The organism is Nocardia sp. NPDC004718 (assembly GCF_053601535.1).
Genome location: NZ_JBSGCA010000004.1, coordinates 1 through 57,547 on the forward strand (window position 1 = coordinate 1; position 57,547 = coordinate 57,547).

General features: G+C 66.8%; 51 protein-coding genes and 2 pseudogenes (1 of these 53 cut by a window edge). 19 read left to right on the forward strand and 34 right to left on the reverse strand.

Going from position 1 to position 57,547, the window contains the following annotated elements; all coding sequences use genetic code 11:
• Window positions 1–195: 195 nt before the first annotated feature.
• On the reverse strand, window positions 196–1,530 hold the full coding sequence (locus ACWEH3_RS04620; protein ID WP_450022591.1) for a mannosyltransferase: 1,335 nt from the start codon (window positions 1,528–1,530) through the stop codon (window positions 196–198).
• A gap of 215 nt (window positions 1,531–1,745) precedes the next feature.
• On the opposite strand from ACWEH3_RS04620, the gene ACWEH3_RS04625 reads away from it, so the two are divergent.
• Together ACWEH3_RS04625 and ACWEH3_RS04630 are read left to right on the forward strand one after the other, a co-directional pair.
• On the forward strand, window positions 1,746–2,546 hold the full coding sequence (locus ACWEH3_RS04625) for an Rv1157c family protein (protein ID WP_355078659.1): 801 nt from the start codon (window positions 1,746–1,748) through the stop codon (window positions 2,544–2,546).
• A gap of 129 nt (window positions 2,547–2,675) precedes the next feature.
• The gene (locus ACWEH3_RS04630; protein WP_450022584.1) at window positions 2,676–3,053 is read left to right on the forward strand and encodes a hypothetical protein; all 378 of its coding nucleotides are present in this window, start codon (window positions 2,676–2,678) and stop codon (window positions 3,051–3,053) included.
• Window positions 3,054–3,128: 75 nt separating this feature from the next.
• On the opposite strand, the gene ACWEH3_RS04635 is transcribed toward ACWEH3_RS04630, so the two are convergent.
• The 3 genes from ACWEH3_RS04635 to ACWEH3_RS04645 all read right to left on the reverse strand — a co-directional run bounded on the left by ACWEH3_RS04635 (window position 3,129) and on the right by ACWEH3_RS04645 (window position 5,979).
• Entirely contained in the window at window positions 3,129–3,842 is a 714-nt protein-coding gene (locus ACWEH3_RS04635) for a DUF1906 domain-containing protein (protein ID WP_355078657.1), read from the reverse strand.
• 177 nt (window positions 3,843–4,019) lie between these two features.
• Window positions 4,020–5,147, reverse strand: coding sequence for a hypothetical protein (locus ACWEH3_RS04640; RefSeq protein ID WP_450022582.1), 1,128 nt, complete (start codon window positions 5,145–5,147; stop codon window positions 4,020–4,022).
• Between the two features lie 229 nt (window positions 5,148–5,376).
• Window positions 5,377–5,979 (reverse strand): CHAP domain-containing protein, encoded by a 603-nt coding sequence (locus ACWEH3_RS04645; RefSeq protein ID WP_450022580.1) that lies wholly within the window; start codon window positions 5,977–5,979, stop codon window positions 5,377–5,379.
• A 197-nt stretch (window positions 5,980–6,176) separates the two neighbouring features.
• Between ACWEH3_RS04645 and ACWEH3_RS04650 the strand changes: the two genes are divergently transcribed.
• From ACWEH3_RS04650 to ACWEH3_RS04665, 4 genes are read left to right on the forward strand one after another with little or no spacing between them, the layout of a single operon-like run.
• Window positions 6,177–6,827 (forward strand): ABC transporter permease, encoded by a 651-nt coding sequence (locus ACWEH3_RS04650; RefSeq protein WP_450022589.1) that lies wholly within the window; start codon window positions 6,177–6,179, stop codon window positions 6,825–6,827.
• On the forward strand, window positions 6,820–8,019 hold the full coding sequence (locus ACWEH3_RS04655) for an ABC transporter ATP-binding protein (RefSeq protein WP_450022578.1): 1,200 nt from the start codon (window positions 6,820–6,822) through the stop codon (window positions 8,017–8,019). The genes ACWEH3_RS04650 and ACWEH3_RS04655 overlap by 8 nt, the downstream gene beginning before the upstream one ends.
• A complete protein-coding gene (locus ACWEH3_RS04660; RefSeq protein WP_450022576.1) occupies window positions 8,016–8,780 on the forward strand; it encodes an ABC transporter permease in 765 nt (254 codons plus the stop codon). The genes ACWEH3_RS04655 and ACWEH3_RS04660 overlap by 4 nt, the downstream gene beginning before the upstream one ends.
• Window positions 8,777–9,751, forward strand: a complete 975-nt coding sequence (locus tag ACWEH3_RS04665) for a glycine betaine ABC transporter substrate-binding protein (RefSeq protein ID WP_450022574.1) — start codon at window positions 8,777–8,779, stop codon at window positions 9,749–9,751. The genes ACWEH3_RS04660 and ACWEH3_RS04665 overlap by 4 nt, the downstream gene beginning before the upstream one ends.
• Before the next feature lie 98 nt (window positions 9,752–9,849).
• On the opposite strand, the gene ACWEH3_RS04670 is transcribed toward ACWEH3_RS04665, so the two are convergent.
• Window positions 9,850–10,491 (reverse strand): TIGR03086 family metal-binding protein, encoded by a 642-nt coding sequence (locus ACWEH3_RS04670; protein WP_450022572.1) that lies wholly within the window; start codon window positions 10,489–10,491, stop codon window positions 9,850–9,852.
• A gap of 88 nt (window positions 10,492–10,579) precedes the next feature.
• On the opposite strand from ACWEH3_RS04670, the gene ACWEH3_RS04675 reads away from it, so the two are divergent.
• Window positions 10,580–11,551, forward strand: a complete 972-nt coding sequence (locus tag ACWEH3_RS04675) for a helix-turn-helix transcriptional regulator (RefSeq protein ID WP_450022570.1) — start codon at window positions 10,580–10,582, stop codon at window positions 11,549–11,551.
• A 10-nt stretch (window positions 11,552–11,561) separates the two neighbouring features.
• On the opposite strand, the gene ACWEH3_RS04680 is transcribed toward ACWEH3_RS04675, so the two are convergent.
• Window positions 11,562–13,019, reverse strand: a complete 1,458-nt coding sequence (locus ACWEH3_RS04680) for an MFS transporter (protein ID WP_450022568.1) — start codon at window positions 13,017–13,019, stop codon at window positions 11,562–11,564.
• A gap of 71 nt (window positions 13,020–13,090) precedes the next feature.
• Between ACWEH3_RS04680 and ACWEH3_RS04685 the strand changes: the two genes are divergently transcribed.
• Complete coding sequence (locus tag ACWEH3_RS04685; RefSeq protein WP_450022566.1) at window positions 13,091–13,573, forward strand: MarR family winged helix-turn-helix transcriptional regulator; 483 nt, start codon at window positions 13,091–13,093, stop codon at window positions 13,571–13,573.
• A gap of 143 nt (window positions 13,574–13,716) precedes the next feature.
• Here ACWEH3_RS04685 and ACWEH3_RS04690 read toward each other — a convergent pair whose 3' ends face one another.
• The 7 genes from ACWEH3_RS04690 to ACWEH3_RS04720 form a co-directional block, all read right to left on the reverse strand.
• Window positions 13,717–14,301, reverse strand: coding sequence for an NADPH-dependent FMN reductase (locus tag ACWEH3_RS04690; protein WP_450022564.1), 585 nt, complete (start codon window positions 14,299–14,301; stop codon window positions 13,717–13,719).
• Window positions 14,302–14,384: 83 nt separating this feature from the next.
• A complete protein-coding gene (locus tag ACWEH3_RS04695; protein WP_159848246.1) occupies window positions 14,385–14,756 on the reverse strand; it encodes a hypothetical protein in 372 nt (123 codons plus the stop codon).
• A gap of 11 nt (window positions 14,757–14,767) precedes the next feature.
• A complete protein-coding gene (locus ACWEH3_RS04700) occupies window positions 14,768–15,247 on the reverse strand; it encodes a roadblock/LC7 domain-containing protein (protein ID WP_450022561.1) in 480 nt (159 codons plus the stop codon).
• Window positions 15,244–16,077, reverse strand: coding sequence for a hypothetical protein (locus ACWEH3_RS04705; protein WP_450022559.1), 834 nt, complete (start codon window positions 16,075–16,077; stop codon window positions 15,244–15,246). The genes ACWEH3_RS04700 and ACWEH3_RS04705 overlap by 4 nt, the downstream gene beginning before the upstream one ends.
• The gene (locus ACWEH3_RS04710) at window positions 16,067–16,420 is read right to left on the reverse strand and encodes a hypothetical protein (RefSeq protein WP_450022557.1); all 354 of its coding nucleotides are present in this window, start codon (window positions 16,418–16,420) and stop codon (window positions 16,067–16,069) included. Before ACWEH3_RS04710 ends, ACWEH3_RS04705 begins: the two co-directional genes overlap by 11 nt.
• A 458-nt stretch (window positions 16,421–16,878) precedes the next feature.
• Window positions 16,879–18,828: a vWA domain-containing protein gene (locus tag ACWEH3_RS04715; RefSeq protein WP_450022555.1), complete on the reverse strand. Its 1,950-nt coding sequence runs from the start codon at window positions 18,826–18,828 to the stop codon at window positions 16,879–16,881.
• Between the two features lie 25 nt (window positions 18,829–18,853).
• Entirely contained in the window at window positions 18,854–20,248 is a 1,395-nt protein-coding gene (locus ACWEH3_RS04720; RefSeq protein ID WP_450022553.1) for a sigma 54-interacting transcriptional regulator, read from the reverse strand.
• A 128-nt stretch (window positions 20,249–20,376) separates the two neighbouring features.
• Here ACWEH3_RS04720 and ACWEH3_RS04725 point away from each other — a divergent pair, with 128 nt between their 5' ends.
• On the forward strand, window positions 20,377–20,715 hold the full coding sequence (locus ACWEH3_RS04725) for a VOC family protein (RefSeq protein ID WP_450022551.1): 339 nt from the start codon (window positions 20,377–20,379) through the stop codon (window positions 20,713–20,715).
• 171 nt (window positions 20,716–20,886) lie between these two features.
• Here the strand turns inward: ACWEH3_RS04725 and ACWEH3_RS04730 are convergent, their stop codons facing one another.
• From ACWEH3_RS04730 to ACWEH3_RS04740, 3 genes are all read right to left on the reverse strand, one after another.
• Complete coding sequence (locus ACWEH3_RS04730; protein ID WP_450022549.1) at window positions 20,887–22,557, reverse strand: hypothetical protein; 1,671 nt, start codon at window positions 22,555–22,557, stop codon at window positions 20,887–20,889.
• A gap of 217 nt (window positions 22,558–22,774) precedes the next feature.
• Complete coding sequence (locus tag ACWEH3_RS04735) at window positions 22,775–23,803, reverse strand: transglycosylase SLT domain-containing protein (protein ID WP_450022547.1); 1,029 nt, start codon at window positions 23,801–23,803, stop codon at window positions 22,775–22,777.
• A 213-nt stretch (window positions 23,804–24,016) separates the two neighbouring features.
• Window positions 24,017–26,473 carry an FHA domain-containing protein gene (locus ACWEH3_RS04740; protein ID WP_450022545.1) on the reverse strand — a complete coding sequence of 819 codons (2,457 nt, stop codon included), beginning with the start codon at window positions 26,471–26,473 and terminating at the stop codon, window positions 24,017–24,019.
• Between the two features lie 971 nt (window positions 26,474–27,444).
• Between ACWEH3_RS04740 and ACWEH3_RS04745 the strand changes: the two are divergent.
• Window positions 27,445–28,611: pseudogene (locus ACWEH3_RS04745) on the forward strand (transcription termination factor Rho, short form); the annotation flags it as partial.
• A gap of 90 nt (window positions 28,612–28,701) precedes the next feature.
• Here the strand turns inward: ACWEH3_RS04745 and ACWEH3_RS04750 are convergent.
• The 5 genes from ACWEH3_RS04750 to ACWEH3_RS04770 form a co-directional block, all read right to left on the reverse strand.
• The gene (locus tag ACWEH3_RS04750) at window positions 28,702–29,406 is read right to left on the reverse strand and encodes a MerR family transcriptional regulator (protein ID WP_450022587.1); all 705 of its coding nucleotides are present in this window, start codon (window positions 29,404–29,406) and stop codon (window positions 28,702–28,704) included.
• Window positions 29,407–29,485: 79 nt separating this feature from the next.
• Window positions 29,486–30,691, reverse strand: a complete 1,206-nt coding sequence (locus tag ACWEH3_RS04755; protein WP_450022543.1) for a glycoside hydrolase family 76 protein — start codon at window positions 30,689–30,691, stop codon at window positions 29,486–29,488.
• Between the two features lie 387 nt (window positions 30,692–31,078).
• Entirely contained in the window at window positions 31,079–31,489 is a 411-nt protein-coding gene (locus ACWEH3_RS04760) for a hypothetical protein (protein ID WP_450022541.1), read from the reverse strand.
• A gap of 217 nt (window positions 31,490–31,706) precedes the next feature.
• Window positions 31,707–32,567, reverse strand: coding sequence for a hypothetical protein (locus ACWEH3_RS04765; RefSeq protein WP_450022539.1), 861 nt, complete (start codon window positions 32,565–32,567; stop codon window positions 31,707–31,709).
• A gap of 84 nt (window positions 32,568–32,651) precedes the next feature.
• Entirely contained in the window at window positions 32,652–33,269 is a 618-nt protein-coding gene (locus ACWEH3_RS04770; protein ID WP_450022537.1) for a TetR/AcrR family transcriptional regulator, read from the reverse strand.
• Window positions 33,270–33,353: 84 nt separating this feature from the next.
• Between ACWEH3_RS04770 and ACWEH3_RS04775 the strand changes: the two genes are divergently transcribed.
• Complete coding sequence (locus ACWEH3_RS04775; RefSeq protein WP_450022535.1) at window positions 33,354–34,316, forward strand: NAD-dependent epimerase/dehydratase family protein; 963 nt, start codon at window positions 33,354–33,356, stop codon at window positions 34,314–34,316.
• Between the two features lie 565 nt (window positions 34,317–34,881).
• On the opposite strand, the gene ACWEH3_RS04780 is transcribed toward ACWEH3_RS04775, so the two are convergent.
• Window positions 34,882–35,280, reverse strand: a complete 399-nt coding sequence (locus tag ACWEH3_RS04780) for a VOC family protein (RefSeq protein ID WP_450022533.1) — start codon at window positions 35,278–35,280, stop codon at window positions 34,882–34,884.
• A 104-nt stretch (window positions 35,281–35,384) separates the two neighbouring features.
• Here ACWEH3_RS04780 and ACWEH3_RS04785 point away from each other — a divergent pair, with 104 nt between their 5' ends.
• Window positions 35,385–36,368, forward strand: a complete 984-nt coding sequence (locus ACWEH3_RS04785; protein ID WP_450022531.1) for a helix-turn-helix transcriptional regulator — start codon at window positions 35,385–35,387, stop codon at window positions 36,366–36,368.
• A gap of 490 nt (window positions 36,369–36,858) precedes the next feature.
• Here ACWEH3_RS04785 and ACWEH3_RS04790 read toward each other — a convergent pair whose 3' ends face one another.
• On the reverse strand, window positions 36,859–37,272 hold the full coding sequence (locus tag ACWEH3_RS04790; protein WP_364435262.1) for an SgcJ/EcaC family oxidoreductase: 414 nt from the start codon (window positions 37,270–37,272) through the stop codon (window positions 36,859–36,861).
• Between the two features lie 109 nt (window positions 37,273–37,381).
• The gene (locus tag ACWEH3_RS04795; protein ID WP_450022528.1) at window positions 37,382–38,344 is read right to left on the reverse strand and encodes a sigma-70 family RNA polymerase sigma factor; all 963 of its coding nucleotides are present in this window, start codon (window positions 38,342–38,344) and stop codon (window positions 37,382–37,384) included.
• Window positions 38,345–38,729: 385 nt separating this feature from the next.
• On the opposite strand from ACWEH3_RS04795, the gene ACWEH3_RS04800 reads away from it, so the two are divergent.
• A complete protein-coding gene (locus tag ACWEH3_RS04800) occupies window positions 38,730–38,897 on the forward strand; it encodes a hypothetical protein (protein WP_450022526.1) in 168 nt (55 codons plus the stop codon).
• 162 nt (window positions 38,898–39,059) lie between these two features.
• On the opposite strand, the gene ACWEH3_RS04805 is transcribed toward ACWEH3_RS04800, so the two are convergent.
• Window positions 39,060–39,305, reverse strand: a complete 246-nt coding sequence (locus ACWEH3_RS04805) for a hypothetical protein (protein ID WP_350909553.1) — start codon at window positions 39,303–39,305, stop codon at window positions 39,060–39,062.
• Window positions 39,306–39,840: 535 nt separating this feature from the next.
• On the opposite strand from ACWEH3_RS04805, the gene ACWEH3_RS04810 reads away from it, so the two are divergent.
• The gene (locus ACWEH3_RS04810; protein WP_450022524.1) at window positions 39,841–41,115 is read left to right on the forward strand and encodes a hypothetical protein; all 1,275 of its coding nucleotides are present in this window, start codon (window positions 39,841–39,843) and stop codon (window positions 41,113–41,115) included.
• On the opposite strand, the gene ACWEH3_RS04815 is transcribed toward ACWEH3_RS04810, so the two are convergent.
• The 6 genes and pseudogenes from ACWEH3_RS04815 to ACWEH3_RS04840 form a co-directional block, all read right to left on the reverse strand.
• A complete protein-coding gene (locus ACWEH3_RS04815; RefSeq protein WP_450022522.1) occupies window positions 41,112–41,768 on the reverse strand; it encodes an HAD family hydrolase in 657 nt (218 codons plus the stop codon). The genes ACWEH3_RS04810 and ACWEH3_RS04815 overlap by 4 nt on opposite strands.
• Before the next feature lie 378 nt (window positions 41,769–42,146).
• On the reverse strand, window positions 42,147–43,298 hold the full coding sequence (locus tag ACWEH3_RS04820; protein WP_450022520.1) for a restriction endonuclease subunit S: 1,152 nt from the start codon (window positions 43,296–43,298) through the stop codon (window positions 42,147–42,149).
• Window positions 43,291–45,153, reverse strand: a complete 1,863-nt coding sequence (locus ACWEH3_RS04825; RefSeq protein WP_450022518.1) for an HsdM family class I SAM-dependent methyltransferase — start codon at window positions 45,151–45,153, stop codon at window positions 43,291–43,293. The genes ACWEH3_RS04820 and ACWEH3_RS04825 overlap by 8 nt, the downstream gene beginning before the upstream one ends.
• Before the next feature lie 27 nt (window positions 45,154–45,180).
• The gene (gene ychF, locus ACWEH3_RS04830; RefSeq protein ID WP_450022516.1) at window positions 45,181–46,278 is read right to left on the reverse strand and encodes a redox-regulated ATPase YchF; all 1,098 of its coding nucleotides are present in this window, start codon (window positions 46,276–46,278) and stop codon (window positions 45,181–45,183) included.
• A gap of 78 nt (window positions 46,279–46,356) precedes the next feature.
• Window positions 46,357–47,556, reverse strand: a pseudogene (locus ACWEH3_RS04835) (IS30 family transposase).
• 135 nt (window positions 47,557–47,691) lie between these two features.
• Window positions 47,692–48,615 (reverse strand): quinone oxidoreductase family protein, encoded by a 924-nt coding sequence (locus ACWEH3_RS04840; RefSeq protein WP_450015818.1) that lies wholly within the window; start codon window positions 48,613–48,615, stop codon window positions 47,692–47,694.
• 410 nt (window positions 48,616–49,025) lie between these two features.
• On the opposite strand from ACWEH3_RS04840, the gene ACWEH3_RS04845 reads away from it, so the two are divergent.
• Window positions 49,026–49,862: a helix-turn-helix domain-containing protein gene (locus tag ACWEH3_RS04845; protein WP_450015816.1), complete on the forward strand. Its 837-nt coding sequence runs from the start codon at window positions 49,026–49,028 to the stop codon at window positions 49,860–49,862.
• A gap of 10 nt (window positions 49,863–49,872) precedes the next feature.
• Entirely contained in the window at window positions 49,873–50,289 is a 417-nt protein-coding gene (locus tag ACWEH3_RS04850) for a VOC family protein (protein ID WP_450015814.1), read from the forward strand.
• A 369-nt stretch (window positions 50,290–50,658) separates the two neighbouring features.
• Here the strand turns inward: ACWEH3_RS04850 and ACWEH3_RS04855 are convergent, their stop codons facing one another.
• From ACWEH3_RS04855 to ACWEH3_RS04865, 3 genes are all read right to left on the reverse strand, one after another.
• On the reverse strand, window positions 50,659–51,483 hold the full coding sequence (locus ACWEH3_RS04855) for a carbohydrate ABC transporter permease (protein WP_450015833.1): 825 nt from the start codon (window positions 51,481–51,483) through the stop codon (window positions 50,659–50,661).
• An 80-nt stretch (window positions 51,484–51,563) separates the two neighbouring features.
• On the reverse strand, window positions 51,564–52,439 hold the full coding sequence (locus ACWEH3_RS04860) for a carbohydrate ABC transporter permease (protein ID WP_450015831.1): 876 nt from the start codon (window positions 52,437–52,439) through the stop codon (window positions 51,564–51,566).
• A gap of 50 nt (window positions 52,440–52,489) precedes the next feature.
• Window positions 52,490–53,800, reverse strand: a complete 1,311-nt coding sequence (locus tag ACWEH3_RS04865) for an ABC transporter substrate-binding protein (RefSeq protein WP_450015812.1) — start codon at window positions 53,798–53,800, stop codon at window positions 52,490–52,492.
• Between the two features lie 203 nt (window positions 53,801–54,003).
• Between ACWEH3_RS04865 and ACWEH3_RS04870 the strand changes: the two genes are divergently transcribed.
• The 3 genes from ACWEH3_RS04870 to ACWEH3_RS04880 all read left to right on the forward strand — a co-directional run.
• On the forward strand, window positions 54,004–56,262 hold the full coding sequence (locus tag ACWEH3_RS04870; RefSeq protein ID WP_450015810.1) for a carbon starvation CstA family protein: 2,259 nt from the start codon (window positions 54,004–54,006) through the stop codon (window positions 56,260–56,262).
• 53 nt (window positions 56,263–56,315) lie between these two features.
• Window positions 56,316–56,519 carry a YbdD/YjiX family protein gene (locus ACWEH3_RS04875; RefSeq protein WP_379255412.1) on the forward strand — a complete coding sequence of 68 codons (204 nt, stop codon included), beginning with the start codon at window positions 56,316–56,318 and terminating at the stop codon, window positions 56,517–56,519.
• Window positions 56,520–56,691: 172 nt separating this feature from the next.
• Window positions 56,692–57,547, forward strand: partial view of a DNA-3-methyladenine glycosylase 2 family protein gene (locus ACWEH3_RS04880; RefSeq protein ID WP_450015808.1) — the 5' portion only. Its footprint extends 767 nt past the window's final position; only the first 856 of its 1,623 coding nucleotides appear in the window; its start codon is at window positions 56,692–56,694; its stop codon lies beyond the right edge, outside the window.

Consider the following 57,547-nt stretch of genomic DNA (forward strand, 5'->3'; position numbering starts at 1 on the left):
CCGCCGCTGGCGACTGCGTCGCGAACGCGGCGGCCACTCGGACGCGAGCCGGGCCGCGAACGGCGCATGCTCGGTCTCGCTTCGCTCGAAACCGGGAGCCGGGCCGCCGTGTCGCGTTCCAGCCAGAAGTTCGAGTCTTCGCTGATCGCCGCTCGAGGCTGACCACAGCAGAGTCGGGCGAGTGCGGGCGAGTACTTATGCGGTGCGCGCGGGGCCCTCGGTGGTTGCGCGCGTTTCTTCCCCGTCGGCCGATCGCGTGTACCTGGCTCCGAAGCGGATCACCCAGAGGTAGAACGCCAGGACGCCGAGCACGTCGACGGCGCCGAGCCAGGCCAGTACGCCCGGGCGCGAGATGGTCCAGATCGAATCCTGGAAGAACGACAGCACCCAGGGCACGCCGACGAGCATGGTCACCAGCCAGTACCCGGCGATCACCCGCGCGCCGGGCGCCCGGCGCAGCGGCCCGTACACCACCCAGAGCACCGTAGGCAGCAGCCACACCCAGTGATGCGACCACGAGATGGGCGAGACCATCAGTCCGAACAGTTGCACCACGATCAGCGTGCCGAGCCGGTCGTCCGCGCCGAGCGCGCGCCAAGCCAGGAACGCCAGCACCGCCACCACGAGCACGGCCGCGATCCACCACGGGCCGGACTCCACGTCGTAGCCGAGGATGCGGCTCAATGTGCCCCGCAGCGACTGGTTCCACACCGACCCCACCGGACCGATCCGGTCGGCGTCACCGAGCAGTGTGCCGAAATACCGACGCGCCTCGACCGGCGCGATCAGGAAACTCAGCCCCACGGTCGCGCCGAAGACCACGGCCGACCACGCCACCGTCGCCCACCGCTTGCGCGCGACGAAGTACAACCCGGTGATCGCAGGCGTCAGTTTGATGCCCGCGACTATTCCGACCAGTCCACCGGACAGCCACCACCGCGAACTGCGAACCGCGAGCATCCCGCCGAGCACCAGGAAGACATTGACCTGGCCGTAGTCCATCGTGGTCCGGACCGGCTCCAGCCACAGCCCGAGCGCGGTCCAGCCGACGGTGGCGGCCCGCCACTGCGGCGTGCGCAGCCGCTGCGCCCCGAACAACAGCTCGAGACTGATGTGCACCACCGCGTACAGCGCCGCGGCGATGGCCAGCAACCAAGCCACCGCGACCAGGGTGAACGGCAGATAGTGCAGCGGGAAGAACACCAATGCCGCGAAAGGCGGATAAGTGAACGGCAAGGGGAAGTCCGGAGTCTTCTCCGCATAGGTGAAGTCGTAGAGCTGATCGGTCAACAACGCGGCCGACCCGCCGACGTAGACATGCAGGTCGACGAGGTTCATCCCATTCGGGGACAGCAGCATCCAGAGCAGCCGGGCCAGCACGGACAGGCCCAGCACCGACACGGCCCATCGGAGGTGACGATTCAAATCGCTGGCTTTCGGCTCGGGTGCGGTGCGTCGGTAGGCGCGCCCGGAGTTCGATGTCGAGGCGACAGCGCGGACGGCACCGATTAGATTAGCCGCAGCGCGAATCCGGTCGGTTCCACCCTCGAACCACCGATAACATTTGCATCAACTTTCACATCAGTAACATCTGGGCGCGGTATCTTCTGCTAACACTGATCGTCCACGGCGCTTTCCGGACGCCGCAGCTGTACACATAGCCGCAATGTCCCTAGAGTGACCCCCGAAACGATGGCTTTTAGCAATCGAACCCAGATGTACCCGAGGTAAGGACGGCCAGACCAGTGCTTCGCACCCGAGGATCGCGGATCGCATTGTCCGCACTCGCCGTCGCGGCGAGTGCCACGCTCGCCGCGCCGACGACAGCAATCGCGGCCCCCGCGACCGCCCCCGTGGCGACTACGAACAGCGTTCCCATGGTGCCCGAGGGCGTTCCGGTGGACGCGCTGGCCGCGCTCGCCCCAGCCATCGTCGGCGCCGTCGCGGGCCCCGCGGATATCGCGAGCCCGGCCGGCGTCGCGGGTCCGCAGTCGGCCATCCTCGATCAGGCCCGCAGGCTGCTGGCCACCTTGAACCTTCCGCCGCAGATCAAGTCGACGCTGGAACGGATCATCACCTTCCTGGACGGCAGCGGCGGCGGAGGCCCCGAGGTGCCGCAGGACGGACCGGTGATCGCCCAGTTCCTCTACCCGAGCATCGGCAAGGGCTGCATCGGCCCGTCCGCCGACTCGGTGGGCACCGCCCTCGCCGTGCCCGGGCCCGCCACGCTGCCGCCACCCGGCCCGCAGGCTGGTCAGACCGGGTTCGTCTTCACCGCGCTCGGCACCAAGGGGCCGACGCCGGTGCAGAACCCGCCGATGACGGTGCAGTGGCTGAACCTCGACACCCGCCAGTCGGGCGTCCTGCCGCTGACCGACGAGGCGAAGATCAACCCGGACGGCCCCGCGACGCTGTCCGCGATCGCCGACACGGGCAACGGCCGCGTCGTCGCGGTCGTCTCCGGCTCGCTGACCACTCAGTCCGGTGACGCGGAGGCGCGGACCTGCTCCTTCCTGCCGACACTCGGATTCTTCACCGTAGGCTGAGCTTCCGGTCGAGGGCGGCGACTCCATCGGGGTCGTCGCCCTTTCCGCGTTGCGGTGACTCGGCGAATACCTCGTATCGATCTGCCGCGCAGCCACACGAGGTGGCCGGACTGTGGTAGACCGCTATCTATGGCGACCACCGATTTCTCGAAATCCGCGGACGGTTCGAGACAGCCGGGTCATTCGATCCGGAGCAGGCGCTCGCACCGTTCCATCCTGTCGTTCCGATCGGAGGGTTCCATCCTATCGATCGGCTCGGCATACTCGGTCCTGTCCATCGGCAGCGTGGGCTCGGTGCTGTCGATCGGATCTGTGGGATCGTTCGGGTCGGCGATCTCGTCGTTCTCGTTCGCCAGCCTCGGCTCCGCGTTCTCCGGCCTGTCCCGGTGGTCGTTGCTCTCCTGGCTCGGCGATCACGAGGCTCCGGACAGCCGCCCCTCCCTGCGGGTCGTCCCGGACGACGAGCCCGATCTGCGCGTCACCCCGATAAGCCACTGCCAGACGTAATATTCGGCAGCTGCGCGGTCTCGCTTCGCCCGAAAGACGGGGTGGAGGCGAGCAGGCACGTACTGCGGCAGCTGCTCACCACTGCCCGTATTCGGGCGTGAGCACGTTGTTCACATCGATCCCCACACCGTCGATGGATTGCTTGTCGATCTCGACCTGGTGCAGGTTGGCGGCGGGGTGCACGAAGCCCTTGGGCGTGCCCCAGTTGTGCTGCCAGTACCAGGAACCCAGGCTCGCGGTGCGGGCCAGCTCGATGGTCGGGGTGTTCGCGTAGACGCCGGTGTTCTCCGTGCCGAGCACGGCCTGCCAGCCCAGTAGGTACGGCGCGATCATGGTGGCGAAGTCGACCGGGGAGGGGTTGTCATCGATGGACGCGTAGATGGGCACATTGTCCGGGCCACCGGCGGCGCGGTGCAACGCGAGCCCGCGCTCGGCGTGCCGCTTGCCCGCCTCCAGCCCGCCACGCCAGTCCGCGGTCGGTCCCTTACCGAATTGGTAGCACGAGACGATCTGCAGACCAGCCGCTTTGAGATCGTCGACTTCCGGGGATCGCAGCGGTTTGCCCGCCATCCACTCGGCGCCGGGCCTGCGATCGGACACGTAGCGGATCACGCCGATATGTCCGGCGTCGCGGATCGCCGCAGCGGAGGGAACGCCTCCGGCGTAATCGATGAGGGTGCCCAGCGCTGGTCGCGCGGACGCGGGAGCGGCCGCGGCGGTCATGCCGACCACGGCCGCGGCGGCCGTGTAGGCGAACAGATCACGCCGGGATACCGAATTGGAACGCATCGTCGACTCCTTCGCGCAACCCGACATGGATGGCAGCGTGCCCGGCGCACCTTCCCCAAACCACCGCGCGCCGGGAGCCTCGAACGTGAACTCATTTCACCATATTCACACTGGAACCGCTAGACCCAGGAGAATCACGTTTCACATTCGCCACATACGCTCGACGACGCGACCGGCTCACACAATGCCGTCGATGCGCGCGCCGACATCGATGGTGCGCATCGCCGGGTCGGCCAGTTCTTTGCGGATCACCGCCGCCACCTGCGCCACGACCTGCTTCTTTATCCCGGCGAGCGCACCGAGTGCGGCCGCGCGGGCACCCTGCGCGGTGAATTCCATCCGAATGTCGGCCGGGTCGGGCGGCGGCACGTCGATCACCACCCGCAAGGGGTCGGCAGCCCGGGCGGTGAGTGCCAAAGGCACCTCGACGTCAGCGCGATAGCGATTGGCTTTCAGCACATCGACCGTGATGTCCAGGCTCACCGGCAGGGTCAGATCGAACGCGACCGGCTCCGTCGACCGGTCCGTCAGCCGCGGCATCCGTACCGTTCCCCGAACGGTCACGACGGCGCTCGCGCGCGGTCCGGTCCGCAGCGGACCGACCTCGATCAGCCTGCCCGCCAATCGTTCCACCACGTCACACACTCGCTCGCGCGTCACGATGCGGGAGAAGAACCGGTGCCCGAACTCGTCGTAGCCGATCCAAGCGAACGCGAGCTCGTCCCGATACGGCGAACGCTTGCCCGCGACCATGGCCTCGACGTCGAACACGAGCCCCCTGCGGGTCTGCGGGTCGGCAAGCATGGCGTTCACCCGGGAGGCGACCTCTCGCTGCACCACGCCCGCGATCGGGTCGAGCAACCATTCCCACGCCGAATCCACCGCCTGGGCGCGCAGGACGAAGCTGATGTCCCGCTGGGTGATCGGTGGGATATCGATGATGACGAGCACGGGTTCGGCGGTGCGGGCGTGCAGGGTCAGATCGATCTCCACCCTGGCCTCCAGCCGCAGTTTCCGGCCGCCGAGCAGCACCTTCAAGGTGAGCGACACCGGAACGGTGACGTCGAAGGTGACCTTCGGGCCGCTGCGCAGGACGCGCGGGGCGCCGACCTTCCCCTCGGCGACGAATCCGGCGAGCCCGGCCGGGCCGATCGAGACCGGGCCGATGGTCATGCCGCGGCCCGCCATGCCGGAGATCGCGGACTCGATACGAGCGGCGTTCACGGCGTGCGTGACGAAACGCTCGCCGAATTCGGCGTAGTCGATCCAGCCGGGCGCACTACTCGGTTCGTCGGTCGGATGCATCGCTAGTTCCGCAACCCTCACCTCTCGATGGACACCCGACACGGTACGCGACCGGTCTCGTCCCACCCCGGAACGCACTGCGGCCCGAGATCCCCGTCCTGCCGATGAGGGGGAAGCAGGGCGGGGACCGGCGGCGGCGCTGCCGGGCGCCGCCGCCTTCCATCGTAGGACTATCCGGCACCCCGTTTCACCCGCATATCGGTCGAATCCTGTTCAATGGAAGTGATCTTCACAATCGACCGAAACCGACCACCCCGGTCATGTCGCCCAGCACGAACCGGTGGATGCGCACCTCGCCGTACTCGTTACCGCCGATCGTGGTCACCTGGCCACCCTCGACTCGCAGGACGATGTTCGTGTGCTGTCCGAACGGACTGGGCGCTCCGTACAGCAGCACGTCACCGGTGCGCGGTCGATAGTTCGAGCCGCTCGGGACGAACCGGCCGACGGTCTCGTAATACTCCTGCAAGGTATAGACGCCGGGAATCCGCCACGAACCCGAATTCGGGTTGGCCAGCGGCACACCGGCCTCGCGCAGCACCCAGCTGACGAAATCGGCGCACCACGCCTCCTCGGCTCCTTCCGCGTATTTCGTCCCCGCGCCGGGATCGGCGAACTCACGCTCGGCGACCGCGACGATTCCGGCCTGGGCCGCGTCGAGTGCCGAACGGTCCAGCGCGGGGAACTCGGTGAGGCGCTCGCCCGCGATCGCCCCGTGGTCCGTGCGGTCCTGCCACCAGAGACCACCGGCGATCCCGGCGGCGGCCACGCCGAGCACCACCAATGCGAGCGCGACCCACCGCCCCGATCGCGATCCCAGTTGTTGTGTCATCGCTCCCCCGATTCGTTCGTGTGACGTTGTCGTCGAGCTTATGGAATTCGACGCGCGAGCACGCCGAACGGTTCCCCCGCCATCCGCCTGGTTTCGGCGACCGAGCGGAGGGGCAACCCGGTGGAGCCGAAATCATGGACGGCACCGGGAAAATCGCGCTAGTCTCCGGAGAGACCAGCCGATGGGGAGGTACGGCCCTGGACACGCTGTGGACATTCATCGTGCACCGGCGGCACCAGTTGCTGGTCGACTCCTACCTGCACGTCTCGGCCGTGGTGCAATCGGTGCTGCTGGCGACGGTGGTCTCGGTTCTGATCGGAATCCTGGTCTACCGCAGCCCGTTCGGCTCGTCGATCGCCTCCGCGCTGGCGGGCGCGGTGCTCACCGTTCCGTCGTTCGCGCTGCTCGGCCTGCTGATCCCGGTGCTCGGTCTCGGTGTCGCACCGACGATCACCGCGCTCGTGGTGTACGCGCTGCTGCCGATCATGCGCAACACCATCATCGGACTCGCCTCGGTGGATCCGGCCGTGACCGACGCGGCCCGCGGCGTCGGGATGAACCGGCTGCGGGTGCTCGCGCGGATCGAACTGCCGCTGGCGTGGCCGGCGATCCTGGCCGGTATGCGGGTGAGCACCCAGCTGATCATGGGGATTCTCGCCCTCGCGGCATACGCCAAGGGCCCCGGACTAGGGAACCTGATCTTCTCCGGACTCGCGCGCCTCGGCAGCCCGAACGCGGTGCCGCAGGCGCTGGTCGGCACGATCCTCGTCGTCGTCCTCGCACTCGTCCTCGACGGGATCTACGTCCTGATCGGGCGGCTCACCACCTCCAGGGGAATTCGTGACTGAAACCGAAACCAGCGACGGCCGCGCGGCATCCGTCGTCTCGGGCGTCGAGATCGTGCTGCACGCGGTGACCAAACACTATCCGGGACAGCGTGATCCGGCCGTGGACAGCGTCTCGCTGACCATCCCGGCCGGCGAGATCGTGGTCCTGGTCGGGCCGTCCGGCTGCGGCAAGACCACCACCATGCGAATGATCAACCGGCTGATCGAGCCCACCTCCGGAACCATCACGATCGACGGCCGCGACGCGGCCACGATCCAGCCCGACCGGTTGCGCCGCGGCATCGGCTACTCGATCCAGCAGGCGGGACTGTTCCCGCACCTGACCGTCGCGAAGAACGTCGCGACCGTACCGGGCCTGATCGGCTGGGATCGGCGGCGCGTCGCGGCACGGGTCGACGAGATGCTCGAGCTGGTCGGTCTCGATCCCGGCACCTTCCGCGACCGCTATCCCCGCCAGCTGTCGGGCGGCCAGCAGCAGCGCGTCGGCGTGGCCAGGGCATTGGCGGCAGACCCGCCCGTGCTGCTGATGGACGAGCCGTTCGGCGCGGTCGATCCGATCACCCGGGGATCGCTGCAGGACGAGTTGCTGCGGCTGCAAGGCGAACTCGGCAAGACGATCGTCTTCGTCACCCACGATTTCACCGAGGCGGTCAAGCTCGGCGACCGCATCGCCGTGCTCGGCGACCGGTCTCGAATCCTGCAATACGACACACCCGCGGCGATCCTGGCCGACCCGGCCGACGAGACGGTCGCCGGTTTCGTCGGCGCGGACGCCTCGCTCAAACAGCTCACCCTGACCCGGGTCGGGGATGTCGAACTCGGCGACTGCCCCACCGCCACCGAACAGGACACCGTCGACGAGTTGCGCGCCGCGCTCGCGGACCGCGACTGGCCGTGGGCGCTGGTACTGGACGGTCAGGGCAGGCCCCGCCGCTGGGTCTCGGCCGAACAACTGGCCCACGCCGATTCGCTGCGCGATCTGGGAACGCCGGTGCCGGAGACGCTGGCGCTGAAATCGACGCTGCAGGAGGCGCTCGAAGCCCTGCTCACCCATCAGAGCGCGACGGCGGTGGTGACCGGCGCGCGCGGCGAATACGCCGGGCTGATCACCATCGACACCCTGGTCGGCCACCTGTCGGCACTGCGCGCCGAGCACGGAGCTGGGCGCTCCGCGACGGACGGCGCACCATGACCACTGCCGCCGCGTCACCCGCCACCCAGCGCAGGGCCGAGCGCATCCGGTTGGTCGTGCAGCCGGTGGTCGTGCTCGTGCTCACCGCGGGCGTGCTGGTGTGGGCGTTCGCCCGCGACCTGACCGTCACACAGCAGGCGAGCCTGAACGCGGGCAACGTCGCGACCGTCACTTGGCAGCATGTGCGGATCACCGCGACCGTGGTGCTGATCGTCGTCGCGGTGGCCGTCCCGCTCGGAACCCTGCTCACGCGACCGGGATTCCGACGCCTCACACCCGTTTTCGTCGGTATCGCGAATATCGGCGCGGCCGCGCCGGCCATCGGCCTGATCGTGCTGTTCTACCTGGCCACCCGCACCACCGGCTTCTGGATCGGCGTGGCGCCGATCGCGTTCTATTCGCTGCTTCCGGTGCTGCGCAACACCATCCTGGGCTATGAGCAGGTGGACCGGATGCTCATCGATGCGGGGCGCGGCCAGGGCATGTCGGCCGTGACGGTGTTGCGGCGCATCGAATTCCCGCTCGCGGTGCCCTACATCCTGGCCGGGCTGCGCACTTCGCTGGTGCTCGCGGTCGGCACCGCGACGCTGTCGTTCCTGGTAAGCGCGGGCGGGCTCGGCATTCTGATCGACACCGGCTACAAGCTGCGCGACGACGTCACCCTGGTGGTCGGCGCGGTGCTCGCGGTGGCGCTGGCCCTGCTGGTGGACTGGCTCGGCGCGCTCGCCGAAGCGTTTCTCGGGCCGAAGGGGCTGAAATGATCCGGGCGTGGCGCGCGCTGGCTCTCGGCCTTGGCTTGACGTTGCTGGCCGCCTGCGGGCTGCAATCCGGCGGCGCGGTGCCGCTGCGAGTCGGCCCCGGCAGCATCCGGCCCATGCCCGAACTGGAGGGTGTGCAGGTCACGGTGGGTTCCAAGGACTTCACGGAGCAGAACATCCTCGGCTATCTGATCGAGTTCGCTCTCTCGGCGGCGGGCGCCGAGGTGCGCGACCTGACCAACATCCAGGGCTCCAACAGCGTGCGAGATGCTCAATTGCACGGGCAGATCGACCTCGCCTATGACTACACCGGAACGGGCTGGATCAACTACCTCGGCAACGAGACTCCGGTGCCGGACGAGATCGGCCAGTTCCAGGCGGTGCGCGACGCCGACCTCGCCGCGCACGGCATGCTCTGGACGGCGCTCGCGCCGATGAACAACACCTACGCGCTGGTCATGAGCGCCCGCACCGCCCAGGAGACCGGTGTGCGCACGCTGTCGGACTACGCCGGACTGGCCGCCGCCGATCCGGCCGCCGCGGCGATCTGCGTCGGCACCGAGTTCAATGTCCGCCAGGACGGATTCCCCGGCCTGGCCCGCAAGTACGAGATCGACGCGAGCAAGGTGCGCAAGCAGATCGTGCAGGACGCCGTGGTCTACCAGGCGACCGCCGACGGCAGGCAGTGCCGCTTCGGTTCGGTCGCGGCCACCGACGGACGCATCCCGGCGCTGAACCTCGTTCTACTGCAAGATGATCGCGGCTTCTTCCCGAAGTACAACGCGGCGCTTGTGATGCGCCGGAGTTTCGCCGAGGCGCATCCGCAGGTGGAGACGATCCTGACGCCGATCTCGCAGCGCCTCACCAACGAGGCCATCACCGAACTCAACCGTCAGGTCGACGTGGACGGACGCGAGCCCGCGGAGGTGGCCAGGGACTGGATGGTCGCCCAGGGATTCGTCACCGCGCGCTGATTTCCGTCGCGGGGAGAGCGTTCGGACTCCGCCTCGCCGGACCGGGCCCGGTACACCGTCCGCTGGGCTCACCAAGTGAACCCAGCGTGCCCGGCAGCTCAGCGCGGATCGCGGCCCAGGTAGCGCAAGAGCTCTCCGAGAGCGCCGTCGGCCGGACCGTCGACGATCGCGGCGAAAGCACCCCACTGACGCAGCGGTTCGATGATCTCGGCCGTCTCGCCGCTGCCGGGCGCGGGGTGAGCGGCCCGCGCGGCGATGAGCAGGGCGGCGGCGAGTTCGTCGGTCAACGGCGACGGCTGGCCGGTCGCGATCGCGATGTCCCAGGCGTGCACCCCGGCATCCAGCGCGCACATGACCGCGGCCACCGGGGTGGCGAGCGCGCCGTGCGGCAGCGGCGTCGGCACGGTCTCGGTGGCGTCGGCGACCGTGGTCCAGGCGAAGGCGGTCTGCTCGACCGCCGCACGCACCGCGTCCGCGGGGGCGCCGTCGATCGTGCCGGAAGGCGCGAACGGGTTGTAGGCCGGGCCCTCTCCGATGCCGAGAGCCTCGGCGTAGGCCAGCTGGTCACCGACGGCGTGCTGCAGCACCTGCGTCACATCCCAATCCGAGCACGGGGTGGGCAGGTGCCACTGATCCGCTCGCACACCGGCGACGACGCTCTCCAGCGCGCGGTAGGAATCGGCGAGCACGTCCCGCCAAACGGGGAGCAGAGTCGCGGCGGCGGTGGCGGTGGCGTTCATGTCGGAGCCTTTCGGTCGTTCTCGCTGATGACACAAGCCTATTCGGCCATTAGGCTACTTTTGTTCCTAATAAACGAGGAGGGTGAAAGTGGCGTCGACCACACCGCGCCTGCTGCGGTTGCTGGCCCTGCTACAGGACCGTGCGTACACCGGCCGGGAGCTGGCCGAGCGCCTCGGCGTCACCGATCGCACACTGCGGCAGGACATTCAGCGGCTGCGCGAACTGGGCTACCCGGTGCATGCCGGACGCGGCGCGATCGGCGGCTACCGGCTCGGCCGCGGCGCGACCATGCCGCCCCTACTGCTGGACGACGACGAAGCGGTGGCCGTGGCGGTCGCGGTCGGCCTCGCCGAGGACGGCTCCACCGGCATCGCGGACATCGCCGAGCACGTCACGAAGGCACTGGGCAAACTGGACCAGATCCTGCCCAAACGATTGCAGCGCAAGGTATCCGCATTGCGGGATGCGACGGCCATCGGGCCGGCCACGACGGGGTCGCGCGAGCCGGACGCACCGGTTCCCGCCGCCGTGCTCACCACCCTCGCCGGCGCCATTCGCGACGGCGCGACGGTCCGGATCGCCGAAGCCGGGGCCGCGTCGTCCGTCGAGATCGAGCCGTACCGGCTGATCAACTGGCAACGCCGCTGGTACCTGGTCGCCTACAGCCTGGAAGACCACTCCTGGCGAGCGATCCCGGTCGCCCTCGTGCTGCGCGCGGAGACGAGTTCCCGCCGTTTCGCCGCGCGTTCGCTTCCCGACGACGACCTGGTCGCCTTCGTCATGCGCCACATCGCCACCGCCGGGTGGGGGGTGCAGGCCAGGGTGACCGTGCTCGCGCCCGCCGAGACGGTCATCGCAAGGATCAATCCCGCCGTCGGCGTGGTCGAGCCGGTGGACGCGGACACCTGCGTGCTCTACACGGGCGCGGACGCGCTGGAGACGATCGCCATCTACCTGTCCATGCTGATGATGGACTTCCGCGTCGACGGCCCGCCGGAACTCGTCGCCCACATCCGCACCCTTGGCCGCCGGTACACCGAGGCCGTCGCCGGCGCTTGAACCCCGGGCGTCAGGAGTGCCCGGTGGTGGTCGCCGCGTCGGCGGTCTTCCGCATCGGGATCACGGCGGTCAGACCGATCGCGACCAGCGCGGCGGCCATCGCGATGAGGAAGGTGGTGTGGAAACCGTCGCGCGAGGGCAGCAGGTGCGGGCCGAGCCGCATGGTCATGTGCGCCAGCACCACGCTCATCACCGCGGCCGAGGTCGAGGTGCCGATCGAGCGCATCAGAGAGTTGAGGCCGTTGGCCGCGCCGGTCTCGGTGATCGGCACCGCGCCCATGATCAGCGCCGGCATCGCCGCGTACGCCAGGCCGACGCCGCCCGCGACGATCACCGCTGCGAGCATGATCTCCCAGACGCTGTTCATCAACACCACCGCGCACAGATAACCGACCGCGATCACCGCGGAGCCGAGCGCGAGGGTGACCTTGGGCCCGCGGCTGGCCGACAGCCGCGCCGACACCGGTGACAGCAGCATCATCACGAAGCCGGTGGGGGCCAGCGCCAACCCGGCGGTGATCATGGACAGCCCGAAGCCGTATCCGGTCTGCTCCGGCGCCATCAGCAGCTGCGGAAAGGTCAGCGACATGGCGTAGAGCGAGAACCCGACGGCGATCGAGGCCGCGTTGGTGAACAGGACCCTCGGCCGCGCCGAGACCCGTAGGTCCACCAGCGGTGAACGCTGCCGCAGTTCGAAAGCGCCCCAGCCGAGGAACACCACCACCGACACCGCGAACAGGGTCAGGATCCGGGCGCCGGCCCAACCCCAGTCCGCGCCTTTCGTGATCGCGACGAGCAGCGCGAGCAGCGCTACCGACAAACCGACGGCGCCGCCGAAGTCGAACCGGGCGGGCGTGCGCACCGGCGACTCCGCGACGAACACGAAAACCAGGGCGGCGCACACGACGCCGAGCGCGGCGGAGGTCCAGAACAGCACGTGCCAGTCGGCGTTCTGCGCGATGGCCGCCGCGACCGGCAGGCCGATCGCACCGCCGACGCCGAGCGTGGCGCTCATGATCGCCATCGCCGAACCCACGCGCTCGGCGGGCAATTCGTCGCGCATGATGCTGATGCCGAGCGGGATGGCGCCGACCGCCGCACCTTGCAGCGAGCGACCGACGATCTCGGGCACCAGGGTGGAGAAGGACGCGCAGACCACCGACCCGGCGATCAGCAGAAGAAGATTCGCGAACAAGACGCGCCGCTTGCCGAACATATCGCCCAGACGGCCGCTGATCGGGGTCGCCACCGCGCCGGCCAGCAGCGTGGCCGTCACGACCCAGGAGGCGTTGGACGCGGAGGTGTGCAACAGCGTCGGCAGCGACGGAATGATCGGGATGACCAGCGTCTGCATGAGGGAGACGACGACACCGACCATGCCGAGCGTCGCGATGAGCAGTGCCGACGAGGGACGGGGCCGGTCGCCGGATTCAGAGACGCTCGAGGACGCGTCGGCAGCTACAGTCACATGTGCACGGTACATATGGTGTGTATGCTGCACAATTTGGTAAGTACGTGATCCGCGCGACATAGTGTGGTATGTCCGATTCCGGTCCCGGCGACAACGCGGCGCTGTACCGCCTCGTCTTCGAGCTGTCACTGCTGGCAAGGCACTTCCCCGCCGCAGTGCTCCGGCGTCCCGGCTTCCAGCTCGACCGCTCGGCGTATCTCATCCTGACCAGACTGGAACTGGACCATCCGCTGAGCCTGCGTGAGCTGTCCGAAGCGTTTCAACTGGACGTTTCGACGATCAACCGGCAGGTCGGAGCCATGCGCAAGCAAGGGTTGGTCGAGCGGGTGCCCGACCCCGACGGCGGCATCGCCCGCAAGATCCGCGCCAGCGCCAAGGGACTGGATCTTTTGGCCTCCGACCGAAAGCAGAGCCGTCAAGGCATCGGCGCGGTGGTTGCCGAGTGGACCGAGGCCGACATCGATCAGTTCAGCAGGTTCATCGCGCGTTTCAACCAGTCGGTCGAGGACAAGGAGGACAACCCCTGGCCGCGCCCGGCCGGGCTGGAGTGACGCACGATCGGCCGGGACCCGGGCTGCCCGCCGCACGGCTACGCGCCTCCGATCGAACCGGATGTCCGCCAGTCGCCCTTGTCCCAGGGACCACGGCGTCAGGCCCCGCGGTCCCGATCCTCGGGCGAGTGGAAGAAGAAGCGTCATGCGGTATAGGGATGCTCGGCGCGGGCCGACCGCAGCGCGCGGCCCCACCAGACCAGCTGGCCGAGCAGCTGATCGGCCGCGGCCACCGGCATTTCCGGATCCGTCGGCTGCCCCGCGGCATCGAACCGCCTGCCCGCGTCGTGGAAGCTCACCGTGTCGCGCACGGTGACCGCGTGCAGCTCGGCGAACACCTGCCTGAGGTGCTCCACCGCGCGCAAGCCACCGGAGATGCCGCCGTAGGACACGAATCCCACCGGCTTGGCCCGCCATTCGGTGTAATGCCAGTCGATGGCGTTCTTGACCGACGCCGGATAACTGTGGTTGTACTCGGGTGTCACGACGACGAACCCGTCCGCCGCGGCCAGGCGGGGGCCGACCGCTGCCAGCGCCCGCGCCGCCTCGGGTTCGGGGTGATGGGAAAGCCGTTCCGGCAGAGGCGTTTCGGCCAGGTCGACAACGTCGACGTTGACGTCGTCGCGCCGCTCGGCGTGGGCGGCGAACCACTTGGCGACGGTCGATCCGAAGCGGCCCGCTCGAGTGCTGCCGACGATCAGGGCGAGCTGGATCGGATGGTTGGACATGGTGGATTCCCTTCGACGCGTTCGGTGTCCAGAACAGCGTCGAACCTGAACAACGGTTCAGGTCAAATCGGCTCGATCGCCGATCAGACCTCCAGATCCTCTTCGATGCCCCGCAGGCGGTGCCGGGCCAACGCCAGATTCGCCCGGCCCCGGTCCAGGGCGAGGTAGAGGAACAGGCCTTTGGACTTGCGGCCGGTCATCGGCCGGATGATGTGGTATTGCCCGGACAGCGTGATGAGGATGTCCTCGATGTCCTCTTTGAGCCCCAGCTGGTCCATGGTGCGCAGCTTGGCGCGCACCACCTCGGTGTTGCCCGCACCCGCGACCTGGAGGTCCAGGGACTTGGAGCTGCCGAGCATGCCCAGCGCCATGCCGCTGTTGTAGTCGACGACGGCGGCGCCGATCGCGCCGTCGATCACCATCATGTCTTTGAGGGCCAGATCCATATTGGACATTCGCTTTCCTTTCAGTGGGTTTTCGTTGCTTGTTCGCTTCCCGCGTCGGTGGTCACCGGCGTCAGCAAGTCGGCGATCGCGCGGGCCGCCGGACGGGATTCCAGATGCAGCCTGCCGATGTTCACCTCGGGGGCGGCCAAAACGGTCAGCGACGTCCAGCCCGCCGCGTAGATGACCACGTGCCCACCGGTGCCGTGCACCACGACCTCGCTGAACCCGCCGCCGTGCGCGGTAGTGGCAAGCCGGTGAGACAGCGACAGCTGCGAGGCGGCCATGGCGGCCATCCCGTTCGGCTCGATCTGGGCAGGCAGATCATGGGCCACCAACAGTCCGTCATTGGACGCGACCAGCGCGCCGGTCAGCCGCGGAACTCGATTGCGCAGCGCTTTCAACTCCGTGAGCACCGCCGCGTTCGGTTCGGGTCCGGACATCGCCACCTTGGTCAACCTTCTTCCCATCCAATCGCCGAGCAGTTTCTTCCGCGTGGTCACGCGAGCTCCTCCAAAGCCGCCTGCAGGCGGACGAGCAGGTCCCGGTCGGGCGGCTCCAACCGATCGGCGACCGGGACCGGTGGCGCCGAGTGCCTGCCACGGCGGCGGGGAAGCCGGCCCGGCTCGGCGATCACGGGCGTGACCGCGACGGGCTCGTGGCGCACCGGCTCGAGCCCCACCGGCCCGGCCGCCACCGGGACCGGTGGCGCGAGGGGCGGCTCGATCAGGCCCGCCGCGGTCAGATCCCGCACCGCCACCAGGCATCCGTAGGTGGTCCGGCCGAGTTCGCGACCGATCTCCGCGACGCTGCGCCCGCCATCCGCGGCGGCCAGCACCTCGGCCTGCCCTCCGGTGAGCACCAAACGCCGCCGCCGCACTCGGCGGACCGGCACGACCGGGACGCGATCGACCAGGTCGGCGGGCCACGGCCCGGACTCGGGATCGCCGCGCCGCGCGCACTCCTGCACGAGAGCACGGGGCGTGATGTGGCAGACGGGGGCCAGCCAGTGCGGCGGGGCCGGGCGGAACTCCGGGACGGCGGACGAGGCCAGCAAGAAATAGGCGGCATCGAAAACCGAGAGCATCGCGAGCGTTTCCAGCCGTGGCCGCCCGAGCACACGGCCGGGATCGCCCGCATCGGCGCGCCGCCAGTCCTCGGCGGTCGCCACGCCCGCCTCGACGACCAGCCGGTCCAGCCCGGTGGTGCGACGACAGTCGGCGGAAACGATCGCGCCTTCGGCGAGATGGAAAGCGCCGTCGCCCGCGTGCAGCACCCCCGTACGTCCTTCCTGCTCCAACCGCCGCAATTCGACCGCGAGTTCAGGACTCATGCCCGTCCTCGGCCAATTCGTCGAGAATTCCGCGCAGTTGGTATCGCGCCATCGCGAGATTTCCGGCGTCCTCGTCGAACAGCACGTGCACGAAAAGCCGTCCGTCGAAATCGCCGTTCACCAGGTTCAACAGGTGATATCCGCGGGTGCCGCAGACGATGATCTCGGTGACGTCGTCACCGTCGGTCGACAATGCCGGACAGGCGAGCACCGCGCGCACCACATCCGTTGTGGCAGCGGCATCTTCGTGCTCGTCCACCAGGTCGTGCCTGCCGTCGGCGGCGATCGCCAGACCGCTCGCGCCGTCCACCAGCGTCACGCTGCGCGCACCGGGAATATCCATGATGCGTTTCAGACAACCGTCGATTCCGATCACGCGCCACCACTTGTCATGTGAGGGGGTTTACGGGTTCCAGACGCTACACACGGGCACCGTGCGATGTACAGCAAATCGGTGAGAAATTTCCGGTAAAAAACGTCGTCCCTGGAAACGCGCGATAAATACCTTTCGGTATTCAATACCTATTGGTATTCAATACCCTTCGGTTTTCGTTTTCCGACACGCCGACCCGGCCACAATAAATACTCGATACGGCCGCTCGACGGCCCCCGTGCCACTTTCCCGGCACGCCTGCGTCCGCGCACGCACGAACAGGTACCGCCGGAACGACACGACCGTGCGCGTCTTCTCGCTGTGCGCGGCGCACGGCGGCAGGGACCTCCCCGGCGACGGCAAGGGCAAGTAGTGATCTCGCAGCAATCGCCGGATCGGCCGCAACGCCCGCCCGCGAAGCCGCGACTTCAGCGCCTGCCGCGCAGGTAGTCGCTGACCACGGCGGCGCCCAAGCCGTCCAGGCCGGGCGCCACCACGCGGCCGCCGCTGCGGCGGGCCACCAGGTCGACGAACGCGGCCAGGCGCGGGTCCTCGCCGAGCATGAACACCGTCACCGACGCACCCAGCTTGGCCAAGGCGTCGACCTGCGCCATCGTCACCGCCAGCGTGCGTTGCGCGGGTGGCCAGTTGAAGTATGTCTCCCCGTCCGGCTCCAAGTGCGCGGTCGGCTCACCGTCGGTGACCACGAGCACGACCGGTACCGCGTCCGGGTGTTTGCGCAGGTGCGCCGCGGCCAGCAGCAGTGCGTGGTGCAGATTGGTGCCCTGTTCCCAAACGCCTTCCAGCGCGGTGAGTTCGCCGATGTCCACGGTCGTCGCGTGCCTGCCGAAGGTGATCACGCTCAACGCGTCGGAGCGGAACCGGGTGCCGATCAGATGGTGCAGCGCGAGAGCGGTGCGCTTCATCGGCACCCATCTGCCGTCCTGCACCATCGACCAGGAGGTGTCGACGCACAGCGCGACGGCGGCCCTGGAGCGCTGCTCGGTCTCCATGATCTCGACGTCGGAAACGTCCAGCCGCACCTGGCGATTACCCGTCGACGCCGACCGCAGCACGGCATTGCGCACGGTCCGCGACACGTCCCACGGCTCGGTATCGCCGAAGCGCCAGGCCCGGGAGCCGCCGGTCGGCTCGCCCGCGGCACCGGCCGCAGCGGTGTCCCGTTCGCCGCGCCGAGACCGCAAGCGCCCGACGACATCACGCAGCGCCACCTCGCCGAGACGCCGCAAAGCCTTGGGCGTCAACCGGAGCGAACCGTCCTGCGCCCGTTCGAAGATGCCTTGCCTGCGCAGTTCGCGTTCCAGTTCGGCCAGCCGCGCGGCGTCCACGCTCGCGTCCGCGCCGAGGTGGCGCTCCAGCGCGTCCAGATCGATGTCCTCCAGCCGGGCGCCCGCGTAGGTCTGGCCGAGTTGCTCGGCGAGCGCGTCGAGTTCGGCGAGATCTTGCAGGGCCTGCGCGCCCGCGCCGAGGCCGAGCGGATCCTCGCCGCGGAACCGCCGCGCGGAGTTCCAGTCCTCACCGGGACGCAGCGCCCGCAGATGCGCGTCCAGCGCGGCGACCTGCTGGGCGATCGCCGGATCGCCGAACGCCTGGCCGATCAACTCGGACAGCTCCGCGCGCTGCTGCTCGGTCATCGAATTCATCATGCGCTGCGCGGCGGCGGCTCTGGCCGCGAGCGCGTCGATCAATTCCTCGGTGTCGCGCGGGTTCTCGGGGAAGAACTCGCCGTGCTCGGCCATGAACTCGGCGAACCGCTGCTCGGTGTTCTCGCCCCTGGCATGGGCGGCGAGCAGGTCGTTGAGGTCGGACATCATCCGTCTGACCCGCTCGACGTCCTCCGGGGTGGTGTTCCGCAAAGCCTGTTTCATGCCCTGGAAGCGCGATTCCAGCAGCTCGCGGCCGAGCAGGTCGCGGATCTTCTGATAGTTCTCGCGGCCGGTCTCCGATCGCCAGGCGTAGTCGGCGAGTTCGGTGACGGCGGCGGCCGTGCTCGACGGCAGGGCGTCCAGCTGCGCTTCGGCGAACCTGGCATCGTCGGAGGGGTCGGGGAACAGTGCGCCGCGCTCGGCTTCCAGCGCCTCCTCCAGCAGTTCCCGGACCTGCTGCAACGTGCCGTCCAGCCGATGGCTGCGAGCGATCTCCGCGCGACGCTGCCACAACCGGCGAGTCAGCTCCTCCAATCCCGGCGTGCCGCGGGTGCCGCGCCGCAACAGCTCTTGCAGGGCGTTGCGCGGCGAGCTGCCCTCCATCACGTCGCGACCGATCCGGTCCAGTGCCTCGCGCAGGTCCAGCGGGGGCGCCAAGGGATCGGGCCCCTCGTGGTAGGGACCGTAGGAGTAGCGATCGGGGTTCGTCACGATGCCTCGCCGGGAACAGCGGCGGTCATCGGCCGTACACCGCCAGACCGTCGTCGGAGTCCTTAGCGATCTGCCGGGCCAGGTAGAGCGCCTCCAGCGCGAACTCGACGGCCGAGGCGATCCGTGGCGGCGGATCGGCCGCGTCGACGCCGAGCCGTCCGGCCACCTCGTGCAGGACCGGCAGTTCGGGCAACGCCGAGAGGATCTCCGTGCCGGGCACGCGTTCGCCGGTGGTGACCAGATGCCCGTCCCCGACCGCCTCGGCCAGCGGCCGCAGATTCAATCCACCGAGCAATGCCCGCGCGGTCTCGGAGAACGAGCGGCGCAGCAGATGGGTGAGATGTTCCTGCTCACGCCCCTCCTCGCCGGACTCGAATTCCAGCTTGCCGCGCAAGACGGCGGGAACGGATTCCAGGTCGACCGGACGCGCCACGGCAGGGCTCTCCCCCGTCACCGCGGACCTGCGCAAAGCCGCCGCTGCCACCGTCTCGGCCGCGGCCACGGCGAAACGAGCGGATACGCCGGACCGCTGGTCGATCGCGGACGACTCGCGCAATTGCCGCACGAACCGTGCGAGCACCTCGATCAGTGGGTCGCCCACTTCGGCAACGAGCTCGGCCTCCTGGCGCACGAGCACGACCTCGGCTTCCACGCTGAGCGGGTAGTGAGTGCGAATCTCCGCGCCGAAGCGGTCTTTCAGCGGCGTGATGATCCGGCCGCGGTTGGTGTAGTCCTCCGGGTTGGCGGTGGCGACCAGCAGCACGTCCAGCGGAAGGCGCAGGGTGTAGCCGCGGACCTGGATGTCGCGCTCCTCCATCACGTTCAGCAACCCGACCTGGATGCGTTCGGCGAGATCGGGCAGCTCGTTGATCGCCACGATGCCGCGATGCGCGCGCGGGACGAGTCCGAAATGGATGGTCTCGGGGTCACCGAGACTGCGGCCCTCGGCCACCTTCACCGGGTCGACGTCGCCGATCAGGTCGCCGACGGAAGTGTCCGGCGTGGCGAGCTTCTCGGCGTACCGCTCCGAGCGATGCCGCCACGTGACGGGCAGGTCGTCGCCGAGTTCGGCGGCCAGCCTGCGACCGGCGGGGCTGATCGGGTCGAGCGGATGTTCGCCCAGTTCGGCGCCCGCGATCACGGGCGTCCATTCGTCCAGCAGGCCGACCAGGGTACGCAGCAGCCGGGTCTTGCCCTGGCCACGCTCACCGAGCAGCACGACGTCGTGTCCCGCCAGCAGGGCGCGTTCCAGCTGCGGCACGACCGTCCGGTCGAACCCGACGATGCCGGGCCACGGGTCGCCACCGGAACTCAGCAGCGTCAGGAGGTTCTCGCGAATCTCGGTCTTCACGCCACGCGGCAGGTAGCCGGCCGAACGTAGCTCGCCCGCGGTCGTGGGCAGGTGTTCGGGAACTTTCACGAATTCGACGCTACGTCCATTCCGCCATCGGGTCGACCGAAAGAAATCGATGGACCGCTAGATTGCTAGCATGCTAGCGTCGATCTCGATGACATCCCGGACAACCGAAGCGACCGAAGGGAAGCGATATGACGACGAAGGGCATCGAGGGCGTCCACGTGGAGACGCACAACTGGGGCGCGACCGCGAGATTCTTCCTAGCCCTCGGCTATGAGCCGGAATTCACCACCGACCACAACTCCGGGCTGTTCCGCAACGGCGACGGACCCTATGTCTTCATCGCGGAGATCCCGAAGAACCAGACGCCCCGCACCCAACTGGTGCTGACCGTCACCGACGCCGACGCGTTCCAGCCGAACGGCGATATCGACGTGGTCGCACCGTTCGAGGCAACCCATTACGGCACAAAGGAAATGACGGTCCGCGATCCCGACGGGCGCACCTGGAGTCTGCAGGCTCAGAGCTGAAAACGCCCCACGCCGAGACACTGTGGGCCGGTGCGCCGCGCCGCAATACGGTCCACGCTCCGGCACGCCGTCCGTTTGCGGGTGGGCGGCAGGACGGTCCGTAAACGAACTCGCCAAGTCGGCCGGACTCGCTGATAGTGCTGTCGCCGAACCGATTACGGCCCGCTCAGGTCATCGCGTGGTGAGTTGCGGTTCGTTGGAAACGTGCGGCGCGCTCGCGGCTGGGGCCTCCGGTTCGTGCATGACCGGAGAAGGATGCACGGCACCGACCGGCGTGACCTGTTCCATCCGCGGCGCGAGGTCGTTGCCATCGGGTGCGTAGTGCTGGGCCATGCCCGGCTCCAGCGCACGACCATTCGACTCCGAATGCGTCGCGGCAGCCTCCGAGAGCGCGACCTGCCCGGTGGGCTCGACCGTGCCAACGGCGTTCGACTCGGGGTGCACCTCGGGGGCCGCCGAGAGCGCGATATGTTCGGTGACCGCCTCGGCCGCGCTGTGAGCCGTCGACTCGGGATGCGTTTCGGCGGTCTCGCCGCGCGCACCATGCTCGTGGGCCGCCTCCGCGAATCCGGGGGCACTCGGCTCGGACGCAGCCACGGAAGGCTCCACCGACTGCTCGCCCGGCTCCGCCTGCCTGCCGGTGCGAATCCGGTCGAGCGTCTGTCGCACCGCCGCCGCCAGACGTGCGTCCAGGACAGCTTCGTCCGGACTGGCTGCGGCAGCCACTCCCGGACCGCCCGCACCGGCCGGGGACGGCCGTTCGGTCGCGGGCAGCGTCGTCGTTGCCAGCCACAGCTCCGTGAGTTCGGGCGCCGCGGCGGCGGGCGTGGCGATCGGGGCTTCGGCGGCGGGCTGCTGCCCCGCCTCAGCGGCCTGTCCGTGCTGCGGAGCCTCGGGGCCCGAGCCCTCCCGGCCGGGTGCGGGCGGCTCGGTCGCGGCGGATTCGCTCGCACGGCGAGCCGTCGGCTCCATGAGGATGCTCGGCAGGATCTGGTTCCCGGCGCCGCCGACCTGGGTGAGCGCCGCCAGTCGTTCCTGGAGATCTTCGTGGTCGGGGACGGCGGCGGTCGCCTGCTCGATCGCGCGCCCGTATCGCTCGGCGACGAGCCGGTGGGTGACGAGCGCGACGCCGATCATGATGGGCGCGATCGCGTGGATGCCGATCCCGGCCACCTCGCCCGTCCTGATGTAGGGAAACGTGTTCAACGCGATACTCGCCGTCAGCAGGACGCCCTCGACGGTGTAGACCTGCCACAGCCGATCGATCACGCCCCACTCGGCGGTATCCCCGGTGGACAGCATCAGCGCGACGAGTACCGCGCTGATCAGCGCTTCCAGACCGTAGGACAGCCAGAACATCGGATTGGTCGCACCGCCGGACGGCGCGATGTTCTGCTGCACCGTGACCGCGGAGAACAGCATCGAGAACGCGACGACTCCGGCCAGCAATCCCAGCACCCGCGGCTTGCGCTGATGCAGGCGGGCGACTTTCGCGTGCGGGCTGCTGCTGTGCCGCTGCTCACCGATCGCCTGGGCGGCCCGCAGCAAGTCGGCGGCCTCCCGTTCGGCCAGCTCGGCGGCCGTACGCCGTACCCGCTCCGCGGCGTCGGCGGCCGCCTGGATGCGCGCCCGTTTCTCGTGGCGTTCATAGTCACGCACGAGCTCGGCCAACTCGCGGGAGGCGGCGAGCTCACGCTCCGATAATGCTTCGAGCAGCGCCGGATCGTCCTGGTGGGCCAATCGCTCATGCGCGATCTGCACCCGATCCGGCAGCGCGCCTGCCACCAGATCATCCATCGGCGACGCCCCGGCGGGCGCGTTGGTCGTGAAACGACGGAACATCAGCAAAGAACCTTTCCGACGGTCGAGTGTTCCAGACGCAGCGCGCCATCGCTGCCTCGGCCGTCGAACCGGACGACCGACCCGGCCGAGAACGAAAAGATAACTCGTCATCGAAATCCGTTCGACCCGACGAGCAATCGAGACTACTCGAGGGCAGCGGGACGAATCCCCCAGGACAGCGTTGGATTCCAACTCGGTCGGCCCATCCGGCCCGCGCTCAGTAGCCCTTCGGCGAACGGTTCGGATCCGCTTGCTGGACCTTGGCCTGCAGGTCGTGGCCGTCCCGGGAGACGTCGTACCGTTCCATGACGTAGTTCATGCTGGCGGCGACATTGGCCACCGGGTCGTGAATGTTGTTCGACGTTCCTCCCACGTGATACGCCTGGAAGGTGCCGGGGATGGTCTGGGTAAGTCCCCTGGACGCGTGTCCGGCGGCAGCGTTGCTGTCCCAGTTGTTGACGGCGTTCGGATTTCCGCCGGATTCCCGTTCGATCAGAACCCGGTAGCCGCGCTTCCAGTACTCGCGGGCCACCGGATCGGTGATGCCGAGCGCGTCGAGCGCGCCGTCGATCGCGGCGTCGACCGAGACGTTGCCCTGGTAGCGGGCGTAATCAGCGGTCGTCGCGGCAGGCACGAAGCCAGGGCCGGGTGAGTAACTGCGCTGCATGTAGTTGCTCGGCACGTAGTTGCTGCCCGCCGATGCGGGGTTGTACGTGGGCGCGGAGCCGTCGATGTTGTTCGCGTGCACTTGGACGCGGTCGGTGGCCTTCGCGATCTCGTCGTGTACATCGTCGATCGTCTTCAGCACGGCGTTCGCCAGCCTGATCTCTGTGTCCGGAGCGATGTACTGCTTGCCCGGACTCGCTCCGGGAGCCGCGTCCAGCGTCGCCTGCAGATCTTTGACATGCTGCTTCATAGCGGCGAAGGCGCCGCTGGAGATGTCGTAGGTGCCGTAGGCGGACAAGTCGACGTTGTCGTCTTGCTTGCGAATGTCGTTCTTGATGTCGTCGAACTCCTGCGCGCGGTTGGCGTAATCCTCGGCCATGGCCGACTTCTTCTCGTCACCGGTGACGAGCTTCTCGTCGCGCAGCAACTTCACCACATCCGGCGCCTGCGAAGGCGAACCCGTCGCCAGCAGATCCGCCGAGGTCTGGATCGTCTGGCGGCCCAGTTCGATGACCGACTTCAGGCCCGGGCTCGCGTCCGCGGGCGGGTCCAGCTTCACCACCCAGCGCTCGGTGCTCATCGAGACACCCGAGCCCCGGACAGCAGCGGCCTTGCGAATACCAGCATCATCACCTCGCGCCTGACAACGCTCACCAGGCCGTGCGTGGCCTACCAGTCCGACGCCGTCGAGTATTCCGCAACGCCGGATGCCCTTTTCCCGCCGCTGGGAGTAACGGCTTCGTGCAGCCACATCGCCACGGACGCGCGGCGATCGGCGCGGCGCGCGAAGACGTCAGATCGTCGCGGGGCGGCGAGCGCCACGGCGCCGCGGACGCAGCTGGTAGAGGCGATACCAGGCCAGCGCGAGGAAGATGGCTCCCAACCCGGCGACCACTCCCATATCGAGCAGCCACGTGCCGATGGTGTGTTTCCACAGCGGGTCGGGCCCGCCCTCGTGCGGCGAGAGAGTGTCGAGGTCGAGAGTGGCGGCTCCCGCAGCGAACCCCCACCGGGCCGGCGCGAAATATGCCAGCTGCTCCAGGACGGGAGTGCCGGGCAAGCGCACCAGCCCGCCGGTGAGCACCAGTTGCGCCATGGACAGCACGATGAGCAGCGGCAGCGTCTTCTCCGAGGTGTTCACCGATACCGATACCAGCAAGCCCAGTGCCAGCGACGAGATGCCGAGCAACGCCATCATCAGCATCAACTCCAGCTCGACCGAGGTGAACAGCCCCTTGGGCGGCATACTGACCCCGATGGTGCCGATAAGGACGAGCACGACCGCTTGGAGCGTGGTGATCACGCCGAGGACCAGCAGTTTCGACATCAAATAAACTCCGGCCGACAATCCCGCCGCGCGTTCTCTGCGATAGATCGTCTGTTCCTTGACGATCTCCCGGATCGAGTTGCCGGTGCCGACGAAGCACGCCGCGAACGCCAGGATCATGAGTTTGGTCGCGGCATCGACGTTCGTTCCCGGCGCACCGGTGAATCCCTGACCGGCCGGCACGGCCGCGATCAACCCACCGAGCAGCAGGGGCATGACACCGAGCAGTGCCAGATAACTGCGGTCGGAGGCGATCACCGCGAGATACCGCCTGCACAACGTGCTGAGCTGGCTGAACTTGGACTGCGACGGTGGTGGCGCCGTCGGTGTGTGCACTTCCGCGGGGCCGACCTCGTCGGGCGGGCCGACGGCCACGTAGCGCTCGTAACGGAGCGACTCGCGGAACTCACCGGCCCAGTCGCGCTCCTCCTCGCGGTCGAAGGCCTGGAACACCTCGGCCCAGCTGCCCGCGGCGAACTGCTGCAACCCTTCCGCGGGCGGGCCGTAATAGGCCAGACGGCCGCCGGGCACCAGGACCAGCAGGCGATCGCAGGCATCGAGGTTCGCGACGCTGTGAGTGACGACGATGACCGTACGCCCGTCGTGCGCCAGTCCCGACAACATTTCCATGACCGTCTTGTCCAGACCGGGATCCAAGCCGGATGTCGGTTCGTCGAGGAACAGCAAGGAGGGTTTGGTCAGCAGTTCCAGTGCCACGCTCACGCGTTTGCGCTGCCCACCCGAGAGCCGATCGATGCGGGTATCGGCGTGCCGCGCCAAGCCGAGCTCGTCGAGGACCTCGTCGACCCGCTGCTCGCGCTCCTCGCGGCCCGTGTCACCGGGGAAACGCAGCTCGGCCGCGTAGAGCAGCGCCCGCCGCGTCGGCAGCTGGTTGTGCAGAATGTCTTCCTGCGGTACCAATCCGATGCGGTGGCGGAGTTCGTCGTAGTTGGTGTACAGATCGCGGCCGTCGTAGAGCACCGTCCCCTCTGTCGCGGGCCGCAATCCGGTGATCGCGCCGAGCAGTGTCGATTTGCCCGCCCCACTCGGCCCGATCACCCCCACGAGCGATTTACCCGGGATGGGGAACCGCACGCTGTCCATCAACACCTTGCCCTCGGGTGTCCGCACGGTGATGTTCTGCACGCAGACCGATACGTCACCGGTGTCGACGAACTCGCGCAGTTCGTCACCCACCAGCCGGAAGGTGGTGTGCCCCATGCCGATCAAGTCGGCTTCGGAGAGATCGGCGGCATCGACGCGGGCGCCGTTGACGTAGGTGCCGTTGTGGCTGCCGAGGTCGACGATCCGGTATCTGCCCGTACCGATGGTCCGCAACTCGGCGTGATGGCGGGAGACCATGAGATCGTGCGCGACGATGTCGTTGTCCGCGGCGCGTCCGATCCGGAGAGTGGGCGATGTTATCCGGACCACCGCGCTGGGATGGTGCGCCGCGGGCGCCGATCGTGATACCCGCCGGGGTAAGCCCGGCTCGAACTTCGTGACCGTGGCCTCGTCGTCGAGCGTGTAGCCGGGATTCGGGACGATCATCGTGTCGCCGCCGGAATCGCCATCGGGTTCCTGCCCTGGCGGCGTTTCCACGGAGCAAGCCAATTTTTCGCCGTCCACCGCGTGTCCGAGCTGGAACGTCTCGTCGTGATCGATCACCATCCGATCGACGCGGTGACCGTCGAAGAATGTGCCGTTGAGACTGTGCGCGTCCTCGATTTTCCAACCGTCCGCACCACGCTCCAGAACGGCGTGCAACGACGATACGCGCGGATCGGAGACGACGATATCGGCCGTCGGATCGCGACCGACGTTATAGGCGCCTCCTGCGCGGAGCCGATAGACGCGTTCCCGCGTCTGCACTACGAGAACCGGCGCCTCGGGCAATTCGGTGGAGGAAGATCCATCCGCCATAAAGGGAGTATACGACCGCGCGACATGGTCACCGCAATAGTCGAGAACGCCTCGATCTCGTCACGAGGTCGAGCGAATGCGGCCTCGCTCGCCATCGAGCCCCCAGGTCCGCAGGACCGAGGTAGGACGCCCTATCCAGGCTATGTCGACATTTCCGGCACTCGGTGCCGGATGGCGAATGATCGACCGACCATGCCGATTATTCTCGTTCAAGATTGAAATTCCTGCGACCACCGGGAAGTCGTTTCCACCACCTCCGGCCACCGCCATCGTCTTTCGCGAAGTCGCAATGAAATCGGCTGCGCATTCCCTGCTACTACACACCACTGGCTCATCTCGCTTCCGGCAATATCCGGAAACCCTCTGTGCCGCAATTGGAGCGGCCGTGGTCCGCGCCTGAGCGGATCTCGTTGCCGCGATGCCGCCGATATGCGCCTGACCCCGAGCACCGCTCACCGCCGCCTACCGCTCGGCCACGGTTGGGCGCCACGCCAATGCCGTGCGACCGGACCGGTCATGCCGCGGCGGTCCTGACATCCGCTGCTGCCAGTGTTCGACCGGGGCAGCGTGAGGCACGGCGCGCGCATCGAACGCACCGGAGTGGGCGGGCTCCTTCATGCGTGGCTACCGAACACGAAACTCGACGGACGGCTGCGGTTTTGGAAGTAGCCTTGCGGCTGAGCGCCCGGTCGCACCATGCCTGCTCGGCGATCGGGCGATGCACGAGGGGAATAAGCAGGCGCTGTTGCGTGTTGCGTCTGGTGCCGCTACAGTAAGGCGGTCTCCATCTTGTGGATGTAGGTGACAATTCCCTCCCACAAGGGTCCACTTTCGCCACGGCGATCTCGTATGCCGAGCACCCAGCAGCATGCACGCATTGGACAGATTCCAGCCGTGCCTGGGGCGTATGCATCGAGCGCCATTCCAGTAGGCGGCATTCATGGCAGCCCGCCGCATCCATAACTTTTTCGAGGAGAACAGCCATGCAAGACAAGACTATTTACACAGAAGACAGCTCAACTCAGGAGAACCGTACGACGTCGGTCACCGGCATTCTCGACATCAACCACAACCACGCCTCTTTGCACGTCGACGGCTATCTGCCCGGACCACACGACGCCCATGTGCCTACTCGCTTGGTCCGCGAATACGGCTTGCGTCGCGGCGATACCGTCACCGGTGCAATCGGACCCGAACGGGACGGCGCCAAACTCGCACCGCTGATCCGAGTCGATCAGATCAACGGCCTGCCGCCCGGAAATGCCAAGGCGCGGCCGCACTTCGCCGACTTGGTCCCCATCTATCCGCAGGATCGTCTACGGCTGGAGACCGAGCCGCATGAACTGACCACGCGCGTCACCGATCTGGTCATGCCGATCGGCAAGGGCCAGCGCGCCCTGGTCGTCGCACCGCCGAAGGCGGGCAAAACCTCTGTGCTGCAAGCTATCGCGCACGGCATCGCCAAGAATCATCCCGAATGCCAGCTGATGCTGGTACTGGTCGGGGAACGCCCGGAAGAGGTGACCGACCTGTCCCGAGCGGTACCGGCCGAGGTCGCCGCCGCGACCTTCGACCAACCGGCCCAGGACCACATCGCACTCGCCGAACTGGCCATCGAACACGCGAAACGTCTCGTCGAAATGGGTCACGACGTCGTCGTGCTGCTGGACTCGCTGACCCGGCTGGCCCGCGCCTACAACCTGGCGGCCGCCGGGTCCGGCCGCATCCTCTCCGGCGGCGTCGATGCCGGAGCACTCGCGCCACCGAAGAAATTCCTCGGGGCCGCACGAAATATCGAGCACGGCGGCTCACTCACCATCATCGCCACTGCCCTGGTCGAGACCGGCTCGCTCGCCGACACCGTGATCTTCGAGGAATACAAGGGGACCGGAAACGCCGAACTGAAGCTCGATCGGCACCTCGCCGACCGCCGTCTGTTCCCCGCGATCGACATCGACCGCTCCAGCACCCGCAAAGAGGAACTGCTACTGTCCGCCGACGAGCTCACGGCCACGGGGTCCCTGCGCAAGACCCTCTCGGGCCGCGACCCGCAGCAAGCGCTCGAACTGCTATTGACCGGCCTCCGTCAAACCGGAACCAACCCGGATTTCCTGACCCAGATCCGCAACGCGGGCTGACAAGGGTCTACTGCGGCTAGCGACCGGCATGGACCCCACTCGCCGCACCGGGCGAGTCGACACAGTCCCCGCGGCTCCGCGGTTTATGGATCACTCCTGGGGTGTGCTCTCGAGCATCGCGAGGTACGTATCGAGCTGGGCCGCGCCGCCGAGCAGGTTGCGGCCGCGCGCGGTCAGCCGGTCCTGCCAGGAGTCGAGGAAAGCCCGCAACGCGTCCGCTCCGCCTGCCTCGCGCAGTGACTCGATGAACTGCGCGACCTGGGACAGCGGGTAGCCGCCGCGGCGCAATTGTCGTGCGATCTCGGCGTCGCGTACGCAGTCCGGTCCGTATCGGCGATACCCCGTTGCTCGATCACGCTCGGGGCGCAGGATGCCCTGGGTCTCCCAGGTGCGCAGGGTCGCCGGGTGCACGCGGATTCGGCGCGCGAGTTCGCCCACGGTCAGTGGTCGACCGTGGACCGGAGTCGGCGTCGCGGTGGACAGACTGCCCAAGGCCTTGGCGACCTCGGTGCGTGTGTCACGTTCGGTGAGCAGCGCGACGTGGGAGCCGTCGATGAGCCGGTAGGCAGACTCGGTATCGCCGCGATTGGCCGCGCGCATGATCTCCATCGCCTGCTGGTGCCCGTGGCCACCGCGCAACGCCAGGAAAGCGCGCAGCGCCTGCGCGTGCAGGAGCGTGTAGCGCCGGTAACCGGTCTCGCTGCGCTCGGTCGGCGGGAGAATGCCCGCGTCGTCGTAGTTGCGGATCGCCTGTGCGGACAACCCGTGTTCCCGGGCGAGGTCGATGGGCCGCAGGTTGCACCTCCGATTGAAGCTTTGCTCTCGTTCTTCCAGGTAAAAGCGGTAGAAGTCCCTCCGCGCTTCCCCTATGGGCTCAGCGGCTCGCGGCGGTGAGCTGGTGATCCGCTTCGAGCAGCATCCACCCGCTCAGCTGTACCGAGAGATCGCTGCTCAGGTTCGCCGACGAAGCGGCGGACGAGTGGGTGAACTGGGGAAAGGTTTCCGGATGCGCCGGCACCGTGACCGGACGGGTCCAGTCCACACCGAACAGCGGTAGCCCGTCCACCTCGGCGCGATGTTTCCAGGCCGCCTGCGCGGAAGCGTGCACGATATTCGCCGCGGTGGTGTCGCCCAAGGACAGTGCGGCTTCCGCGAGATACCTGGCGAGGATGCCCATGAACAGCCCGGAGTCGTCGCCGGAGGCCGCGGCGATCACACCGGCGTCGGTGAGCCTGTCCCCCGCCGCGGCGACGAGATCTGCCACGCGCCTGCGATGGCCCGATTCACCTGTGCGCAGCGCCAGCTCGGTTTCCAACCCGATGGCCACGCCCTGGCAGTAGGTGTGGACGGTCCGCTCTACTCGTCCGCCGGGCTCATGGACACCGTCGAGAATCAGGCCGCTGGCGGTGTCGCGCAATCGGGTGTGCAGGAAATCGGCGAGTTGTCCGGCGCGCGAAAGTTCGCCCAAACGCGCCATAGCGATGCCAGTCGGACCGACCGCGGGGGTGTTGTAGTACTCGTCGCCGGACCGCCAGGGCACCGCACCGACGTCCGAATTCCATCCCTCGATCAAACCGGCTCGCAGCTCGCCGACGGCGTCGCCGAAGCGGACGCCGAGCAGCCGGTCGGCGCGTTCGAGTGCCAATACCAACCAGGACATATCGTCGTAGTACCGGTTGGTCCAGCCGGTGAGGTTGCGGGTACGGATACCGCGTGCGATGGCGACGACCCGGTCTATGCGTTCGGGCGTGCGGGCGCGATACGCGGCGTCCACCGCACAGTCGAGAAGGTGGGCTTGCCACCAGTAGCACCATCGCGCGAACGACTGGTCCAGCAAGGACCCCGGCCAGACGAGCGTGCCCAGCCGCATCTGCGGCCGACCCCAGAGCGTGCGCACGTGCCGCTGCACGATGGCCTGTTCCGCCAGGTCCGCCCGCCTCGCCGGCTCATCGGGGCCCGCGGACACTTTCCGCGTGATCGTCACCGCCTGCGCGGGCTGGGCCAATGCGGTGAGTGCGATCGATGCTCCGGCCGCCAGCAACACACTGCGCCGACTGATTTCCTTCTTCCGGCGATCCATCCGCTCGGACTCCCTTTACTGAACAACGATCACCGGAGCCGGAAACCGGGCAGCCGAATCTTATCGCGCGACGACCACTACGGCGCGGCGGCGACAGGCTCCCAGGCGCAGGCGGCAACCGCCCAGCGTGGCCCCCGCCGGCTGTACACGATTGCCTCTCGTCGAAAGCAACGATCGGTGGCGAACTCCATCGGGAGGCTGAGATGCGGCAACCCCGGGTTCAGTCGGGCAAGGCGCCCGAAAATCAATCGGCCTGACCTTTCGAACGCGCTGCAATGCCGCATACCGCGCTGACCGAACCGGTCAGCGCGGTATTCCCGAAAAGCCACGGGCCGAGAGTATCTCGGAAATTCATTCGGCGAGCGACTGCGTGTGAACTCCGCTCTTTCACGCGGCGTGCAGAACCGCAGCCACCTTGCGGGTCATCTCGTTGACGACGGGGCCGGGCTGACCGCTGCGGCTGGTTGCCGCAGCGGCTTCGAGGGCGACCAGCACGGTGGTGCGGAAGTTGTCGGCCTCGGCGGGATCCTGCTGGTCGAGCAGAGCCACCGCGGCAGCCAGGGCCGGCAGCACTTGGTCGGCGAGCTCGGCGACGGTCCTGCCGGTCAGGTGGATGTCCTTGGACTTCGCGTTCAGCACGTGCCCGACCCGGCCGGTCGCCGACGTCAACGCGATGGTGCCGGCGGTGGCGGCCTTGTGGGGCTTATCGGAGGCGGCGGCGAGCAGGGAGACCGCGCCGTAGGCGGCAGAGCGGACGGTGGCCTTGTCCTGGTCGGTCAGGGTGAGGGTGGCGGACATTTTGTGCTCCTTCGAAATTCGTTGTGGCAGTGGTCCGAATCCGGTGTCGATCCGGGCCCGTTTTGTTCGATGGGCATACTTTGTCCGGTGCGGCTGACAGCGCACTGATGCCGACCTGACACGGTCACTGACACAGCGTTCGGCCCGTTACCCCACGATGATGGTCACCGCTGACGGTTGGGTCGGCGCGCTATGCCGGCACTACGGATCGCTCGGCCTACCGAAACCACCTCCGACGTGCCGACTTGCGGGGCGCCACCTGGACGACGATCCCGCCCAAACGTGCCTCCTGCATGGTCGCGGGGTGTCCGTCGATAAAGCACGCACCGGTTCGGGTGATCTCGACGCATTCCTCCTGGGAGCCGGAGCCGTCCGGGTGCTCGAGCGTATCCGCGTAGTAGCAGATCATTCCGCCACTGAGACTGGTGTTGAAACCCTTGACCCGGCGCCCGGCGCGGTCGGTGGTGCGGCTCAGGCAGTGATCGCAGACCGCGCGGGGGTAGCGTTCCTCATAGATCGTCGGCCGGTCGCAGTGTGGGCAGGGTTGCGTGTATCGACGACCAGCGGCCGGACTTTGCATCAGGAAATCATTGCGAGCGAAGATGCTACGTGCCGAGTCTCCCTCGGCCCCCCTGCGCCGCAAGCCGATTAGGAGGAACTCGGCGTAGTCGGCTACCTCGGGAGCGATTGCTCCGCGCCGGGGTATCTCGCCTATGCGTGCGAGGCCGCTGTCGTAGGCCTCGAGCGCCAGGTGGTGCGCCACCGATAGTTCGCTGTCGGGGATGTGTCTGTTGGCATGTTCGGCTCGGGACAAGTGTTCGGCGATTACCGATTCGATGGTTTCGCTCACAGACAGTAGCCCGCTGCCGTAACCATCGGCGGTCACCAGGACGTAACCGTCCATCTCGCCACGGTCGGTTCCGATTGTCTGTAAGAACGCGAAACCTTGCCCGTAGCGGGCATTCTGAAGCCCCTGGTGGGCGTATGGGACGAGAGTGTCGGGATCCCGCGCCAGATCGCGCGCGATTCGCAGCGCTTCATCATAGGTCGGCGGAGAGCTCAGGTCTGGCCGCTTCATGACCGCCAGCCTATCGCGCCGAACTTCTCTGACCTGAAAGCGAATTCGGCTAAGACGCACGACAGGATCTGGAGTTCCCGAAGCTTATCCTTCGGTCGCCCTGGAGGTCTGGGTCCCAGCCGAATCCGTGGCTGCGATCGCGAGAGCGGCCAGATCGAGGTGGATGTCGTCCAGCGGAACGGTGGAGCATTCGGCACGAGCGATGATCATGGCACCCTCGACCGCTGACAGCATGAGTGCCGCGAGCCGTTCGGCGCGCGCCGCCGGGATGCCGTACTGCACCAGCGCCTCGGTCAGCGCGGTGCGCCATTGCCGATAGGCGTCACGGCAGGCGAGGGTGAGCGCGGTGGAGCGCGGAGCGGAATCGAGGGTGACCGTGCTGACCGGACACCCGCCCAGATAGCCCGATTCGACGAGTCCGCGGCTCAAGTGCAGGGCGAATTGCTCACAGAAGGAGCGCACGTCCGGCGCGCGGGCGGCAGTTTCCCGAATCAACCGGGTGAACTCGTCCGCGGATTCCTCGATCGCCGCGACCGCCAACTCTTGCTTCCCGCCCGGGAACAGGTAGTACAGCGAGCCCCGAGGGGCGCCGCTGGCAGCGACGATCTCACTGAGCCCTGTGGCCTGATAGCCCTGGCGTTGCAGTAACTCGCGGGCGGCCGCTACCAGGCGCGGCCGGGAATCGGATGGAGGACGAGGCATATCTCCAGAATACTATGCCGACCGGTCAAGCTACGATCATACTATGATGACTGGTCAAGTTACTTTCGAGAAGGGTAGATAGCGATGAACGTGCTGCTTACGGGTGCTACCGGGTTTTTGGGGCGACGCGTGGTGAATCGGCTCGTGGCCGACGGACACGACGTATCGACGTTGGTCCGGGGCACGGGCAGGCGCATTCCGCATACAACCGTCGTGCCGGGCAGCCTCGAGGACGTGGCGGCCTGGGAAGATCGGCTGGCCGGGATCGACGTCGTCGTTCATGCCGCGGGGCTGGTGTCGACGTGGGCTCCTCAGCGTGCCCTCGACGAGGCGATCGTGGAGGGCACGCGCGATGTGCTGGCTGCGGCCGTACGGCACGGTGTACGCCGATTCGTCTATATCAGCAGTGAATCGGTGCTGCAGGACGGTCGGCCGCTGCTCGACATCACCGAATCCCAGCCCACCCCGGCCGTGCCCAGCTCGCGCTACGGCCAAGCGAAACTCGCCGCCGAACACCTGATCCGCGCGCACGCGGATGTGATCGAGACGATCGTGCTGCGGCCCACCTTCATCTGGGGTCCGGGTTCGGGGCAGCTGGCCGACCTGGCCACCCGCGCCCGCGCCGGCAGGCTGCCCCTGATCGACCACGGCAGGGCAAGTTTCGAACATGTCCACGTCGACAACGTTGCCGCCGCTGTCGCCGCCGCGCTGAGCGAGGGCACGCCCGGCGGCACGTATCTCATCACCAACGCCGAGCCGATGCCGGTCCACGAGTTTCTGACCGGCGTACTCGCTGCGCATGGTGCGTCGATGCCGACTCGGTCGGTCCCGTCCGGGCCGCTATTCGCCCTCGCCCGTGCCGCCGAATGGCTCTGGTCCACCCTGCCGCTACCCGGGCGTCCGCCACTGACCCGATTCGAGATCGAATTCCTGGCCCTGCCGAGGCGATACGACATCACCCTGGCCCGCCACGAGCTGAAGTACGAGCCCACCGTCAGCTTCGCCGAGGGCATCGCAGGTCTCGACGAAACCCGCCAGCCCGTCTAGCCGCAGCGCGGATCGGGCGGAGCCGTCCATCACTGATCGAGGTTCACCTGTCACCCCCGGGACCCCCGCGAGTCGGCCGCCCGGTACGTCCTACCGGGCGCTCAACAGAGTCGCCACCAGCATGAGTCTTCGTCTGGCGCCGAACACGGAAGGCAGAGCCCCCAAGCGGTCGAGGACGGCGCCTTCAGCCGATTCGAGTGGAGTTCGGTGAGTTGGTTGTGGCCCTGGCCAGGCGGAGCGAATGGGCGAGTCCGTCACATAGCCAGCGATGTGCCTGCCCGAACTGGTGGGTGTGCCGACGGTGGCTTTTTCGACCGACTGGTTTCTCCGCCTCGATCGAAATCAGCTTCCACAGAGCGTCAGACGTTGAAGCGGAACTCGACCACGTCGCCGTCGAAATCTGCACGTCAAACGCGCTGCTCACCCCCTCAGCTCGCGTTCCGGAACCGAATGACCTCTGCTGCGTGGTATCCAGCGGTCGACCGCGGACGGTCGCGCCTACCCTGCCGCTTCACGCGTCTGGCTCCAGTCAACTCGAGTGCGCGCTCATGCCGATGAGCGGATGTCAAAAGGCGAACTTTGCGACGGCTTGCGCGGTGACCGGTGTGAAGAGGTTGATCAGGTTGCCGTCGGGGTCGCGGAACAGCAACGACCGGTTCCCCCACGGCATCGTCGTGGGCTCGTTGACGAAATCCTCGACCGCATCCCGCAACCGCCGGTAATCGGCATCGACATCGGGGACCAGGAATTCGATGATCGCGGTGTGGTTGTCGGCTGGGCGCGCGCTGCCTGCCGCGAACAGCGCCACGGTGCGGGTGCTTCCGATCGCTAGGGTGCCGGCTGGCGTGACGATCTCGGCGAAATCCGGTGTAGCCCAAGTGGCTTCGACACCGGTCACGTGCTGATAGAAGCTGACCAACCGGTGGATGTCATCGGTGATCAGACGGATCGAGACGAGTTTCATCGCGTACTCCCTGTTGTCGGATGCGGCGGAAGTTCCGCCGCCGCATGCCACGGTAGAGTCGATACCGGACAGTTTCCGCCCGGTATAGATGCGAGAATTTCCCGATGACGCGCCCCACCGCCCGAGTGCTGGCCCTGCTCGAGCTGTTGCAGGCCGGCGGTACCCATACCGTCGGTGAACTGGCCGGACGGCTCGGCGTCGATGAACGCACCGTCAGGCGATACGTCACCCATCTCACCGACCTGGATATCCCCGTCCGATCGGTTCGGGGCCGCTACGGGGGCTACCAGCTCGCCCCTGGGTACCGAATGCCGCCGCTGATGCTGACCGACGACGAGGCGGTGGCGGTGTTACTCGGACTCCTCACCAACCGCGGCGCCGACCGATCGACAGCTTCCGCCCGCGCAGCCGACAGCGCGACGGCCAAACTCCGCCGCATCCTGCCCACCCGCCTGACGGCCCGGCTGGACGCACTGATCAACACCGTCGAGTTCACCGCCAATGCTCGCCCGGAAGTCGCTGTCGAGACCGCCGTCCTGCTCCGCCTCGCCGAGGCCACCCGCGAGCGCCGACCGGTCGCAATCGGGTACACCGACCGAAACGGACGGCCCAGCGAGCGGACCGTGCACCCCTACGGGCTCGTCGACCACTCCGGCCGGTGGTACCTGACAGGGCAGGACTGCAACAGTGACGAACTACGCCAGTTCCGGGTGGACCGCATCACCGCGGTGACCACACTGCCCGGAACGTTCACTCCGCCCACCGGATTCGAGCCGGCAGCTCACCTGCTGTCCGCACTTGCCACGGCGCCCTACCAGCACGAGGTATCCATCCGAGTGCAGGGCACGCTCAGCCAGGTCCGCCCGGTGCTCCCCGCGACGATCGCGACCATGCACGAGATCGATTCACCGCCGGCCGACACCCGCCCGTGGGTCCGGGTCGGAATCCGGGCCGAACAACTCGACTGGATTCCCCCAGTCCTCGCCGGCCTGAATCGCCCGTTCGTCATCGAACACCCCGACACCCTCAAAGACGCCGTACGCGTCCTGGCCTACCGACTCACCGCGGCCGCCGACGGCCATAGGTAGCCCCCACCGGGCACCGAGACTCGATCCTGGCCCGGATCAAGCCCTACCACCAGTCTCGAGTAGCCGCATAGCGCGCTCATCGAAACCGGCTAGCGGGCTGGATACGGGGTGCTCCGGCTCGCCTGCTGGAACGCACACATGAACGCGGACATCGCCGCGGCGATCGGCGCGTACCGGGGTGATGACCGTGGCGGCCTGCCCAGGGACGCCCTCCGGCGGCTTACTCTCGGCGAACTCGCACACCATCGCGGCACGTGCCTCCCGGTCCTCCCGCCGGAGCCCGTACAGCGCGGTGACCAACCAGTTCACCAGGTGGGTAGCGGTGAAGCCGCGGCCGTAGCTTGGTTCTGGAAGAACGTGGCGCCCTCCGGCGAGAGGTCGAACCCACAGGAGAGCGCGAGGGCGCGATACACCCTGCGACGGGCGGCCCTCATCCACATCGGCGGATGAGGGCCGTCCAGTCAGTGCGGTGGCTGGTTCACGCCGCGGCTCACTGGGAAGGCGCCAGTACCGGGCTGTTGTGATAGGCGGCGATCAGCCACTGATGGTTGCGCTTCTCGAGGACCCACGTCGCGTTCACCTTGCGCTCGTCGGTGGGAACTTCGGTCTCGCCGGCGAACAGGATGGCGGATTCGCTGATGACGATCGCGGCATCCTCGCCGATGAAGCGGACGCTGAGCTGTTTGTTGTAGGTTGAGCTGCCCGCGAGCGGCCCTGCGAAGGCCAGCGCCATGCTCTGGCGGATCACCTCACGACTGTCGCGGAGCGAGCCCGCCATGATGGCAGTCGCGTCCACGGTGTAGTTGGCGACCATGGCGTCGGCGTCGCCTGCCTCCCACGCCTTGTAGGAATCAGCCAGCACGGCCTGGATCGCGGCCTCGTCTGCGGCGCGATGGTTCGACATCGGAGTCTCCCTTGGTGGTCGGATCGCCTGCAGTGTTCCGGCGACCTCGGGAATACATACCGGCGGCGGCATCAGAACTCATCGCGCCGCTGGAAGGAAACTCTCGGGTCTAGGCATCGAGTCGGGCCGCCAGGCCGAAAGCCGCGAAAATCTCGGGATCCTGGAACACCGAATTCCGGCTGATGCCCTCGGCGGTGACTGTGAAGATCTGCAGCGTGTGCAGTTCGTACCGGCCACCGACGCGCTGATAGGCGGCGAATCCGGGTTGGCCCCCGTTGGCGGCGACCTGCTGGAGAACCCAGTCCTTCCCGGCCGCCTCGAAGACCCATTCCATGAACAGGCCGTAGTTGCCGCGGCCGGAGAACCAGTTGAGCATCGGCGGCATCTCCATAATCACGTCCTCGGTGAGCAGACGCTTGAGGCCCTCGATGTCGGCGCGCGCGAACGCAGTCATGTAGCGCTCGACCCAGGCGCGCTGCTCGGTCGTGGACGGTTCGCGGACCCGTTCCAACCCGACCCCGATCTCTTTCAGGCGGGTCCGCGCCCGCTGCAGGGAGCTGTTCACCGATACGACGGTGGTGCCGAGAATTTCCGCCGTCTCGGCCGCGGAGAAGCTGAGCACCTCACGCAGGATCAGCGCACCGCGCTGACGCGCCGACAGGTGCTGCAGGGCGGAAGCGAATGCCAAGCGCAGGCTGCTGTGATCGATCACGGTCGCGGACGGATCGGCGTTGTCCAGCAACGAATCCGGTAAGGGCTGCAGCCAGGCGGCGTGCTCTCCCCGCACGAACGGCCCGAGCGGATCCGCCGCGGCCACCAGTCCCGATGGCAGCGGTCGGCCGCCGCGAGTCTGCAGCGCGGTCAGGCAGACGTTGGTCGCGATCCGGTAGAGCCAGGTGCGCAGTGAGCTACGCGTTTCGTCGTACTGCTCCCGCGCCCGCCACGCCCGCAGATACGTGTCTTGGACCAGGTCCTCAGCGTCGTGCGCCGAGCCCAACATCCGGTAGCAGTACGCCAGCAGCTCCGTCCGGAACGGTTCGATCCGACGATCGAAGCCTTCTTCCCTCGTCATCACGCCTCATCTCCACGGCCGTCGCGCGCACCATACCGGCGACTGCGGTGGTCGTCCGCTGTGGAAGGGTAGGCCACCACGCGGGTCGAGAGCAGCCCGGCCATGGCCGATCTCCCGGCGAGCCGCTTCAGCCGCATACCGCGCCGACCGAACCGTTCAGCGCGCAGCCCCGCGGTACGGCCGAGTCCCTCCTGGGATACCCGGATGAGGGCTCAGCAGATTCTCTACCAACAGCGATGTGCGGGCTTCACTACTTCTATGCAGAGGGTCAGAGTTGACGTTCCGACCCGACTGGCTCTGGCGAACCGCAGTGTGCGCTCATGCCGATGAGGTCAACCGGCGAACTTCGCGGCGGCCTGCGCGGTGCCCGGGGTGAAGAGGAGGAATGACCGTGAAGTCGATCATGCACCGAATGCTGCTGCGGTACGAATGGACCGTTCCCGCCGACTACCAGGTACCACTCACCTGGTGCGCCGGCCCCACCCCCGACGACGGCCTGCCGATCGACCTGCGCCCTCGGCACGCATCTGCCGCGAAGTTCTCGGCAGCATGACGAACCGGATCGCACTCACCACAACTGGTGTGTGGGTCATGCGATGCGTGCCGCTTTACTGCCCACGGTGATGGACGTGGTGGATGCCGGTCTCCCCGATCCGCTCGCTTCGGCGGGCGGTGTGGTCCGACGGCGAAGCGGTAGCCCGACAAAGAATCGGAGTCAGGGACGCCACCTATCGATCACAGCTGTAATCGGCCAGCGAGCCTCCACGTCATCGGCATCGAAGATGACATCGGCCCGCCGCATCACCCGCTCGATGTGACCATCCAGATGCACGCGCCCCGGCACGATGACCGCCTCCGCCTGACTCCGCTCGACCTGATCGAGCAACAACCCGACCGGATCATCCGTCTTCGCCGACAGCGCAATCGTTTTGCACAAGTCGTAACCGAGCCGCTTGGCCAAGCTCCGCATTGTCGTCTCCAACCATTTCTGATGCGAGCCTGCGATATCCGTCCGCAAGAATCCGATGGCCCGGGGGCGACCGGTCGACGTCAACGCACACCTCCCCTCAGTTCTGCAGGCCGGTCATCGATGACCTCCACACCGGTCCATGTGCACGTATCCGGCCCATCAGTACGGTGCTCCCCGATCCGCCCATCGATCACTGGCACCATCCGCTGACAGAGCAGGCACATGACCTGCTCGATGGGGCCGGTCACTCCGCGCGCGTAAGCGGCGCCGCACATGCTGACCGTGATTCGCGGCCGGGCATCTCCTGACAAGCCGACATCCTGTTCCACCATCCGTCTTCCCTCCCGTTGACTTTGGCCAGCCGCGGCTCGGATGAGCATCGCTTCCGCTGAGCGGCAGCTGTAGATCTCTCCTGAGATTCGCAAAAATCAACGTCCGCATAAAGGCCATGTGAGGGGACATCAATAGGACTTTCATACGCAATTCCCTTGCGGGAGAGGCCCCTACGTGGACTAACCTGGCCCCTATGGCATCGACAGGGAACGCTTCACTCCGCGCGGCCAGGCAGGCGCTCGGCTTTCGATCCCAAACAGCACTCGCGGAAGCTGTGACGGAAGCTGCGCGTCAGATCGGACTACGCATCGAGGTCGCCAGCCGAACGGTCCGTAGGTGGGAATCCGCGAATCCGCCGTGGCCACACCCCGACCACGCGGCGGCACTGGAGGCGCTCTTCAAGCGGCCGGTTACCGAGTTGGGCTTCTCACCACCGTGGACGGAAGCGGAGAGCGATTCACGTGCAGGTCAGAAGCTCGCGGACAGGCACGCACTTCCGTTTGCGCACAGAGGTTTCGGCGTAGCCGCATCACTCCTGCCAGCTTCGGTCGCGAAGGAATTCGCCGCGATCACAGCGTCCCATCGCCACCTGTACTGGTCGACCCCAGCGGCCCGCCTGCACCGCCTTGTCGCCGAGCATGCTCAGTTCGGACTCGAGCTCTTGCCGCGGGTATCGGGCGCGGCCAAGACGGTTCTGGCACGAGCCGTCTCGGAATCGAGTCTGCTGGCCGGGCGCTTGGGATTCTTCGATCTACAACAGCCCGAGCTCGCGCAACCGAGTCTCGTACTCGCACTTCAAGCTGCGCACGAAGCCGGAGATTCGCTTCTAGGCGCGGCCGCGCTCGCGCACATGGCATTCGCACCAGCGTTCTCGGGCGACGCAACTCGCGCCGAGGAGGCTCGGGAACGACTGCGTGCCGCAAGGGCTTTCGCGAGCAGGGGCAACGCCAACTCCGAGACGATGGCTTGGCTGGACGCTGTCGAGGCAGAGGTCGAAACTCGGCTAGGTGATCCACGCCGGGCGCTTGCCCTCATCCATCACGCCGAGAAAATCTACGGCGAACATGACAGCAACTCACATCCGTCACCAGAGTGGTTCGACTGGTTTTCTCCAGTCAGGCTCGCAGGCTTCAAAGGAAACACGCTCATCCTCGCCGGCCGAGGCCGCGAAGCGCGCGAGACCCTGGAGGAAGTACTCAGCGTCCTACCCGATGCGGATGCGAAGCAAAGGTCGGTCTATCTCGCCGACGCGGCCGCCGCAGCCGTGCTGGAGAAGAACCCCGAGCAGGCGTGCCGATACCTCGAGGAAGCCTTGGATCTACTCGCGAGCAACTGGTACGCGACTGCGCTGGATCGAATCAAGGCCGTGCGCCAAACGCTCACACAGTGGGATTCCTTGCCCTCGGTCCGAGAGCTCGACGCCCGGTTGTACGACTGGCATACGACCGTCAATTCTTTGGTCGGCTAGCCAGCAGAATTCTCTGCCACCACGATGTTCGCCAGTTCGTTGAGGTCGCTGATCTGCCAATCGGACAGATCAGCGACTTCCTTCTTGCCGCGGTGGATCCACCCCCACGGACCCCTCAGAAGGTAGGCCGTCCGCATTCCGGCTCGTTTCGCGGGAGCGACATCGTTGTCGATGCGGTCACCGACGTAGATGATCTCTTCCGCCGGTCGGCCCGCCGCCTCGACAACCTTGGCGAAAAACTCGAGCGAAGGCTTTTGCACACCCCAGTCATCAGAGGTAGCGATGAAGTCGGCGGGCAGGTCCAGCCCCCGGAGCAAAGTCCCCGCGCGCACTGTTTGATTCCCGGCAATCCCGACCCAAATCCCCATCTCCCGCAGCTTCGACAACGCAGGTCGCACATCGGGATAGAGGTCATCCTCACCGAACCACTCAGCCTGCCCCGCGTCAGCTCGTGCTTGCCGTTCCTCGTCCAGATCGAACCCAGGACGGAAGATTTGGAACGTCTCCCGGTAGTCGAGACCGGTTGCGATAACAGCTCCAAACGCCGCCGCGAACGTATGCCTGGGCACGCCAAGCCAGTCCGCCCACGTTCCATACTCCCGAGTCTCGTCGACCAGCGTCTCTCCGACATCAAAGACAACCGCGGCAATCACGAGCTAACTATACCTTGCTGCTCGACCCAATCATAATGACTCGGAGCTTTCTTAGATGACGACATTGATCAGACCCCTGTTATTCACTGAAAGGCGATCAACCCGCGGTTCGGCGACCAAGCTGTTGCGTTGCCGAAGACAAAAACTAATTCCAAGATACGCTCGCCACCGATTCTAGTCAGGCAATATCATCCATCCTTGCAGACTCGCCTAAGACCCCATTCGAATGAGTTCATCAATGCAGCGAACGGAGTGAATCGAAGTTGATTTACTTGAGAAAGTTTCTAATACTAACTCAATGACGTTGACGGCAGACAAAGGGGCACACATCCCGCGGATAGAGCATACCTGATTGGACACACCAGGAGGGAGCGGCCGCTAAATCGAAACCTCAATTTTTCGCGTCAACAATGCGTCCAACAAGGACGCACGCGTAGTTTTGAGTTGGTCCGCCTCTCGTACGACCGCGTCGAGCTGCCTGCGAATTCCCTCTAGTGCCGTCGCCACCCGCTTCCTTTCGTCGTCGGTCGAAGGCATAGCGACGACGCTTGAGAACAACTCCTTGCGGTTCACCTTCGGCATCTTCAGGCGCGTCGATAGCGTGGTCACATGGTTTGTGAAACTGTCCTCAAGTAGAACTTCACGCAGGAGTTCGGGTAGAACTCCGGCACGAGGAGCAAGCGGGTACACATCAGCGCTGCACAGTCCAACGAATCCAGGAAGCGCCGCTTTCCGTAGACCTGGACGAATCTTCGCGTAGACCACGTCATGAGCACTGAAGAGGTACTTGCCGCTTATCACACCGTCCTCCCGAGCACTTCGAACGTCGGCGATCCGACCCGTACCCTTCTCAATGGCGTCCACACCAACGTGCGGTAGGTCGGCATACTCGTTGCTTCTCGGGTCGACGAGCGTCGCATCGAGTGAACAGACTGAGCTCAGCGGGACTTTTGGAGCGGCCGACAGCATCGACTGTCGCGCCGCAGCCAACAGAGTCCTGAGTGAGGACTCCTCGGCGCCCAACGCTTGAACGCACTGGTCAACGGCAGCTATCACCTCGATTACCTTCGCCTGTACCGGTATCGGCGGACACTCAATGGCAAGCCCAAGAAAGTCTGCTTCCTTAAGGCGGTTGCGACTTACAGCTGCGGAACCTGTGGACTGGCCCAACGCCTTTTCGGCGAAGGAAGGCGACGAGCAGCAGAGAGCCAAAAACTCCGGCGTGGCCCTAGAAGTATCCACGTCGAACTGGGGGAACTCGTTTGAGACGACCACGCCTTGATAGTCGTCACTGACTACCGCGAATGACTGCTTCCAAGCGAATAATCGGTTGTAGATCAACGTTCCCGGCTTCAGCGCGTAACACTTGCCCTTGACCTCTGAGCCCTGTCGTTCCTCTCGGATAAACAGGCCAGCGCCATACCAACGAACTCCTGCGAAGCGAACCGTTTCGTCAGCTGCTGGGACGACGAGTGCCGGTTCATGCTGAACAACGAGCGTACGAAGGGGTATCGCCGGCCACTCAGGCATCGAATCCACCGATCCCAGCAGCCGTCAGGATGTCAACCATGGTGCTCTGTGCTTCCTCGCGCTGCGCCCGGGCCTCTTGCCAGTCGGCAATCGCGGCGTCCAAGTCGTGCGATTCGGTCTGCGGCCACGGGTTAGGGCGAACCCCACGCGCATGCAATGTTCCTTTGTCATCGAAGACCCTCGCCCGCCACGAGCGCGTCGCCTCGTCTTCCACGCCGTCACGAACCGCCCCTGCGACACGCGACGCGATCGCAGACCATCGACCAGTGTCTCGGCGGCCGTGACCGACGCGCACTTCGTGCCCATCGTCTTCCAAGTTGACGAACGTTACCAAGGCATCGTGTTCGTGCCCGTTACTTGTCTTAGTGAAGCCGAAGATAGAGGTCTTCACTCCTCGCCCCTGCTCGAAGAACAACTGCTGCGGCATGTCCAGCACAAAATCAAGCCGGGCTCTCGAGAGAATCGCTCGAGCCGCCTTCTGGTTGCTGCCCTTCGATAGCGTGTTGTTCGGCATGATGATTACGAGCCGACCGCCTTCTTCCAGGTACTCAATCGCCGACATCGTGAAGTTGATCGGGTTGTCGTTCTCGTACGGCGGGTTGATGACGCACTTGGTCGGCTGCAAACCCTTCACGTAGTCGCGTAGCTTCTTGTCAGCTTTGCTCACCGCGAACGTCTTGGCACGCATGATGAGCGAATCCCTGAAAAGAAGATTAGATCGTCCATCACCGTGCAGAAACATGTTCGAACAAGCCAGCGCGAATAGGATTGGATCGAGTTCCATTCCGATCAACTGATGTTCGTGGATGTGCTCGATCCGCTTTTCGTCCCCATGAGCCTTCTCGACCAACTGCTCCATTGCATCCATGAGGAACCCGCCGGACCCCATGCATGTGTCGAGAACTACATCATCGCGCTCAAGCCTGGCCAAGTCGACCATCAAAGTCTTGATGTGGTCGGGAGTCAGGATGATGTTCTTGTTATCCACCTTCCCTGCACGCGACAGGAAGATCTTGTACGCGCGCCCGAGGATGTCGCGCTTTACCGTACGCTTCGACGGCTGGTGGACTCGCTCGTCGATGTCACGGATGATCGACTTGTACTCGTCGAGCGGGATATCTACCGTCTTAACGAACGCGAAGCGGTCCTCCCAGTCGATCTGCTTCGATTTGCTGTTGACCTTCTTGGACAGCTGACGCTTAACGGCGGCCACAATCTGGTCGTTCAGGTACCGAGCCTCTACCAACCGCTCGTCTTCTGGGACACCCTGAGACTTATAGACGTTTCGAAACTGCTGGTCATCGAGCGCAATCATCAACGCTGAGAAGAACAGTGAGCGCTCGGTGTCGCGCACCCTAGAATCCTTGTGGAACCGCTCGTTGAGCCGCACTAGGAATCGCCGCAACTCGGCATCCGACAAAGGGTCCCCATGAGCTGCTGCCTCATACCGCTTCGTCAGAGTGTCCAGGCTTACTAGACTCTGCAGGTCGTCGAGCTCCTCGACCTCCTCCGTTCCGGCTTTGCGAAAGAAGTGAGTTGCTCGCAGCGACTCCCGGGTCTGACCCGACACTGCGATGCCGACGATGTCGGTATGCGGCACTGCGTTGTTCGCCATGTAGCTCCGCACGTCAACCTCGGCGGCGGTGTGATCCGACTTCGACCCCGGCTTGCCGGACTTGGCTTCGACAACGATCAGCCACTGCCCCATATCTTTGAAGAAGTCTGGGAAACCGTCATCATCTGATCCCTTCCGTTTAGACTGGAAGCCGAACTTTTTCGGGATGTCGCGCTTCTCGATGAACTCCGAAGCCCCATAGAACTCACGGAACAGGTTCTCAGTCGTGCTCTCGGCCATGGTCGAGCCTTCCTGGTACGCGACCGATTACTTCTTACTTCCAGACGCTAATCCGCTACGGAACTCAACCACGTCGCCGTCGGCCATGACGTAGTCCTTGCCTTCCATGCGGACCTTGCCCGCGGCCTTGGCGGCGGCCATGGAGCCCGCTTCGACGAGGTCGTCGAAGGCGACGACTTCGGCCTTGATGAAGCCGCGTTCGAAGTCGGTGTGGATGACGCCTGCGGCCTTCGGGGCGGTGTCGCCCTGGTGGATGGTCCAGGCGCGGGCTTCTTTCGGCCCTGCGGTGAGGTAGGTCTGCAGGCCGAGGGTGTGGAAGCCGGCGCGGGCAAGGGCGTGCAGGCCGGGTTCGGTCTGGCCGATGGATTCGAGGAGTTCGATGGCGGATTCCTCGTCGAGTTCGAGCAGTTCGGCTTCCACCTTGGCGTCGAGGAAGACGGCGTCGGCGGGGGCGACGGAGGCTTTCAGCTCGGCGACCTTCGCCTCGTCGGTGAGCACCGACTCGTCGGCGTTGAAGACGTAGAGGAAGGGCTTGGTGGTGAGCAGCGAGAGCTCTTTCAGCAGCTCGGTGTCCACCTTGCCGGCCGCGGCGAACAGGGTGGTGCCGCCGTTGAGGATCTCCTGCGCGGCCTTGGCGGCGTCGGCGACCGGCTTGCGGTCCTTCTTGACCTTGGCTTCCTTCTCCAGGCGCACGACCGCCTTCTCCAGGGTCTGCAGGTCGGCCAGGATGAGCTCGGTCTCGATCACCTCGATGTCGGCGCCCGGGTCGACGCGGCCGTCGACGTGCACCACGTCGTCGTCGGCGAACACCCGCACCACTTGGCAGATGGCGTCGGCCTCACGGATGTTGGCGAGGAATTTGTTACCCAGGCCCGCGCCCTCGGAAGCGCCCTTCACGATGCCCGCGATGTCGACGAACGACACGGTGGCGGGCACGATCCGCTCGGAGGAGAAGATCTCGGCCAGCTTGTTCAGCCTCGGATCGGGCAGCGGAACCACGCCGACGTTCGGCTCCATGGTCGCGAACGGGTAGTTCGCGGCGAGCACGTCATTCTTCGTCAACGCATTGAACAGCGTCGACTTCCCGACGTTCGGCAGACCGACAATTCCCAAGGTGAGACTCACGAGGAACAGAGTCTACGCGGCACCCCAACCCCACTCCCCCGCGAGTGGCACATGGTGGAGACGGCTTCTCGGGTGGATTCAGGCGGTGGATGCAACAGTGTCTGTTTCGGTGAGTATGTCACTGAAGATTTCGGCGGGTGTGTGGTAGCCGTGGCGTTTGCGGGGTCGGGTGTTGAGTTCGGTGGCGACGTAGTCGAGGTAGCCTGCGGGGAAGACCGAGAGGTCGGTGCCTTTGGGGAAGTATTGGCGCAGGAGGCCGTTGATGTTCTCGTTGGTGCCGCGTTGCCAGGGTGAGTGGGGGTCGCAGAAGTAGACCTGCAGGCCGGTGGCGGTGGTGATGGTGGCGTGCTGCGCCATTTCGCTGCCCTGGTCCCAGGTCAGGGTGCGCCGCAGGATCGCGGGCAGTTGCGACATCTTCGTGATGGTTGCCGCGGCGACGGATTCCGCGGTGTGGTCGGCGGGCAGGTGCAGCAGGATCACGAATCCCGAGCGGCGTTCGACCAGAGTTCCGATCGCGCTGGCTTGGTTGGCGCCGATGATCAGGTCACCTTCCCAATGCCCGGGCACGGCGCGGTCTTCGGCCTCGGCGGGACGCTGGCTGATGCTGAGGATGCCGGGCGGCGACCGCGTCGCTCGACGCTCGCGCGGGGTTTGCGCAGCGCCCAGCCGGTGCGCAGGTAGGTGGCAAGGCCGCGGCGCAACGCGCCGCGGCCTTGCAGATACAGGGCTTTGTAGATGGTTTCGTGGGACACCTGCATCTCCGGGCGGCCGGGAAACTCCACACACAGCCGGCCGGTGATCTGCTCAGGACTGCAGCGGCGAGTCAGCAGATCTTGCACCTGTGCCAGCAGTGTCTGGTTACCGGCCAGCTTGCCCGGCCGTGACCGTCGCGCGCGGGCCTCGGCGCGGGCTTGGGCGAGCGTGGCTCGATAGTGCGCGCCCGTCTTGGGCGGCCCCGAAACGGTGCTTACGCCGGTACCGTGCCCGCCCCGCCGAATCACTCCTGCTCCTGGTGCCACCCGCACGAATCTCCCGCCACACCGTCGAAGGCGCCCGACCCAACCGACGCGCGATCGCGCGGATCGACTCACCCGCCGCGACACCGACCGCGATCTCTTCCCGCTCGGCGAAACTCAACCGCGGCCGCGGACCCGCCCTCCTCACACCAGGCGGACACGGCCTCACCCCACCGGTCTCGGCGAACCACCGCCACCCCGTCCCACTTGACGCACCAACCCGCACACCAGCATCGCTAGTACCAACACCCCCGCCAACCAAAACCCAAAACGCCTCCCGCACCGACCGCGACCACCCACACTGAGCCACACAACACCCTTCCCACTACCCGGTGTTGCACCCAACCCTTGAACCCAAGTCGCGAAATGCCGCAACCATGTGCCACTCGCGGCCGTCTCAGGGGATGAGGACGACTTTGCCGAGGTTGGCGTGGGCTTCGATGACGGCGTGGGCGGTGGCGGCTTCTTCGAGGGGATACTCGGCGTGCACGGCGGGGCGTAGTTGGCCGGAGGCGAAGTACTGCCAGAGTTCCTGGCGCCAGTGGTCGTAGGTGTCCGGTTGGGTTCGCGCTATGCGGGCCATCTGGAAGCCGATGACGGATTTCGCGCCGACGAGCAGGTCGTAGGCCTGGATGGTGCCGCCGCCGGAACTGTAGGCGACCAACCGGCCGCCGGGGGCCAGCGCCGCGATCGCGGGTGAGAGCAGATTGCCGCCGACGGCGTCGAGCACGTAGTCGGCGGGAGCGCCCCAGGACTCTTGGCCGTACTCGACCACGTCGTCGGCTCCGAGTTCCCGCACGAACTCCGACTTCGCCAGATCCGACACCGCGCCGACCACCCGCGCCGCGCCACGGACCCGCGCCAACTGGACCGCGAGGTGGCCGACGCCGCTCGCGGCGGCGGTGATCAGGGCAGACTCCCCTTCCCGGGGCGACGCGGCACTGAGCGCACCGAGCGCCACCAGGCCGCTGCGCACCAGCGCGACCGCGTCCACCGCCGACGCACCGTCCGGAATCGGCGACGCCATGGCCGCCGACAGCAGGGCGTAGTCGGCGTAGCCGTGTCCGAACACCAGGCCGGTCACGCGGTAGCCGGGCGCGTATCGGTCGACGCCCTCGCCCACCGCGACCACCTCGCCCGCGACCTCGCCTCCCAACGCGATCGGTTCGCGCTGCTCACGTACCTTCCGCACCACCGGCAGGGTCACCCCGACCGCCTCGACACGGACCAGAAGCTCACCCGGCCCTGGTGTCGGGACTTCGACCGAGACGAGCTCGAGCACCTCGGGACCACCGCTGCGCTCGTACTGCACCCGCCGCATCACACCTCCAGAAATCGTCAGGAGGCGCAACGGTAACCGGATCGCGGGTGGTGATCACAGTCCACTACACGCTGTAGTGGTACATCTCACCGCTGGTCGAGACCAGCGGAGAGCAGCCGGAGCGTTGGGTCCGCGCCGATGCCGTGCGGTCCATCGTCGAGGCGATGGCTATCGCGGACCTCGCGCGGATGGTCATCGTCAGCAACAGCGCCCGAGTCGCCGCACCCGGCGACGATCGGTTCCCCGCTTCGTGGTGAAGCCGCTGATCCTGTGCCCGCTGTTGCGGCACGGCCTGGCCGGCACGTCCGCGGCGGAGCACGTCGTCCGTGATTCGGCGCTGGACTGGACGATCGTCCGCGCACCTCAACTCTCGAGGCACTCCTGTCGGTCCCCCGGCGTAGCGTGACCGCATGGAGCCGACCTCCGAGGTGGTGACGGCGCGTCCGGCACTCACGCTCGCCTCGTTCATCGACCGGTACGTCGGTTATCGCATGTCCGGGTTCGCGGCGGGGATGCATCGGGGGTTGCCGTCGCGGCACATGACTTTCATCGTCGCGATCGGGCCCACGATCGACGTCGTCGAGCAGACGGATCCACGGCAGTCGCCCCGGAACTATCGGTGTGTGCTGAGCGGCCTGCAAGCGAGCACGGCGCTGATCGCGCATGACGGTCGTCAGGAAGGTGTGGCCGTGTCACTCACGCCGCTGGGTTGCCGCACCTTGTTCGGCATGCCCGCGGCGGCGCTGTGGGACACGTCGGTCGAATTCGCCGACGTCGTCGGACCTGTCGGATCGGAGTTGTGGGAGCGATTGCAGTACGCGCCGAGCTGGCCGGAGCGTTTCGGTGTCTGCGATCGGGTGCTCTCGGCGCTGGCCGATCCGGTCCGTGCGGTCGGTCCCGAACTCACCTGGGCATGGCGCGCGGTGGTCGGTTCCGGCGGCGGAATCGCGGTCGGCTCGCTCGCCGCGGAGGTCGGGTGGACCAGACAGCATCTGACGCGCCGGTTCAATCGCGAGTTCGGCCTGAGCCCGAAACTCGCGGCCCGGATCACGCGTTTCGAACGGGCGCGCCGGATGCTGGCGCACACGCCCTCCTACGTCACCATCGCCCAGGTGGCCGCCACGTGCGGGTATTACGACCAGGCTCATCTGGATCGGGACTTCGCCGACCTCGCCGGAACCAGCCCGACCGCGTGGCTGGCCGAGGAGATTCCATCCGTCCAAGCCGCGGACGAGTCCGCCGGATGACGATGAAGCCATGACGAATCCGACAGAAATCAGCACCCGCACCGCCGTCTGGCCCACGCTCATTTTCCGCGATGCCCGCGCGATGGCCGCCTTCCTGATCGAGGCGTTCGGCTTCCGGGAGGCGGCGCTCTACGCCCGCGAGGACGACCCATCGATCGTCGAGCACGCGGAACTGCGCTGGCCGCTGGGCGGCGGTGTCATGTTCGGCTCGGCAGGTAAGGACGACAGCCCGTTCAGCACCCGCCCGACCGGCACCAACTCGGTCTATCTCGTCTGCGAGGAGCCCGACGCGCTGTTCGCCCGCGCCACCGCCGCGGGCGCCGAAGTGGTCCGTGGCCTGCGCGACGAGGACTACGGCTCACGCGGCTTCACGGTCCGCGACCCGGAGGGCAATCTCTGGAGCTTCGGCACCTACTGGGGCGCTTGATCGGCTTGGGGACGAGGCCTCCTCGCAGAACGCAGCCGCGGCCCGGCGACGACTTCCGCCCGGCCGCGGCACCGCACCGCACCGCACCGCACCGCACCGATGAGGACGTTCGTTCGCCCGCCACGTCCGGACGGGTGAACACCAGACAGCGACGCACCCGAGAACGCGAGGACGCGGACGAGCGCGCTGGGCGCTCATCGAGAACCTGAGCAGGTAAGCGAATCCGCCTTCCACCCGGGCCCCGGGAACCCGAAAGCGATCAGTCGGCGCGCGCCGAGCCCGACAACGCCCACACCAACGCGCGGGCCGTCGCCGAAGAGCACCGGCAACCAGAAAGGCGCGCGAACCAGGCCGGTCGAGCGGACCCGCTCAGCGCCCGCCGAGCCCCGACATCGCGATGCCGCGGATGAACGCGCGCTGGGCTATCGCGTAAATAAGCAGCAGTGGGAGCAAGATGACGACCGCGGCGGCCATGAGGATGGGCCACTGGGTGTAGTACTGCCCTTGCAGCCGGACCAGTCCCAGGGTCGCGGTGGCGACGGCGTCGCGCTGGATCATGACCAGCGGCCAGAGGAAGTCGTTCCACACGGTGATCCAGGTGAGCACGGCGAGCACCATCAGGGCCGGACGGGTGTGCGGCAGCAGCACCCGCCAGTACACCTGCCAGGTGGAACAGCCGTCGAGGATGGCGGCCTCCTCGAGCTCCTCGGGCAGCGTGCGGAAGAACTGCCGCATCAGATACGTGCCGAACGCACTCCCGAACAGGCCGGGCACGATCATCGCCCACGGGGTGTCCACCCAGCCGAATGCCCGCATCAGCAGGAACTGCGGGATCACCGTCACGGTCAACGGCACCATCAGCGTCGCGAGGTAGGCGAGGAACAGCATGTCGCGCCCACGAAAACGCAGACGCGCGAAGGCATAACCGGCCAACGAGCAGAAGAAGACCTGCCCCGCCGTGACGCACAACGCGTAGATGGTGGTGTTGAGCAGCATCCGCCCCATCGGCAGCAGATCGAAGACCTTCCCGTAGTTCGACCACTGCGGCCGCTGCGGAAGGAGCGCCGCGTCGGCGATCTCGCCGTCCCGCTTCAGCGAGCCCGACACCGCCCACAGGATCGGCAGCAGCGCGCACCACGCGATGCCGACCAGCACCGCGTATATCGCGGTCCCGCGCACCACTCGCCGCACGATCGCCCGGTCGACGCGGCCGACCGCGACGAACGCGCGGTCGCGTCGGACCGGCAGCGCGCGCCGTACCGCCTCGTAGGTGTTCACTGTTCCACCTCCGACCGCCGGGCCATCCGCAGTTGCACCAGTGTCAGCAGGAACAGGATCGCGAAGATCACCCAGGCGAGCGCGCAGGCGTACCCGACCTCGTAGAAGCCGAACGCGTTCTGGAACAGCATGATCCCCAGCAGGTACGTACCCGTCTCCGGCCCCCCGTTGCCGCCGGTCAGCGCGTATGCCTGGTCGAACGCCTGCACCGAATTGATGATCGTGATGATGAGGACGAACGACAGCGGCCCCCGGATCAGCGGCACGGTGATCGCGAAGAATCGCCGCAGTGCCCCCGCTCCGTCGATCTTGGCGGCCTCGTAGAGCGTCTCCGGTACGCCCTGCATGGCGGCGAGCAGGATGACCGTCGCGAACGGCACACTCTTCCACACGGTGACGACGCTGAGCGAGACCAGCGCCCAGTCGGGGTCGGTCAGCCAGGGCACCGCGTCGATGCCGATCCAGCCGAGCGCGACGTTGAGCAGCCCGTCGTCGGTGAACAGGAACCGCCACACCACGGCCATGGCGACCGCCGAGGCGACCAACGGCAGAAAAGCGATGGTGCGAAATACACTTACGCCGAACAGTTTTCGATTCAGCGCGGCGGCGACGGCAAGTCCGATCAGCACTGTGGGCACCAAGGTCAGCAGCGTGAAAACGGCCGTATTGCGTAATGCGATGAGAAACAACGGGTCCGAGGTGAACAGCCGCCGGTAGTTGTCCACACCGACAAATCGCATGGGACTGAACAGGTCCCACGAATGAAAACTCAGATAGAGCGAAAAAACCAACGGGAACAACAAGAAAACCGCGACGGCCACCACGTTGGGCGCGACGAATGCCCAACCGGCCCGCTCGCGCCGCCGCGCCAATCGGGAGGCGACGCCCGCTTTGCCCGACGTTTGCGATCGCCGCGCTGCCATCATGGCGTCTCCAGCAGCGCGTCGACGTCGGAGGCGAAACGGCCGTCCAACGAGGCGGCGGTGGCGGCGCCGCGCAGCACTCGGTTGGAGCCGCGTTCGAGCAGGGCGGACACCTTCCCCCAAGCGGGGGTGATCGGCAGCGGGCGGGAATTGGCCGGACCGGCGGTGAACACCTCGAGATTGCGGATCTCCCGGTGCGCGGCGGCGAACCCCGGTGAGTTCATCGCCGACTGGAGCACGGGGACGAACAGCCCGGACGCGGCGATGATCGCCTGACCCACCGGTCCGGTAGCGAATTTGACGAATTCCCAGGCCTGTTCGATACGCGGGCTGCCCGCGGCGATGGCCAGGCCCGTGCTGCCGACGTCGGTGATGGCGCCTGGACCGCCGTGCGGGCCCACCGGCAGCACCGTGATGTCGATCGGGAGATCGTCGTGTCCGGCGAATTCGGAATACAGCCAATGCCCGCCCAGCGCCATCGCGGCCCGGCCCCGGCGGAACAGGTCGGGGGCCGAGACGGAAAGCGTGTCGGCGGCTTTCGGCGCCACGCGGTGGCGTACGGCGAGGTCGGCGTAGAACTGGAATCCCTCGGCGAACCGCGGATCGCCGAGGTTGGTCCTGGTCGGACGCACCGAGGGCGAGAACCATTCGGCGCCGTTGTTCATACCGAAACAGGCCGCCGAGAAGTACGGCACCCAGGCGTCGGCGAACCCCCACCGGGTGCGAGACGAGTCATGCCTGGTCAACGCCTCGGCAGCGGCCAGGAACTCATCGAACGACCAGGCGTCGCGCCAGCGCGCGGGCGGAGTGATCCCGGCTCCGTCGAACAGCTCCCGGTTGTAGTACAGGAACACCCCGGACCACTGTTCGGGTAGGGCGTACTGTCCGCCCGCGTAGGTGAAGGTGTCGTACAGCGCCGAATAGCTGTCGGCGCGCAGCTGCGTGGCGTACCGCGGATCGCGGTCGAGCAGGGTGTTCAGATCCAGCAGTACCCCGCGCTCGGCCAGCCCCGAATAGGTCAGCTCCCACGCCATCAGCACGTCCGGGCATTTGCCGCCCGCGCAGTAGGTGAGCATCTGTTGCAGCGGGTCCGGACCCGACATGATGGTGCGAATCCTGATATCGGGATGCAGCTTCCGGAACTCGTCGATGATCGTCAGCCGGACCCTGGCCTCTTCCGGCCTGGCCTGGAAGAAGAAGGTCAACGCGTCGTCATCGGAGCCGCAGCCGCCGCTCGCCAGCAGTGGCGCGGCCAGCGCCGACCCGAGCAGCGTCCGGCGACGGACCCTGGCGACGGGATTCGCACGCAACACAGCCCTCCTCCAGGGCGGATGTGGAGCTTCTCGAACGGCATGGCAGCATACGTTCGGCAATCACATGGTGACGGCCGACACATGAACAATATTTCACGGTGCGCGTCCGACGTCCGGAATCGGCACGACGGCGATCATCGATCGGTTACGTTGTCACGTGTTTGAGCAAGATCCTGCGCGTTTTACAGGAGAGAAGGCAGATGGCGACAATCGAATATCTGCGGACCGATCCCGATCTGCCGCCCGTCGGCGTGGTCGACAAGTCCCCGATCACACCGGCCAAGAAATTGATCTTCGCGGGGATCGCCGCACTCGGCGCCATAGCGTGGGCGGTGCTCGCCATCTCACGCGGCGAATCGGTGAACGCGGTGTGGATCGTGATCGCGGCGGTGTGCACCTACATCATCGCGTACCGGTTCTACGCCAGGTTCATCGAACGCAAGATCGTCAAACCACGCGACGACCTGGCCACACCTGCCGAAATCCTGGAGAACGGCAAGGACTACATGCCGATGGACCGGCGGGTGCTCTACGGGCACCACTTCGCCGCCATCGCGGGCGCGGGGCCGCTGGTCGGTCCGGTGCTGGCCGCGCAGATGGGCTACCTGCCGGGGACCATCTGGATCGTGGTCGGCGTGGTGCTGGCCGGCGCGGTGCAGGACTACCTGGTGCTGTGGGTCTCGATGAAGCGGCGCGGGCGCAGCCTTGGGCAGATGGCCCGCGACGAACTGGGCGTGATCGGCGGCTGGTCGGCCATCGTAGGTGTCCTGGTGATCATGATGATCCTGCTGGCGGTGCTCGCGCTGGTGGTGGTCAACGCGCTCGCGCACAGCCCGTGGGGCGTGTTCTCGATCGGCATGACCATTCCGATCGCGCTGTTCATGGGTGTGTATCTGCGGTTCCTGCGGCCGGGCAAGGTCGGCGAGGTCTCCGTGATCGGGTTCGCCATGTTGCTGCTCGCCATCGTCGGCGGCGGCTGGGTGTCGGAAACCGAGTGGGGCGCGGACTGGTTCACGCTCTCGCCGGTGACCATCTCCTGGCTGCTGATCGCCTACGGTTTCGTCGCCTCGGTGCTTCCGGTGTGGCTGCTGCTGGCCCCGCGCGACTACCTGTCGACGTTCATGAAGGTGGGCACCATCGTGTTGCTCGCGGTCGGCATCCTGGTCACGCTGCCGGTGCTGCACGCGCCCGCCGTCTCTTCGTTCGCGTCCAGCGGTACCGGACCGGCTTTCGCGGGCTCGCTGTTCCCGTTCCTGTTCATCACCATCGCCTGCGGCGCGCTGAGCGGCTTCCACGCGCTCGTTTCCTCCGGCACCACGCCGAAGCTGCTGGAGAAGGAATCGCACGCGCGGATGATCGGCTACGGCGGCATGCTGATGGAGTCGTTCGTCGCGGTCATGGCGATCATCACCGCCTCGATCATCGACCAGCACCTGTACTTCGCGATGAACGCGCCGCTCGGTCTCACCGGCGGCACCGCGGAGAAGGCCGCGGCCTACACCAATGGCCTCGGGCTCAGCGGTCCGGCGATCACTCCGGCGGAGCTGAGCCAGGCCGCGAGCGATGTCGGCGAATCGTCGATCATCTCCCGCACGGGTGGCGCGCCGACGCTGGCGGTCGGCATCTCCGAGGTGTTCCACCAATTCCTCGGCGGGGCGAGCATGAAGTCGTTCTGGTACCACTTCGCGATCATGTTCGAGGCGCTGTTCATCCTCACCACGATCGACGCGGGCACCCGGGTGGCCCGGTTCATGCTGTCGGACGCGCTGGGCAACTTCGGCGGTGTGGCGAAGAAGTTCCGTGATCCGTCCTGGCGGGTGGGCGCGTGGCTGTGCTCGGCCGTCGTGGTCGGCGCGTGGGGCTCGATCCTGCTGATGGGTGTCACCGATCCGCTCGGCGGCATCAACACACTGTTCCCGCTGTTCGGCATCGCCAATCAATTGCTCGCCGCCATCGCGTTGACCGTCGTGCTGGTGATCGTGGTGAAGAAGGGCCTCGCGAAATGGGCCTGGATTCCGGCGATTCCGCTGGTCTGGGATCTCTTGGTGACGATGACGGCGTCGTGGCAGAAGATCTTCTCCGCCGATCCGAAGCTCGGTTACTGGAAGCAGCACAGCATCTGCCGAGCCGCGCAGGAAGCCGGGAAGCTGTGCCTGACGGCGAAGACCCAGGACGACATGAACGCGATCGTGCGCAACACCTTCATCCAGGGCACATTGTCGATCATCTTCGCTGTGCTGGTACTGATCGTGACGGTGGTGGGCGCGCTGGTGGCCTTCCGCGCCTGGCGCTCCGGGGAGACGACGACCACCGAGACGCCCGAACAGCCGTCGAAGATCTTCGCGCCCAGCGGATTCCTCGTCACCGCTGCGGAGAAGGAAGTCCAGAAGGAGTGGGACGAGTTGATCGCGACCGGGAAGGCGCGCGCCTCCGGCGCGGCACACGTACACGCGCAATGAGCGACGCCGCGAAGCAGGGCGCCGATCGGTCCGCGCGACCGGTCGGCGCCCTGCTGCGCGCCGCGGCCCGCGCCTGCGGCGACGGCGTCCGAGCGGGCGTCTGGTGGTTCGACTCGATCCTGGGTGGGCAGGACTACCAGCGTTACGTGGAGCACCTGCGGCGCAGCCATCCCGGCTGCGCCATCCCGACCGAGCGGGAGTACTGGCGGCAGCGGCATGCCGAGGCCGATCGCAATCCGGCCAACCGGTGCTGCTGACCGAAAAGATTTTCGGCGCGCGTCACCACATGCCGATTCGGTAGTTGCCACAACTGTTGATCGGGCAACGGCTGTGCGATCTCATGGTCGTCGTGCGAGGTCGCGGCTACCCCCAGCGATGGTGGCCGATTCCCGCTAGCACGGGTTCGCCACAGCTGCCATTGTGGTGTGCGTGACGATCACGGCATTGGATTTCGAACGTTGCTACCGGGCGGTGTCGACCCGGGACTCGCGATTCGACGGGCAATTCTTCACCGCGGTGCGAACCACCGGAATCTATTGCCGTCCTTCTTGTCCGGCGATCACGCCGAAGCGGGCCAACGTGTCGTTCCTGCCGACCGCCGCCGCGGCGCAGCAGGCGGGTTACCGCGCCTGCCGCCGCTGCCTGCCGGACGCGGCGCCCGGCTCGCCGCTGTGGAACACGAGGGCGGATCTGGCCGCGCGGGCGATGCGGCTGATCGGAGACGGCGTGGTCGAGCGGGCCGGGGTACCGGGGCTGGCCGCCACGCTCGGCTATTCCCAGCGGCAGCTCACCCGGGTACTGACCACCGAACTGGGCGCGGGGCCGCTGGCGCTGGCCAGGGCGCACCGGGCGCACACGGCGCGGCTGCTCATCCAGACCACCGCGATGCCCATGTCCGACATCGCGTTCGCGGCGGGTTTCGCCTCGATCCGCCAGTTCAACGACACGGTGCGCGAGGTGTTCGCGGTCAGCCCCACCACCATGCGGCTCGAAGCGCAGCGCGCGAAAACCGGAGCCCCCGCGCGTCCCGTGCCGTCCGGCAGCGGCTCGCTCACGCTGCGGCTGCCCTACCGGGAACCGCTCGACCGGACCTGGCTGGAATGGTTCCTGTCCGCGCACGTGGTGCCGGGCATGGAATTGTGGGAGGACCGCGCCTACACCAGGAACCTGCGCACGCCACACGGGCACGCCACCGCGCGGTTGAGCTTCCAGCGCGACCATGTGCGCGCGGATTTGTCCCTGCACGACATGCGCGACCTCGCGCCGACGGTGACCAGGTTGCGGC

Bases quoted from the DNA above. Each gene is read 5' to 3' on its own strand.
- ACWEH3_RS04630 (WP_450022584.1), top strand. From the start codon at position 2,676: ATGGCGACCACCGATTTCTCGAAATCCGCGGACGGTTCGAGACAGCCG.
- ACWEH3_RS04635 (WP_355078657.1), bottom strand. From the start codon at position 3,842: ATGCGTTCCAATTCGGTATCCCGGCGTGATCTGTTCGCCTACACGGCC.
- ACWEH3_RS04640 (WP_450022582.1), bottom strand. From the start codon at position 5,147: ATGCATCCGACCGACGAACCGAGTAGTGCGCCCGGCTGGATCGACTAC.
- ACWEH3_RS04645 (WP_450022580.1), bottom strand. From the start codon at position 5,979: ATGACACAACAACTGGGATCGCGATCGGGGCGGTGGGTCGCGCTCGCA.
- ACWEH3_RS04660 (WP_450022576.1), top strand. From the start codon at position 8,016: ATGACCACTGCCGCCGCGTCACCCGCCACCCAGCGCAGGGCCGAGCGC.
- ACWEH3_RS04665 (WP_450022574.1), top strand. From the start codon at position 8,777: ATGATCCGGGCGTGGCGCGCGCTGGCTCTCGGCCTTGGCTTGACGTTG.
- ACWEH3_RS04670 (WP_450022572.1), bottom strand. From the start codon at position 10,491: ATGAACGCCACCGCCACCGCCGCCGCGACTCTGCTCCCCGTTTGGCGG.
- ACWEH3_RS04685 (WP_450022566.1), top strand. From the start codon at position 13,091: ATGTCCGATTCCGGTCCCGGCGACAACGCGGCGCTGTACCGCCTCGTC.
- ACWEH3_RS04690 (WP_450022564.1), bottom strand. From the start codon at position 14,301: ATGTCCAACCATCCGATCCAGCTCGCCCTGATCGTCGGCAGCACTCGA.
- ACWEH3_RS04695 (WP_159848246.1), bottom strand. From the start codon at position 14,756: ATGTCCAATATGGATCTGGCCCTCAAAGACATGATGGTGATCGACGGC.
- ACWEH3_RS04705 (WP_450022559.1), bottom strand. From the start codon at position 16,077: ATGAGTCCTGAACTCGCGGTCGAATTGCGGCGGTTGGAGCAGGAAGGA.
- ACWEH3_RS04710 (WP_450022557.1), bottom strand. From the start codon at position 16,420: ATGGATATTCCCGGTGCGCGCAGCGTGACGCTGGTGGACGGCGCGAGC.
- ACWEH3_RS04725 (WP_450022551.1), top strand. From the start codon at position 20,377: ATGACGACGAAGGGCATCGAGGGCGTCCACGTGGAGACGCACAACTGG.
- ACWEH3_RS04730 (WP_450022549.1), bottom strand. From the start codon at position 22,557: ATGTTCCGTCGTTTCACGACCAACGCGCCCGCCGGGGCGTCGCCGATG.
- ACWEH3_RS04735 (WP_450022547.1), bottom strand. From the start codon at position 23,803: ATGAGCACCGAGCGCTGGGTGGTGAAGCTGGACCCGCCCGCGGACGCG.
- ACWEH3_RS04740 (WP_450022545.1), bottom strand. From the start codon at position 26,473: ATGGCGGATGGATCTTCCTCCACCGAATTGCCCGAGGCGCCGGTTCTC.
- ACWEH3_RS04755 (WP_450022543.1), bottom strand. From the start codon at position 30,691: ATGGATCGCCGGAAGAAGGAAATCAGTCGGCGCAGTGTGTTGCTGGCG.
- ACWEH3_RS04760 (WP_450022541.1), bottom strand. From the start codon at position 31,489: ATGTCCGCCACCCTCACCCTGACCGACCAGGACAAGGCCACCGTCCGC.
- ACWEH3_RS04765 (WP_450022539.1), bottom strand. From the start codon at position 32,567: ATGAAGCGGCCAGACCTGAGCTCTCCGCCGACCTATGATGAAGCGCTG.
- ACWEH3_RS04770 (WP_450022537.1), bottom strand. From the start codon at position 33,269: ATGCCTCGTCCTCCATCCGATTCCCGGCCGCGCCTGGTAGCGGCCGCC.
- ACWEH3_RS04775 (WP_450022535.1), top strand. From the start codon at position 33,354: ATGAACGTGCTGCTTACGGGTGCTACCGGGTTTTTGGGGCGACGCGTG.
- ACWEH3_RS04780 (WP_450022533.1), bottom strand. From the start codon at position 35,280: ATGAAACTCGTCTCGATCCGTCTGATCACCGATGACATCCACCGGTTG.
- ACWEH3_RS04785 (WP_450022531.1), top strand. From the start codon at position 35,385: ATGACGCGCCCCACCGCCCGAGTGCTGGCCCTGCTCGAGCTGTTGCAG.
- ACWEH3_RS04790 (WP_364435262.1), bottom strand. From the start codon at position 37,272: ATGTCGAACCATCGCGCCGCAGACGAGGCCGCGATCCAGGCCGTGCTG.
- ACWEH3_RS04795 (WP_450022528.1), bottom strand. From the start codon at position 38,344: ATGACGAGGGAAGAAGGCTTCGATCGTCGGATCGAACCGTTCCGGACG.
- ACWEH3_RS04800 (WP_450022526.1), top strand. From the start codon at position 38,730: ATGACCGTGAAGTCGATCATGCACCGAATGCTGCTGCGGTACGAATGG.
- ACWEH3_RS04810 (WP_450022524.1), top strand. From the start codon at position 39,841: ATGGCATCGACAGGGAACGCTTCACTCCGCGCGGCCAGGCAGGCGCTC.
- ACWEH3_RS04820 (WP_450022520.1), bottom strand. From the start codon at position 43,298: ATGCCTGAGTGGCCGGCGATACCCCTTCGTACGCTCGTTGTTCAGCAT.
- ACWEH3_RS04825 (WP_450022518.1), bottom strand. From the start codon at position 45,153: ATGGCCGAGAGCACGACTGAGAACCTGTTCCGTGAGTTCTATGGGGCT.
- ACWEH3_RS04840 (WP_450015818.1), bottom strand. From the start codon at position 48,615: ATGCGGCGGGTGCAGTACGAGCGCAGCGGTGGTCCCGAGGTGCTCGAG.
- ACWEH3_RS04845 (WP_450015816.1), top strand. From the start codon at position 49,026: ATGGAGCCGACCTCCGAGGTGGTGACGGCGCGTCCGGCACTCACGCTC.
- ACWEH3_RS04850 (WP_450015814.1), top strand. From the start codon at position 49,873: ATGACGAATCCGACAGAAATCAGCACCCGCACCGCCGTCTGGCCCACG.
- ACWEH3_RS04870 (WP_450015810.1), top strand. From the start codon at position 54,004: ATGGCGACAATCGAATATCTGCGGACCGATCCCGATCTGCCGCCCGTC.